This is a genomic window from Zestomonas insulae (assembly GCF_016901015.1).
Classification (GTDB): Bacteria; Pseudomonadota; Gammaproteobacteria; order Pseudomonadales; family Pseudomonadaceae; genus Aquipseudomonas; species Aquipseudomonas insulae.
The window spans coordinates 168464-222807 of record NZ_JAFEUP010000007.1 but is presented as its reverse complement, the minus strand read 5'-3'; the positions used below and the strand labels follow the sequence as shown (position 1 = coordinate 222807).

Sequence of the window (54344 nt, the reverse complement as noted above, 5' to 3'; positions counted from 1 at the left end):
ACAACGCCGGCTCAGGGCCGGCGTGTTCGGGGCGGGTCAACCGCGGCGGGGCGGGACCGGGCGGGTGCGGCCGCTGCCGTCGATGGCGACGAAGACGAACACCGCTTCGGTGACCTTGCGCCATTCACTGGACAGCGGGTCGTCGCTCCACACTTCCACCAGCATCTGGATCGAGCTGCGGCCGATCTGCAGCGGCTGGGTATAGAAGGACAGCTGGGCGCCGACGGCGACCGGGACGAGGAACGCCATGCGGTCGATGGCCACGGTGGCGACGCGGCCGCCGGCGGCCTTGCTGGCCATGGCGGTACCGGCCAGATCCATCTGGGATACCAGCCAGCCGCCATAGATGTCGCCGAAACCGTTGGTTTCGCGCGGCAGCGCAATGATCTGCAGGGCCAGGTCGCCTTGCGGAGTGAGGTTTTCGTTTTCGAGTTCGATCATGCCGGGGTGCCTCGGACCCATTGCTCTTGTTTGGTTGGGCTGACGGTAGGGTGTATGGGTGAACAGGCGGAATTTCCCGCCGCAAAAGGGCATACCCCCGGGTCGCGCTGGCCTCATCCATGCAGGCTGGGCGACTTCCAGGGCGCAGTATATCGGGGCTTACGCCGGGCGACGACCGTTCGGTTACGTTTTGACCGGGCCGTGTGCCCTGGCTGCCGCCGTCCGGGCAATTTGCTATCGTGCCGCACCTGTCGCGCCACCCCCCTGACGAGAACGCCGCACCATGACCTCCGTGCCCCTCGACGCCGCGCCCAGCGCGCGCCCGTTGACCCGTAACGACTACAAGACGCTGTCGCTGTCCGCCCTGGGCGGCGCCTTGGAGTTCTACGACTTCATCATCTTCGTGTTCTTCGCCGCGGTGGTCGGCAAGCTGTTCTTCCCCGCCGACATGCCCGAGTGGCTGCGCCAGCTGCAGACCTTTGGCATCTTCGCCGCCGGCTACCTGGCGCGGCCGCTGGGCGGCATCGTCATGGCGCACTTCGGCGACCTGCTCGGGCGCAAGCGCATGTTCACCCTGAGCATCTTCCTGATGGCGGTGCCGACTCTGCTCATGGGCCTGCTGCCGACCTACGCGCAGATCGGCATCTGGGCGCCGCTGGCGCTGCTCAGCCTGCGCGTGGTGCAGGGGGCGGCGATCGGCGGCGAGGTGCCGGGCGCCTGGGTGTTCGTCTCCGAGCACGTGCCGGCGCGGCATGTCGGCTACGCCTGCGGCACGCTGACCTCGGGACTGACCGCCGGGATTCTGCTCGGCTCGCTGATGGCCACGCTGATCAACAGCCTGTACAGCGCCGAGGAGGTGCTGGCCTGGGCCTGGCGCGTGCCGTTCCTGCTTGGCGGGGTGTTCGGCCTGCTCGCCGTTTACCTGCGCCGCTGGCTGCACGAGACGCCGGTGTTCGCCGAACTGCAGCTGCGCAAGGCGCTGGCCGATGAGCTGCCGCTGAAGACCGTGGTGCGTGAGCACCGCGCCGCGGTGCTGCTGTCGATGCTGCTAACCTGGGTGCTGACCGCCGGCATCGTGGTGGTGATCCTCATGACCCCGACCCTGCTGCAGACCCAGTACGGTTTCGCTGCCGCCACTGCGCTGCAGGCCAACAGCCTGGCCATTGTCTTCCTCAGTCTCGGCTGCATCGCCGCCGGCATTCTCGCCGACCGCTTCGGCGCCGGCCGCGTACTGCTGATTGGCGGATTGCTGCTGGCGGCGGTCGCCTGGACCTTCTACACCAGCCTGCATGCCCATCCGGACTGGCTGTTCCCGCTGTATGCGCTGACCGGGTTGTGCGTTGGCAGCATCGGTGCGGTGCCCTACGTGATGGTCACCGCCTTCCCGCCGGCGGTGCGTTTCTCCGGCCTGTCGTTCTCTTACAACCTGGCCTATGCAATCTTCGGCGGGCTGACGCCGATGCTGGTCACCCTGCTGATCAAGGCCGACCCGCTCGGGGCGGCCTACTACGTGGTCGCCCTCTGCGGCCTCGGTGCGCTGGTCGGTCTGCACCTGCTGCGCCGCGGCCGCTAAGGCCCGCCCACTGATGCGCGGCGGCATTCGCCGGCCGCGCTCCCCCTCTGCACATCCCCGCCTGAACCTTGGCCAGCGCAATGCTGGCCAGTCATCCAACTGTCACATTCCAGTCATAGAGTGTTCATGCGGCCTGTCGATACTGGCCCCCGTTCCATCACTACCCCTACCGCTAGGAGCAAGCATGAAACTCAAGCGTTTGATGGCGGCCCTGACCTTCGTCGCCGCTGGCGTCGCCACCGCAAGCGCGGTTGCCGCTGTCGATCCGGCCATTCCGGCCTACACCAAGACCACCGGGATATCCGGCAACCTGTCCAGCGTCGGTTCCGACACCCTGGCCAACCTCATGACGCTGTGGGCCGAGGCCTACAAGCGTGAATACCCGAACGTGAACATCCAGATTCAGGCGGCCGGTTCGTCCACCGCGCCACCCGCGCTGACCGAAGGCACCGCCAACCTCGGCCCGATGAGCCGCAAGATGAAGGACGTCGAGTTGCAGGCCTTCGAGGAGAAGTACGGCTACAAGCCGACTGCCGTACCGGTGGCGGTCGACGCCCTGGCGGTGTTCGTGCACAAGGACAACCCGATCAAGAGCCTGACCATGCAGCAGGTCGACGCGATCTTCTCGGCCACCCGCCTGTGCGGCGCCAAGAGCAGCGTGAAGTCCTGGGGCGACCTGGGCGTGACCGGCGACCTGGCGGCCAAGCCGATCCAGCTGTTCGGCCGTAACTCGGTGTCCGGCACCTACGGCTACTTCAAGGAAGAAGCACTGTGCAAAGGCGACTTCGCCGCCAACGTCAACGAGCAGCCGGGTTCCGCCTCGGTGGTGCAATCGGTCAGCTCCTCGCTGAACGGCATCGGTTACTCGGGCATCGGCTACAAGACCGCCAGCGTCCGCGCCGTACCGCTGACCAAGGCCGAAGGCGGTGAGATCGAGGAAGCCAACGAGCAGAACGCCCTGAACGGCAAGTACCCGCTGGCACGCTTCCTCTACGTCTACGTCAACAAGGCGCCGAACAAGCCGCTGGCTCCGCTGGAGGCCGAGTTCGTCAAGCTGGTGCTGTCGCAAGGCGGCCAGCAGATCGTGGTCAAGGACGGTTACATCCCGGTCCCGGCCAAGGTCGCCGAAAAAGCCCTGAAAGACCTGGGTCTGTAAGGGTTTCCTGCAGCCCGCCCACGGCCAGTCCGTCGGGCGGGCTTCGACACGCCACTGCTTTGTCATCTTTCTGTCACACGGCGCCGCTAGGGTGAGCCCATGAACGATCTGACCAACTCCCCCATGACCGCAAATTCCTCGCCGGTGCGGATTGACTTCAATACGCCCGAACTCAAACGCAAGCGCGTGCTGCGCGCCCTCAAGGATCGCCTGACGCGCTGGTACGTGCTGGTCGGCGGCCTCGCGGTGCTCGGTGCGATCACCCTGATTTTCTTCTACCTCGGCTACGTGGTCGCCCCGCTGTTCAAGGGCGCCGAGCTCGAGGCCCGCAAGGAACAGACTCCGGCGTGGCTGCAGCAGGCCGGCAAGCCGCTGCTGCTGAGCATCGAGGAGCAGAACCAGATCGCCGTGCGCGTCGGCGGCGACGGCCAGGTGGTGTTCTTCGCCGTGAAGAACGGCGCCGAGCTGAAGCGCGTCAGCCTGCCGATTCCGGCCGGCGTGACCATCACCGCGATCGGCCAGGATCAACCCGGCCACAATCAGGTGGCGCTGGGCCTGTCGAACGGCAGCGCGCTGGTGTTCAAGCACCTCTACAAGGTCACCTACCCGGACAACCACAAGACCATCACCCCGCAGCTTAGCTACCCCTACGGCGAGCAGCCGCTGGTGCTCGACGAGCAGGGCCGCGCGCTGGAGCACGTCAGCCTGGTCGACACTGGCGACAGGCTGGTGCTCGCCGGCTCGGTCGGTACCGACACCCTGGCCCTGGCGCTGAGCCGCGAAGAGAACATGCTCACCGGCGAGACCAGCCTGGAGCAGCAGCGCATCGTCCTGCCGCAGATTGCCGAGCCGGTCAAAGCGCTGTACATCGACCCGCGCCAGCAGTGGCTGTACGTGATCAACGGCCGCGCCCAGGCCGACGTCTTCGACTTGCGCAGCAAGAGCCTCAACGGCCGCTACAAGCTGCTTGAGGATTCCACCGCGGAAGTCACCGCCAGCGCCCAGCTGCTCGGCGGCATCTCGCTGCTGATCGGCGACTCCACCGGCGGTATCAGCCAGTGGTTCATGGCCCGCGACACCGACGGCGAGCCGCGCCTGTCGCACATCCGCGACTTCCAGCTGGGCGCCAGCGCGGTGCTGCAGATCAAGCCGGAAGAGCGTCGCAAGGGCTTCATCGCCAGCAACGCCGCCGGCGACCTCGGCGTGTTCCACAGCACCGCGCAGCGCACCCTGCTGATCGAGCCGCTGGCCAAGAACGCCGACCTGCTGGCCCTCTCGCCGCGCGCCAACCGCGTGCTGGTGGAAAGCGGCAACAGCCTGCACCCCTACAGCCTGCGCAACCCGCACCCGGAGATTTCCTGGAACGCGCTGTGGAGCAAGGTCTGGTACGAGAGCTACGACGAGCCCAAGTACATCTGGCAATCGACCGCCGCCAACGCCGAGTTCGAGCCCAAGCTGAGCCTTGCGCCACTGACCTTCGGCACCCTCAAGGCGGCGTTCTACGCCATGCTGCTGGCCGCCCCGCTGGCCATCGCCGCGGCGATCTACACCGCCTACTTCATGGCCCCGCGCATGCGCCGCAAGGTCAAGCCGGTGATCGAGCTGATGGAAGCGCTGCCGACGGTGATCCTCGGTTTCTTCGCCGGGCTGTTCCTCGCCCCGTACGTCGAAGGCCACCTGCCGGGGATCTTCAGCCTGCTGCTGCTGACTCCGCTGGCGATCCTGATCACCGGCTTCGCCTGGAGCCGCCTGCCCGAGTCGCTGCGCCTGCGCGTGCCGGAAGGCTGGGAAAGCGCCCTGCTGATCCCCACCGTGCTGATCGCCGGCTGGTTCGCCCTGGGCATCAGCTCGCACCTCGAAGCCTGGTTCTTCGGCGGCGACATGCGCCTGTGGATCAGCAACGACCTGGGTATCACCTACGACCAGCGCAACGCCCTGATCGTCGGTCTGGCGATGGGCTTCGCGGTGATCCCGAACATCTATTCGATCGCCGAAGACGCCGTGTTCAGCGTGCCGAAGAGCCTCACCCTGGGCTCCCTGGCACTCGGCGCGACGCCCTGGCAGACGCTCACCCGCGTGGTGATCCTTACCGCCAGCCCGGGGATCTTCTCGGCGCTGATGATCGGCCTCGGCCGCGCAGTCGGCGAGACCATGATCGTGCTGATGGCCACCGGCAACACCCCGGTGATGGAGATGAACCTGTTCGAAGGCATGCGCACCCTGGCCGCCAACGTCGCGGTGGAAATGCCCGAATCGGAAGTCGGCGGTACGCACTACCGGGTGCTGTTCCTCTCCGCACTGGTGCTGCTGCTGTTCACCTTCGTGATGAACACCCTGGCCGAACTGATTCGTCAGCGGCTGCGCAAGAAATACGCCTCGCTGTAAGCGCGCTCGGCTCAAGAGATAAGGTATCTAACGGTGAAACAGGTAACCCTCAACAGCTGGTTCAAGAGCGGCGCCCCGGGCGTCTGGCTGAGCGGTGGCGCGGTGTCCATCGCGGTGATCATGACCATCGGTCTGCTCGCCGTGATCGCCGTGCGCGGCCTCGGCCACTTCTGGCCGGCCGATCTGCTGCAAGCGACCTACGTGGTACCCGGCCAGGCCGCGGTGCGGGTCATCGGCGAGGAAGTGCAGCGCGAGGAAGTCCCGCGTGAGCGCTTGAAGAGCGCCGGCCTGCCGGTGCCCGCCGAGGGCCCCGAGTTCATGACCCGCGAGCTGCTGAAGATCGGCAACCGCGACGTGTTCGGCAGCGACTTCAGCTGGATGGTCGGCGAGTGGCTGACCGACGTCAGCACCCCGGCCGAGCTGATCACCCTCGAACGCCGCGAGTGGGGCAACTTCTACGGCAGCCTGGTCAGCGTCAAGGAGCAGGGCAAGGTGGTCGCCGAAGGCGCCGCCGCGCTGCCCGAGTTGCAGCAGCGCCTGGCGCGGGTCAACGACCTGTACGCGCAGCTGTACCGCCTCGAGAAGGGCGACATCGGCGCGATCAACCACGGCCTGGAAGGCCTGCGCCTGCAGACCCGCAAGCTGGAGCTCGAGCACAAGCTGAGCGACGCCGCGCAGGCCGACATCGCCGCCCAGCGCGCCGAACTGGATGCCCGCTACAAGGCGCTGGAGAGCCAGCTGATCGGCCTGCACGAAGCGTTCAACCGCGACAGCGTGGTGATGCGCGCCTCCAATGGCCAGGAAGTCGAAGTCAGCCTCGGCAAGGTGGTGCACGCCTACCAGCCGAACGCCATGTCGGTGCTCGACAAGCTTGGCTTCTACTTCAAGAAGCTCTGGGAATTCCTCAGCGACGACCCGCGTGAGGCGAACACCGAGGGCGGCATCTTCCCGGCGATTTTCGGCACGGTGATGATGACCCTGATCATGGCGGTGATCGTCACCCCGTTCGGCGTGCTGGCTGCCGTCTACCTGCGCGAATACGCGCGGCAGGGCGTGCTGACGCGGACCATCCGCATCGCGGTGAACAACCTGGCCGGCGTGCCGGCGATCGTCTACGGGGTGTTCGGCCTGGGCTTCTTCGTCTACGTGCTGGGCGGTTCGCTGGACCGCCTGTTCTTCCCCGAGGCGCTGCCGGCGCCGACCTTCGGTACGCCGGGGCTGATGTGGGCCTCGCTGACCCTGGCGCTGCTCGCCGTGCCGGTGGTCATCGTCGCCACCGAGGAAGGCCTGGCGCGGATTCCCCGCGCGGTGCGCGAAGGCTCGCTGGCGCTCGGTGCGACCAAGGCCGAGACGCTGTGGAAGGTGGTGCTGCCGATGGCCAGCCCGGCGATCATGACCGGCATGATCCTCGCCGTGGCGCGTGCCGCCGGCGAAGTCGCGCCGCTGATGCTGGTCGGCGTGGTCAAGCTGGCGCCGAGCTTGCCGGTGGACGGCAACTACCCGTACCTGCACCTCGACCAGAAGATCATGCACCTCGGCTTCCATATCTACGACGTCGGCTTCCAGAGCCCCAACGTCGAGGCCGCGCGGCCGCTGGTGTACGCCACCGCGCTGTTGCTGGTGCTGGTGATCGCGCTGCTCAACCTCTCGGCGGTGGCGATCCGTAACCACCTGCGCGAGAAGTACAAGGCGCTGGACAACTAGGTTTCAACCGTCGTCCCCGCGAAGGCGGGGACCCAGGACGGCGCGGCATCCCAGGCTACCGAAGCACTGGATTCCCGCCTTCGCGGGAACGACGGAACACAGAATTGCTGGACTTATCGCTGGCCTGACCATCGGCCAGCCAAACGCACACTGAGCATTCGAGGTTGCGCTATGCAAACCGACACCCATACCCACGGCCTGGACATGGCCGCTCTCGGCCGCGCCAAACAGAGCCTGCGCCTGGCCGAGGAAAGCGTGGCGCTGGAAGTCCCCGGGCTGAACCTGTTCTACGGCGACAAGCAGGCGCTGTACGACGTCAGCATGAACATCCCCAAGCAGCGCGTGACCGCCTTCATCGGCCCGTCCGGCTGCGGTAAATCGACTCTGCTGCGCTGCTTCAACCGGATGAACGATCTGGTCGACGGCTGCCGCGTCGACGGCGCGATCAACCTCGACGGCCACAACATCTACCGCAAGGGCGAGGATGTCGCCGAGCTGCGTCGCCGGGTCGGCATGGTGTTCCAGAAGCCCAACCCGTTCCCCAAGAGCATCTACGAGAACGTCGCCTACGGCCTGCGCATCCAGGGCATCAACCAGAAGCGCATCCTCGACGAGGCGGTGGAGTGGGCGCTGCAGGCGGCGGCGCTGTGGAACGAGGTCAAGGATCGCCTGCACGAGTCGGCGCTCGGCCTGTCCGGTGGTCAGCAGCAGCGTCTGGTGATCGCCCGCACCATCGCCGTGTCGCCGGAAGTGCTGCTGCTCGACGAACCCTGCTCGGCGCTCGACCCGATCTCCACGCTGAAGGTCGAGGAGCTGATCTACGAGCTGAAGAGCAAGTACACCATCGTCATCGTCACCCACAACATGCAGCAGGCGGCGCGCGTCTCCGACTACACCGCGTTCATGTACATGGGCAAGCTGATCGAGTTCGGCGACACCGACACGCTGTTCACCAACCCGGCGAAGAAGCAGACCGAAGACTACATCACCGGCCGCTACGGCTAGCCGCCGGCTATGGCAAATCGCGCTGGACGTCGTCGGCGCCACTTGCCGTACTCGGTTGTACCGTCTGCGTGGCGCCTCCTAGCCCAGCACGATTTGCCAAGAGCCGGCTGACGCCAGGCCAAGAACCAGCTTTCAAGGGTCCGATAATGATCAACAAAGACAGCCTCACCCATCACATTTCCCAGCAGTTCAACGCCGAACTGGAGGAGGTGCGCAGCCACCTCCTGGCGATGGGCGGGCTGGTCGAGAAGCAGGTCAACGACGCGGTCAACGCGCTGATCGACGCCGACTCCGGGCTGGCCCAGCAGGTCCGCGAAATCGACGAGCAGATCAACCAGATGGAGCGCAACATCGACGAGGAATGCCTGCGCATCCTCGCCCGCCGCCAGCCGGCCGCTTCCGACCTGCGCCTGATCATCAGCATCTCCAAGTCGGTGATCGACCTCGAGCGGATCGGCGACGAAGCCACCAAGATCGCCAAGCGCGCCATCCTGCTCACCGAGGAGGGCGAGTCGCCGCGCGGCTACGTCGAGGTGCGCCACATCGGCCAGCAGGTGCGCAAGATGGTCCAGGAGGCGCTCGACGCCTTCGCCCGCTTCGACGCCGACCTGGCCCTGTCGGTGGCGCAGTACGACAAGACCATCGACCGCGAGTACAAGACCGCGCTGCGCGAACTGGTCACCTACATGATGGAAGACCCGCGCTCGATCTCCCGCGTGCTCAACGTGATCTGGGCGCTGCGCTCGCTGGAACGCATTGGCGACCACGCGCGCAACATCGCCGAACTGGTGATCTACCTGGTGCGCGGCACCGACGTGCGCCACCTCGGCCTGACCCGCATGAAGGAAGAAGTGCAGGGCGACCGCGGCAACGACACCCCGGAAGTCTGAACCTGCGGTCAGCAAAGTTGGCCAGTGGCCAGCGCTGCCAGCTATGCTTGCGCGATTGCCGTAGGAGTGGTCGATGAGCAAAGTGTCAGTGCTGGTAGTGGACGATGCCCCTTTCATCCGGGATTTGATGAAAAAGGGCCTGCGCGGGCATTTCCCCGGTATCCAGATCGAAGAGGCGGTGAACGGCCGCAAGGCCCAGCAGATTCTCAGCCGCCAGGCTTATGATCTGATCCTCTGCGACTGGGAAATGCCGGAAATGAGCGGCCTCGAGCTGCTCGCCTGGTGCCGCGAACAGCCGCCGCTGCAGGCGGTGCCGTTCATCATGGTGACCAGCCGAGGTGACAAGGAAAACGTCGTTCAGGCCATCCAGGCCGGCGTCTCCGACTACATCGGCAAGCCCTTCTCCAACGACCAGCTGATCACCAAGGTGAAGAAGGCGCTGCACCGCGCCGGCAAGCTCGAGCAGCTGATGGCGCAGGCGCCGAAGGCGGCGAGCAGCGCCTTCGCCAACGACTCGCTGGCCAAGCTGACCGGCGGCAAGGCCGAAGTCATCCAGCCCACCGCCAGCGCCGAACGGCCACGCGCCGCCGCCGCGCCGACACCGAGCAAACCCGCCAGCGCTCCGAGCGGCAACCGTGGCCAGGGCCAGTTGCGCCTGCCGGGCGGCACCCTGGCCTGCGTGATCAAGGCGCTCAGCCTCAAGGAAGCCCTGCTGCTGGTGAAGCGCGGCGAACCGCTGCCGCAGGTGCTGGAAAGCGCGGTGCTCGACCTCGCGCAGGGCGAGGGCGGCGAGGAGGTGGCGCGGCTCAACGGCTACCTGCACGCGGTCGCCGCCTTCGAACCGAAGCCGGACAGCGAGTGGCTGCAGTTGACCCTGCGCTTCGTCGACCAAGACCCGCAGAAGCTCGACTACCTGTCACGGCTGATCGCCCGCGGCACCGCGCAGCGCCATTTCGTCCCCGGCGCCTAATCGCGCCGCTGCCGTGCGCGGCGCTGTGAACTGCGTCGCGCACCGCGCCGCCCCGGCCGACGACCGGCGACTCCCCGGCGCTCTCCGGCGCTGCTAGTCTTGCTCGCAGATCAGCCAAATAAAGACGCCGCCGGGCCGTGAGCAACGCCAGGCCGGGACGGTCGTCGCCGACATAACAACAACAGCGGGAGCGGGGGAATCATGCTGGGGCGCATATTCCTGGTGCTGGCCGGGCTCGGCATGGCCGCGCCGGCGCTGGCACTGACCATCTACAAGTACACCGACGCCAATGGCGTGGTGACCTACACCGACAAGGCCGTGAAGGGCGCGCAGGAATTCGTGTTCCGCGAGCGCATGGTCGAGCGCCTGGACAGCGCGGTGAAGCTGGAAACCAAGAAACACGCCGCCGGCGAGACTCTGCTGGTGCGCAACGACCTGTACGCGCCGGTCGAGGTGCAGCTGAGCCTGAGCAAGCTGGACAACGTCAGCGGCGCGCCGGAGCAGCCGATCCGCTGGGTCCTGCCGCCGCGCACCAGCATGCGCCTGGCCACCCTGGCCCCGCGCGACGCCAGCAAGCCGCTGCGCTACACGCCCAAGCTGCGCTTCGCCCTCGGCGATCCGCGCCTGCTGCCGCAGGACTACGCCTACCCACTGCCGTGGCGCGGCGGGCCGTTCCGCCTGACCCAGGGCGCCAACGGCAAGTACAGCCACTTCACCCCCAAGGGCCGCTACGCGATGGACATCGCCATGCCCGAGGGCACGCCGATCGTCGCCGCGCGCGGCGGGGTGGTGGTGAAGACCGAGAACGGCCAATACGGGCGCGGCACCAACCCGTCCGGCAACTACGTGCGGGTGCTCCACGACGACGGCACCATGGGCGTCTACCTGCACCTGAAGCGCGGTTCGGTGCTGGTCGAGGAAGGCCAGCGCATCAGCGTCGGCATGCCCCTGGCGCGCTCCGGCAACACCGGCAATAGCAGCGGCCCGCACCTGCACTTCGTGGTTCAGCGCAACGTCGGCCTGGCGCTGGAATCCATCCCGTTCGACTTCAATCAGCCGGTCGACAGCCTGCCGAACTTCGCCGTCGGCGGCGACTGAACGGCGGCAACCCTTCGTCGGTTGCCGCGTCGGCGCACGGGCAACTGCACTAAGGTGGGCAAAGCAGCGGAAGCACCACGCACCCCGTGCGGATCTTCAGGTGGAAAACAGCCAAGCCGAACCCTCGGGCCGCGTGTCCGCCGGCCGGTGGGGATTTCAACCGCGAGGTTCAGCCCATGAACATGCACTGCGTCCACCGCAACTACACCATCAGCGCCGACGTCGTCGAACACCCGGGAATTCCCACGCCCTGGGCCGGCGGCTGTCACATCACCACGCCGGACGGCAAGACCAGCAAGCGCATCGCCCTACCGATGCAGTACGCCTTCCTCGCCGACCTGGACAACGCCCAGCGCGCGTCCGTGGCACACGGCAAATGGCTGGTCGATCAAATGCTGGATAAGGGCCGCGAGCTGCATTAGCGCGGCCAGCCGGCTCTCCAGGTCGGCCGGACGGCGGCCTGGAGAGCGGCGAGGCGGGCTCAGTCGAGCTTGAGCACCTTGGCGAGGACGATCTTCGGCCCCTTCATCTTCTTGACGATGATGCGCAGCCCGGAGACCTCGATCAGCTCTTCCTCTTCCGGGACGCGCTTGAGCGTCTCGTAGACCAGCCCGGCGAGGGTTTCCGCCTCAATGTGGTCGAGGTCGACGCCGAGCAGGCGCTCGAGCTTGAACAGCGGGGTGTCGCCGCGCACCAGCAGCTTGCCCGGCTGGTAGGCGAGCACACCGCGCTCGGCCTTGCGGTGCTCGTCCTGAATGTCGCCGACCAGCACTTCCAGCACGTCTTCCATGGTCAGATAGCCGATCACCTTGCCGTCGGCCTCCTCGACCAGGGCGAAGTGCGAGCCGCCCTGGCGGAACTGCTCGAGCAGGCTGGACAGTGGCATGTGCCGCGACACGCTTTCCAGCGGATGGATCAGCTCGTCGAGCTTGACCGCGGTCGGCAGCATTTCCAGCAGCGACAGCTGCAGCAGCAGGTCCTTGATGTGCAGCAGGCCGATGAACTCGCCGGCGGCCTCGTCGTACACCGGGTAACGGCTGTACTTGTGGCGGCGGAAGATGCTGAACACCTCGTCGAGCGGCATGTTTCGCTCGATGTACACCAGGTCCTCGCGCGAGTTGGCCCAGTCCACCACCTCCAGTTCACCGAGCTCGACCGCCGAGGCCAGCACGCGCATGTCCTGGTCGCTGGGGTCGCGGGCGCGGCTGGAGTGGAGGATCAGCTTGAGTTCGTCGCGGCTGTAATGGTGCTCATGGTGCGGCCCCGGCTCGCCCTGGCCGGCGATGCGCAGGATGCCGTTGGCACTGGCGTTGAGCAGGTAGATCGCCGGGTACATCAGCCAGTAGAACAGGTACAGCGGCGCGGCGGTCCACAGCGAGAGGCGTTCCGGCTGGCGAATCGCCCAGGACTTCGGCGCCAGCTCGCCGACCACGATGTGCAGGTAGGAAATGATGAAGAACGCGGTGAAGAAGGCGATGCCGCGGATGACTTCCGGCGAGTCGACGCCGATGGCGGCGAGCAGCGGTTCGAGAATTTCGGCGAAGGCCGGTTCGCCGACCCAGCCGAGGCCCAGCGAGGCCAGGGTAATGCCCAGCTGGCAGGCCGACAGGTAGGCGTCGAGCTGATTGTGCACGGTGCGCAGGATATGCCCGCGCCAGCCGTGCCGCTCGGCGATGGCGTCGACCTTGGTGGCGCGCAGCTTGACCATGGCGAACTCGGCGGCGACGAAGAAGCCGTTGAGCAGCACCAGAAACAGGGCAAAGAGAATGAGGCCGAAGTCGGCGAAATAGACGAGAAGGGAGTGACTACTAGAGGAAGGGTCCATTGGTGGGGGCGTTGGCTGATGACCGGCTAAGGGTGAAGGTTGAGTCGCCAGTTTGCAAGCCGCGGGCCGCGGCGGGGCGACCGGTCAGCTCGGCTGCAGGTCCTCGCGCACCACCTGGCTGAGCGGGAAGTGGCAGGTGAAGGTGCTGCCCTGGCCGAGCACGCTGCTGATGTCGAGGCGGCCACGGTGGCGCAGCAGCACATGCTTGACGATCGCCAGGCCGAGGCCGGTGCCGCCGGTGTGGCTGGCGCGGCTGGAGTCGACCCGGTAGAAGCGTTCGGTGACGCGCGGCAGGTGATGCGCCTCGATGCCGATGCCGCTGTCCTGCACGGTGAGGTGCGCGCCTTGCGCATCGGCCCACCAGCGGATGCGTACGTCGCCGCCGTCCGGGGTGTACTTCACCGCGTTGAAGATCAGGTTGGAGAAGGCGCTGCGCAGCTCCGCCTCGCTGCCCTTGAGCTGCACGTCGGCAGCGGCGTCGAGGCTGATGCGGTGCTGGCGCGCGGCGGACAGCGCCTGGGCGTCGGCCTTGATGGTCTGCAGCAGCTCGTCGACGGCCACCGGCTGGTTGTCCGAGGGGTAGTCGGTGGCTTCCAGCTTGGCTAACAAAAGCAGGTCGTTGAGCAGCGTCTGCATGCGCGCTCCCTGCTGCTGCATCTGCTGCAGCGGGCGCAGCCAGCGCGGATTCACGTCCTCGACGTTGTCGAGCAGGGTCTCCAGGTAGCCGGCGATCACCGTCAGCGGCGTGCGCAGCTCATGGGAGACGTTGGCGACGAAGTCCTTGCGCATCTGCTCGAGCTGATGGACGCGGGTGATGTCGCGCACCAGCATCAGGTGTTCGCCGTTGCCGTAGTGGGTGAGCTGGAACTGCAGGCGCAGGCGGTCGTTGATCGGCGACGGCAGCTCCAGCGGGTCGACGTGCTGGGTCTGCTCCAGGTACTCCTTGAAGCGCGGGTGGCGGACCAGGTTGATCACCGGCTGGCCGCTGTCCTGCGGGGTCTTCAGGCCGAGCATGGTTTCCGCGGCGCGGTTCCACCATTCCAGGTTGCCGTCGGCATCCAGCATCACCACCGCATCGCGCAGCGCCGCGGTGGATTCCTGGGCGCGGTCGATGACCGCCTGCAGGCGCCCGCGGGCGCGCTGATCGCGACGTTGCAGGTGGTAGATGGCATCGAACACCTCGCCCCACAGGCCGTGGGCGAAGGGTGGCGGTTCGTCGGGTTGGTGGTGCTTGAGCCAGCGCTGCAGGCGCAGCAGTTGCCAGAGTGTCCAGCCGAGGTAGCCGGCGAGGCCGGCGACCAGCGCCCAGGCGTACTCGCCGCTGATCAGACCGACCAGCAGGCAGGCCGCCACCAGCAGGAGCAGGCGGCGAATCACCACGCCGCGCCAGTCATGGTTCACTTGGAAAGGGTTTCCTTGTCGAGCGGCCAGGGGCCGGCTCAGCTTTTGGTGGAGAAACGATAACCGGTGCCGCGCACCGTCTGCACCAAATTCTCGTAGACCTCGCCGAGCGCCTTGCGCAGGCGGCGGATGTGCACGTCGACCGTGCGCTCCTCGACATACACGTTGCCGCCCCAGACCTGATCGAGCAGCTGGCCACGGGTGTAGGCGCGCTCCTGGTGGGTCATGAAGAACTGCAGCAGGCGGTACTCGGTGGGACCCATCTCGGCCGGTTTGCCGTCGATGGTCACGCGGTGGCTGATCGGATCGAGCAGCAGGCCGCCGACTTCGATCGGCGTCTCGCCGTCGCTGGGGCCGGCGCGGCGCAGCACGGCCTTGAGGCGGGCGACCAGTTCGCGCGGCGAGAACGGCTTGGTGATGTAGTCGTCGGCGCCGACTTCCAGGCCCTGGATCTTGTTGTCCTCTTCGCCCTTGGCGGTGAGCATGATGATCGGCACGTCCTGGGTCAGCTCGTCGCGCTTCAGGCGCCGCGCCAGCTCGATGCCGCTGGTGCCGGGCAGCATCCAGTCGAGGAGGATCAGGTCCGGCTTGCGGTCGACGATCAGGGCGTGTGCCTGCTGGCTGTTTTCCGCTTCCAGGCAGTCGTAGCCGGCCATTTCCAGGGCCACGGCGATCATTTCGCGGATCGGTGCTTCGTCGTCGACGATGAGGATGTTCTTGCCAACCATGGAGAACCTCGAAACTTCTAAGTGCTGCGCATTAGATAACGGAATTATTGCAGTCATGTGACATGGCGGCGATGCGGCCAGCGCCGGCGGCTGGACTATGCTCTCTGCGGGGCCCGTCACCATCCGCCGTCGCTGGCGCGGCGCGCCCCACGCAACCCATCCCGCGAGGCTGTCCGAAACCCTCGGGTTTGCCGTCAGATCGCCTCTGTCTCACCAGAGGAGTCGTGCGATGAGTAGAACCTTCCTGTTGGCCGCCACCTGTGCCGGTCTGTTGTGGACCCTGCCAGGCCTGGCCGTGGCCGATCACCCGGCGATGGAGTCCGGCGGCATTCTCACCGACCACAACGGCATGACGCTGTACACCTTCGACAAGGACAGCGCCGGCAAGTCCGCCTGCAACGGCCAGTGCGCCGCCAACTGGCCGCCGCTGGCCGCGGCCGCCGGGGCCAAGACCGACGGCGAGTGGACCGTGGTCACCCGCGACGATGGCGGCCAGCAGTGGGCCTACAAGGGCAAGCCGGTGTACACCTTCGTGCAGGACAAGAAGGCCGGCGACCAGACCGGCGAAGGCAAGATGGGCGTCTGGCACGTCGCCAAGCCCTAGCCACCCTGCGGCCGGCGCGGGAGCGCCGGCCCGACTCAGCGCAGCGCGTAGTCGAGCACCAGGCCGAGGAAGATCGCCAGGCCGGCCCAGTGGTTGTGCAGGAAGGCCTGGAAGCACACCAGCGGCTCGCGCGCGCGGGTCAACCAGAACTCCCAGGCGAAGCACAGCGCGGCGGCGAGCAGGCCGAGGTGGAAGCACAGGCCCAACTCGAAGCGCGAGCCGGCCAGCAGCAGGCACAGCAGAGCCAGGCCCTGCAGGCTGAGAATGATCAGCCGGTCGGCGTCGCCGAACAGGATGGCGGTGGATTTCACCCCGATCTTCAGGTCGTCCTCGCGGTCGGCCATCGCATAGTAGGTGTCGTAGCCGACGGTCCACAGCAGGTTGGCGATGTACAGCAACCAGGCGGCCATCGGCAGTTCGCCGGTCTCGGCGGTGAACGCCATCGGGATACCCCAGGAGAAGGCCATGCCCAGCACCACCTGCGGGTAGAAGGTGTAGCGCTTCATGAACGGGTAGCAAGCGGCGAGGGCGACGCCGCCGAACGACAGCCAGATGGTCGTCGCGTTGGTCAGCAGGACCAGGCCGAAGCTGACCAGCAGCAGCACGGCGAACAGCACCAGCGCCTCCTTGGCACTGACCCGGCCGCTGGCCAGCGGACGTTCGCGGGTGCGCGCCACATGGCCGTCGAAGTTGCGGTCGGCGTAGTCGTTGATCACGCAGCCGGCCGCGCGCATCAGCACGGTGCCGAGCAGGAAGATCACCAGGTTCTTCACGCTCGGGCGGCCCTCGCCGGCGATCCACAGCGCCCACAAGGTCGGCCACAGCAGCAGGTAGATACCGATCGGCTTGTCCATGCGCATCAGCTGGATGAAGTCCCAGCTGCGCGGGTGCAGGCGGTTGAGCGATTTCAGCAGGTGTTGGTACATCGGACGCGTCTCTGCGGGCGGGATGCGCCGATTATAGGGCGATGGACGGTCGCGGGAGACGTAAAGCTGTATTGCGCCGGGCGTCGGCAATCAGTCCTGGGCGTCGACCCGTTGCCACAGCGCTGGCAGGAACACTTCGGCGACCAGCACGCCGAGGCCGCCGCGGGCGAAGCAGGAACGGCGTCCCCACAGGCGTTCGTCGCGCACTTCGGCGGGCAGCCAGGGCGCCGGGTAGCGGGTCACTTCGATCGGACCGCGGCTGAACGCGCGGTCGCTGAACAGCAGTTCGCCGAGCGAGCGGCTGCCGAGCAGGCTGAGGTCGAAACCCGAGCCTTCCAGCGCGCTGCGCGCCGCCACGCTGCGGGCGAACACCCAGGCCTCGCCATGCCCGCGCAGGTACACCTCGCGCACCCAGCCCTGGCTGCCCTCGGCCACACCGAGCGCCTGGCACTCATCGTGGCGCAGGCTGTGCCAGCCCTCGAGCAGCGGGGTGACGCTGAACGCGCCGTCGGCCAGCGCGGTCAGGCGGCGTGTCAGCGAGCCTTGGTCGAACAGCCAGTCGACACAGGTGGCAGTGGGGTGCGGGTGCAGTTGGGCGGCGTTGAGCCAGCGCGGCGGATGGGGCAGGGGCACGGTCGCGACTATCTACGGCGGTCGGGGTGGCGAGCTTAGCATGATCGCCGCTGGCCTTCCGGCCACCAGCCAAAGGTTGGGCCGGCCGGACGGCACTTGCGTCGCAGCGCGCGGGCCAGTACAAAGCCGGCAGAGTCGGGTGGCACCTTAACTGCATTGATCGCCCGGACGTGAGAAAGCCTGAGCAACCGAGGTAGTTGGCGATGAAGAAGTGGCAATGTGTGGTCTGTGGCCTGATCTATGACGAGCGCCTGGGCTGGCCGGACGAAGGTATCGCCGCCGGTACCGCCTGGCAGGATGTGCCGGAAGAGTGGGTGTGCCCGGATTGCGGCGTGGGCAAGACCGATTTCGAGATGATCGAGATCGCCTGAGCCCAGGATGATTTGCAGACAGCGGCGGCCTCAGGGTCGCCGTTGTCGTTTCTGCCGACCGCTCAGGCCTTGCCCAGGCGGCTGTAGTTCTCGAACGACTGGTCGAAGAAGCGTTCCAGGCGCGTGCTGACCGCCTCGCTGAGGGTCACCCAGCGCACCCGCTTGTCGTGCTCGGCGCCGCTTTCGCCGAGCAGGCCGGCGTCGATCAGCTGCTGCACGTACTTCACCGCGGTGCGTCGGCTGATGCTCGGCATGAAGGCGTACAGGTCGGTCTTGCGCAGCGCCTGCTCGGCGCGCAGCCACATGTGGGTGAACAGGTCGCAGTAGCACAGGTCGCTGAGGCCGAGGTCGCTGAACAGGGCGATCCAGCTTTCGTCCATCTGGATGATGGCGGCGGCGACGGCGCGGCGATTGATCTGGCTGTAGCGGCGGGTCATGGCGTCCTGCTCGGTGGCTGTTGCTGAGTTCAGTTTGGTGCAAAGTTGCACGCAGTGCACTTTTGCGAAGCACTTTGCGGTGCTCGCGACGACTCGGTAAATGCGCTTAAACATGCAAAACTGCATGAAATAAAGCATTTTGTTGCGCCTGCGGCGCAGCTGGCACGGCGGTTGCTCCAGGCACTCCCAGCGCTCATGTCGAGCGGGGAGAATGCCATGCAGCTGCAAATATTCAAAACCTTCTGGGGCCACCACGGCAGCGCGCAAGCCGCCGCCGAACAGGCCCTGGCCGCCGGCTTCGACGGCCTCGAGGCGCCGGCGCCGGAACAGCCGAGCGAGCGCGCCGCGTTCGCCGAGGTGCTGGCCGCCCACGACCTGGCCTACATCGCCGAGATCTGCACCGCCGGCAGCTACGTGCCGGAGCGCCACGCCACGCCGGCCGAACACCTCGCCGATCTGGAGCGCAAGCTGCTCAACGGCCTGCCGCTGCAGCCGCGCTTCTTCAACGTGATGGCCGGCTGCGACGCCTGGCCGCTCGGCGTGCAGCTGGAGTTCTTCGCCGCGGCGCTGGAGGTCGGCCGCAAGCACGGCGTGCAGCTGAGCTTCGAGACCCACCGTGGCCGCTCGCTGTTCAACCCCTGGGTCACCGGCGAACTGGTGCGCCAGCTGCCGGCGTTGCGCCTGACCGCCGACATCAGCCACTGGGTGGTAGTCAGCGAGCGCCTGCTGGATGACGACTGGGAGCTGCTGCTGGGCATCGCCGAACAGGTCCACCACGTGCATGGCCGCGTCGGTTATCCGCAGGGCCCGCAGGTGCCGCACCCGGCGGCGCCGGAGTACGCCGACTGCCTGGCCTTCCACCAGCGCTTCTGGGAAGCGGTGTGGGCGGCGCAGCGCCGGCGCGGCTACGCGCTGAGCAGCATGACCCCGGAATTCGGCCCGGACGGCTACCTGCACACCCTGCCGTTCACCGACCAGCCGGTCGCCGACCTCTGGCAGATCAACTGCTGGATCGCCACCACCGAGCGCGCGCACTTCCAGCGCTGCGCCGCCACTGCCTTGACCGCCTAGGAGATCGCCATGTCCGCATTGTCCCGTTTCACCCGTCGAGGCCTGGCCGTGCTCGGCCTCGGTGCGTGCCTGCTGGCCCAGCCGGTGCTGGCCAAGGAGCAGTTCCGCATCGCCTGGTCGCTGTACCCCGGCTTCATGCCCATGGAATACGCCCGCACCAGCGGGATCATGGACAAGTGGGCGAAGAAGTACGGCATCGAGGTGGAGATCGTTCAGGTCAACGACTACATCGAAGGCATCAACCAGTACAGCGCCGGCGCCTTCGACGCCTGCCTGATGGCGACCATGGACGCGCTGACCATTCCCGCCGCGGGCGGGGTCGACTCGACGCTGCTGACCATCGGCGACTACTCCAACGGCAACGACGCGATCATTCTCAAGCACGGTTCGAGCCTCGCCGACATCAAGGGCCAGCCGGTCAACCTGATCCAGTTCTCGGTGTCCCACTACTTCCTCGCCCGTGCCCTGGAAAGCGTCGGTCTCAGCGAGCGCGACCTGACCCTGGTGAACACCTCGGACGCCGACATGGTGCCGCTGTTCGGCCAGCCGGCGGTGACCGCGATGGTGACCTGGAACCCGATGGTCAGCGACATCCTCAAGCGCGACGACGCGCACCTGGTGTTCGACTCGCGGCAGATGCCCGGCGAGCTGACCGACGGCATCGTGGTCAACAGCGCCACCGTGGCCAAGCACCCGGAACTGGCCAAGGCGCTGATCGGCGCCTGGTTCGAAACCCTCGCGGTGATGGGCGAGGACAGCGATGCCGGGCGCGAGGCGCGCAGCGTCATGGGTCAGGCCGCCGGCACCGACCGCGCCGGCTTCGAGCGCCAACTGGACGCCACCTACCTGTTCGCCACCCCGGCCGAAGCCGGTGCGTTCATGCGTGACCCGGCGATGGCCCAGACCATGGCGCGCATCGCCGAGTTCTCCTACGCCAAGGGCCTGCTCGGCAACGGCGCGACCTCCGCCGGCGCGGTCGGCATGGCCTTCGCCGACGGCAGCCGCTACGGCGACGCGAACAACGTGAAGCTGCGCTTCGACGACCAGTACCTGCGCCTGGCGGCCGCCGGCCAGCTGTGAGGATTTTGTGATGAAACTGCCCGCTCTGCCCAAACTCCGTCACCCCGACGGCCTGCTGCCCACCGCGCTGGCCCTGGCCTACATCCTCGGCGCCTACGCCGGCGGCTTCGCCCTGCTGGTCCACGCCAGCTGGTGGAGCTGGCCGCTCGGCGTGCTGCTGCTCGGCCACGGCCTGGTGATCGCCGCCTACCTGATCCACGACTGCACGCACCAGGCGGTGTTCTTCGAGCGCGAGTGGAACGCGCGCCTCGGCAACCTGCTCAGCGTGCTGGTCGGCGGCTGCTACGGCGCCTACGACGGTCTGCGCCTCAAGCACATGCGTCACCACGTCGACCGTGCCGACGTGGTGGCCTTCGACTACCGCGCCATGCTCCTCGCCCGGCCCTGGCTGCTGCGCCTGGTGCAGGCGCTGGAGTGGGCTTATGTGCCGGCGGTGGAGATGTTCATGCACGGCCTGGTGATCTTCAGTCCGTTCTTCGTCGAGGCCTACCGGGCGCGCCGCCGCCGCGTGCTGACCTGGCTGGTGCTGCGCGGCAGCGCGCTGCTGCTGCTCGCCTGCTTCGCCTGGCCGGCGCTGCTCGGCTACATCGTCGCCTACATGCTGTTCCTCAACGTGCTGCGCACCCTCGACATGCACCAGCACACCTACGAGGTGGTAGTCGGCCTGGACGCCGAGCCGGGCGAGCGGCCGAGCTACGCCTACGAGCAGCGCAACACCTTCTCCAACCCGTTCGGCCATTCGCCGCTGCTCAACCTGCTGGTGCTCAACTTCGGCTACCACAATGCCCACCACGAGAAGCCGGTGACGCCCTGGTACCGCCTGCCACAGCTGCACCGTGAGCTGTATGGCGCCGACCCGGCCGAGGAGCCGGTGCTGCCGGCCCGCCAGTTCCTCGCCAACATGCACCGCAACCGCGTGACTCGCGTGCTCAACGCCGACCATGGCGACGCCACGGTCGGCCAGCCGGTGGCCGCCGGGCCGGGCTTCGTCGGCGTCTACGGGGTGTCGTTCCTCACCGCGCTGTAAACTGCCTGGTAGCGCCCCCAACCTCCGTCGGGACGCCCGTGGCGGAGGTTGGCGGGGCCGGGCGAATCCGTTAGGGTCCCCTCAGCATCCGCATGGCGGAGGTCGGTATGCGCAAGTGGCAATGCATCGTCTGCGGCTTCATCTACGACGAGGCCGAAGGTTTGCCGGAGGAGGGCATCGCCCCCGGAACTGCCTGGGAAGACATCCCGGCCGACTGGGTGTGCCCGGATTGTGGTGTCGGCAAGATCGATTTCGAAATGATCGCCATCGACTGATCGCGCGATCGTCTTTATTCGCGGCGCCTGGCGCGTCGCCCGTTAGGAGTGAGCAATGTCTGCACCCGTGGCAGCCCCGGTGGTGATCGTCGGTACCGGCCTGGCCGGCTATAACCTGGCCAAGGAATTTCGCAAGCTGGACGGCGACACGCCGCTGCTGCTGATCAGCGCCGACGACGGGCGTTCCTATTCCAAGCCGATGCTGTCCACCGGCTTCGGCAAGAACAAGGACGCCGACGGCCTGGCCATGGCCGAACCGGGGGCAATGGCCGAACAGCTCAAGGCCGGGGTGCGCACCCACACGCGCATCACCGGTATCGACCCGGGCCACAAGCGCCTGTGGATCGGCGAGGAAGCCGTGCCCTACCGCGACCTGGTGCTGGCCTGGGGCGCGGAGACCATCCGCGTGCCGGTCGAGGGCGATGCCCAGGACGCGATCTTCCCGATCAACGACCTCGAGGACTACGCACGCTTCCGCGCCGCCGCGGCCGGCAAGCAGCGCGTGCTGATCCTCGGCGCCGGGCTGATCGGCTGCGAGTTCGCCAACGACCTCAGCGCCGGCGGCTACCAGGTCGAACTGGTGGCGCCGTGCGAACAGGTAATGCCCGGGTTGCTGCATCCGGCAGCGGCCACTGCGGTGCAACGCGGTCTGGAAAGCCTCGGCGTGCAGTTCCACCTCGGCCCGGTGCTGGCCAGCCTCAACCGCCAGGACGAGGCGCTCGAGGCGCACCTGTCGGACGGCAGCCGCATCGCCTGCGACCTGGTGGTGTCGGCGGTCGGCCTGCGTCCGCGCATCGACCTGGCCGCCGCCGCAGGCCTCGCGGTGAACCGCGGGGTGGCGGTCGACCGCCAGCTGCAGACCTCGCACGCCAACATCTACGCGCTCGGCGACTGCGCCGAGGTCGACGGCCTCAACCTGCTCTACGTGATGCCGCTGATGAGCTGCACGCGCGCCCTGGCGCAGACCCTCGCCGGCACGCCGACGGCGGTCAGCTACGGGCCGATGCCGGTGTTGGTCAAGACCCCGGTGTGTCCGCTGGTGGTCTCGCCGCCGCCACGCGGTCTGAGCGGCGAATGGACGGTGGAAGGCAGTGGCGCCGATATCAAGGCGCTGTGCCGCGACAACGCCGGGCAGCTGCTCGGTTACGCACTAACCGGTACGGCCGTTCAGGAAAAATTGGCGCTGAACAAAGAGCTGCCCGCGCTGTTGGCATAAACACCGCAGGTTCTGTCCGATAAGCCATAAATTTCTCCCGACAAAACGCCTGGGCGAGACTGGCGCGGGGCCTTGCGGCGTGCCATTCTCCCCGGGGTCTGCCGCAGTGCAGAGCTGCTGCGGCGCCGTAGGGCGCCGTTCGGGAAGAGCGGCCAAGACACACAACAACAACAAAACGTCAAAGAGGTTTCTATGCGCAAACCGGAACTCGCCGCCGCGATCGCGGACAAGGCACAACTTACCAAAGACCAAGCCAATCGCGTCCTCAACGCCGTCCTGGAAGAAATCACCAACGCGCTGAACCGTAAGGACAGTGTGACCCTGGTTGGGTTCGGTACCTTCGTCCAGCGCCATCGCGGTGCCCGCACCGGTAAAAACCCGCAGACCGGCGCCCCGGTGAAGATCAAGGCCAGCAACACCGTCGCTTTCAAGCCCGGCAAGTCGCTGAAAGACGCCGTCAACTGAGCGCAGTTCCCGCCCGGAGCCGCTGTGCTCCGGGCTTTTGGCCCAACCGAAGTTCGGCTGTAGTTCCCCCCGCAACTCGCTACAATGCGCCGCCGCTTATTTTCCCGCCGAGGCCGTGCGCATGAAATTCCGCTTTCTCCTCTGGATGCTGGGCCGCTTGATGGCCAAGGCCAGTCGTGACAATCCCGCCTTCCAGCAGCAGCTGGCCGGCAAGGACCTGACCTTCCAACTGCACACCCTCGACGGCAAGCTGGCGCGCCATTTCGTGGTCAAGGATCAGCGCGTCACCAGCAAGCGCGGTGCAGCGGTGGCCGCCGACTTCGCCATCGGCTTCAAGGACGCCGGCTACGGCTTCGCCACCATGAACGCCAAGAACAAGCAGCTGGCCTTCATGCAGGGCATTCAGAACAAGGACATCCAGATCCAGGGCAACCCGGCGCTGGTGATCTGGTTCCAGGGCCTGACCAAGTTCCTCGTGCCGAAAAAGAAGAAGAGCGTCGAGAAAAAGGCGGCCTGATACGCAATCCCTCCGGGCGCCGCTAGCCGGCGTCTGGGCCTTTGGTTAGGCTGACGGCAGTCTTCTGCTGGATGCTCCGTCATGCGTGTGTTGCCGCTGTTCGCCGTGCTCCTCACCCCGCTGATTGCTGTTGCCGAACCGGCCCGTCCGGCGGCGCTCGGCCAGGCCTTCGACCTGGCCGGCATCCGCCTGCTCTGCGAGCAGAGTGCGCCACTGATTCAGCGCGGTCTGCCGCCGGCCCAGCAGGCGGCGGTGGCCGAAGCCTTCGCCGCCGATACCCTGTGTGACGAACTGGCCGCGCAGGTCGCGCCCAAGCTCGACGCCAGCGAAGTGCCGCAGATCGAAGCGCTGCTCTCCAGCCCGCTGGCGCAGCGCTTCACCGCCGCCGAGCGCAGCGTCGGCGAGACCGCTGGCGCCGAGGGTCTGGCCGCCTACCGTGAGCAGCTGAAGAGCAAGCCGCCGCGCGCCGAGCGGCTGGCCCTGGTGCAGCGCCTCGACCAGGCCGCGCACACCTCCGAGCTGGCCACCCTGTTGCGTTACGAGACCGGCAAGACCCAGGCGCTGCTGGTCCTGCGTGGCCGCGGCGGACAGCTGAGCGAGGAGCAGCTGGGCGAGCAGACCGCCAAGCAGCGCGACGGGTTGCGCAGCTCCAGCGCCCAGGCGGTGGAATCCTTCATGTTCTATGCCTACCGGCAGATGCCCAGCAGCGATCTGCAGGACTACACCACGCTGTACGAACAGAAGCCGGTGCACACCCTGCTGGAAGCCTGCGTCGAGGCGCTGCCGCGAGTCTTCGCCGCGCGCCGCGCCGCCCTCAAGTAACTGCAGCCGGGACAGAAAAAAACGCCGCGGGCCATTCGGCCGGCGGCGTTTTCGTATGCAGCGCTCAGGCGCTGCGCGCGCCCGCTCAGACGTGCTGGTACTGGGTGGCCAGTTCGCGCAGCGCGGCTTCGGCGGCCAGCACCTTGTCGACCGCTTCTTCGGCCTTCTCGCGGCTCAGGCCGAGGCCTTCGTAGAGGCTGGCCGGAATCGGGCCCTGCGGGCCGGCACCGATACCGCGGTTGCGCAGCAGGCGCACCGCCAGGCTGACCAGATTCGGGTAGGCCGCATTGGCGCCGCGGTAGTCCGGGTCGTGCTGGAAGCGCAGCGCAGTGGACAGCTCTTCCGGCATGTCCCAGTGGCGCATCAGCCAGGCGCCAATCTGCTCGCGGCTGATACCCAGCAGGTGCTGCTCGATGTAGCCGTGCGAGAGGTGCGGGTTGGCTTCCAGATGGCGGCAGATCAGCGAGAAGTGCGGCGGGAAGACGTGCGCGAGCACCAGGTAACCGAAGTTGTGCAGCAGACCGGCGAGGTAGGTCAACCCGGCTTCCGGGCGCACCGCGCGGGGCATTGCGCGGGTCAGACCCTCGATCACCGCGGCGGTGTAGATCGCCTGGTGCCAGTACGGGGTGGTCTGCTGCGGCTGGTCCTTGGGCAGGCTGAGGGTTTTGCCCAGGGCCAGGCCGAGCGCCAGGTTGATTACCAGGTCGAAGCCCAGCACGCGGACGATGGCGTCCTCCACCGAGCGGATCTTGCCCGGCGCCGCGTAGTACGGCGAGGCGGCCCAGCTGACCACCTGGGCGGCCAGCGCCGGGTCGGTCTCGACCACCCCGGTGATGTCGTCCACCGTGGCGTTCGGGTCGACGCGCAGCTTGATGATGCGCTGCGCGGTTTCCGGCAGCGGCGGGATCTCGATGGTCTCTTCCAGGCGCTGCTGGATGCGTCGCGCGGTGAATGCCTGCACGGCCTGGGTGATCTCCGCGCGGTCGTCGTCCGGGCGGTCGAGGTTGGGGCGGATGCCGGTCAGCGGTTCGCCGAAGCGCGCGGCGCTGGCCTTGCTCAGCAGGCCCTTGAACGCGTCGCTGGGAATCTCCAGCAGCACCCCGGCCTGGCCGGAATCGATCAGCAGCTGCGGCACCTGCAGCAGGCGCTCGTCGTACAGGCACGGCGCGCTGGTCAGCGCCGGCAGGGCGGGCAGCTGGTCGAGGCCGTGTTTGCCGAGCATGCGCTCCTGGCGCTCCGGCTTGATCGCGGTCAGCTGGCGGCCGGTCAGTTCGGCCAGGCGCTTGAGGTCGAGCAGCTGGTTCTGCGGGAACAGCACCAGCAGCGCGCCGATCGCGTCCTCGAGCAGCACCGCCTGCACGCGTTGCGCCGGGTCCAGGCCGGGCTGCTCGTCACGCACCTGGTAGGGAACGGCGAGCTTGTCGAGCAACTGGGTGATCACGGCGGGCGGTTGGGGCGAGGTGTCGGTGGCGCGGGCGAGTTCGGTCATGGGCGCAAGGTCCGGCTGGGCATCAATGCAGCGAGTATAACCATGGCCGCTGGTCGCTGCGGCAAGCAAACGACCGGCGTGATGAATCGACTCACACTTGGCCGTATTGCTGGCCGTGGCGCAGCCAGCGCTCGAGCAGTGGGCTGACGTGTTGCGGCCAGCGTGCCAGCAGCGCCTGGGCGGCGTCGCGTACCGCCGGCAGCAGCTCGGCGTCGCGCATCAGGTCGGCGACCTTGAACTGCAGCAGGCCGGTCTGGCGGGTGCCGAGCATCTCGCCGGGGCCGCGCAGTTCGAGGTCCTTCTCGGCGATGACGAAGCCGTCGCAGGTCTCGCGCATGATCGCCAGGCGCTCGCGGCCGAGCTGTGAGAGCGGCGCGTGGTAGAGCAGCACGCAGTGGCTGGCGGCGCTGCCGCGGCCGACCCGACCGCGCAGCTGGTGCAGCTGGGCGAGGCCGAGCCGCTCGGGGTTCTCGATGATCATCAGGCTGGCGTTGGGCACGTCGACCCCGACCTCGATCACTGTGGTGGCGACCAGCAGCTGCAGGCGGCCTTCCTTGAACTCGCTCATCACCGCGGCCTTCTCGGCCGGCTTCATGCGCCCGTGGATCAGGCCGACGCGCAGGCCGTCGAGCGCCGCTGAGAGTTCCTCGAAGGTGGTTTCCGCGGCCTGACAGGTCAGCTCCTCGGATTCCTCGATCAGTGTGCACACCCAGTAGGCCTGGCGGCCTTCACGGCAGGCCGCGCGGACCCGCTCGACCACCTCGAAGCGGCGGTTGTCGGCGATCACCAGGGTGTTGACCGGGGTCCGCCCGGGCGGCAGTTCGTCGAGGATCGAAGTGTCGAGGTCGGCGTAGGCACTCATCGCCAGGGTGCGTGGGATCGGCGTGGCAGTCATGATCAGCTGGTGCGGGCAGAGACGCCCGTCGACGCCCTTCTGGCGCAGCGCCAAGCGCTGCTGCACGCCGAAGCGGTGCTGCTCGTCGATGATCACCAGCGCCAGACGCTGGAACTGCACCTCGTCCTGGAACAGCGCGTGGGTGCCGACCACCATCGGCGCGCCGCCGGCGATCTGCGCCAGCGCCGCAGCGCGCGCCTTGCCCTTGAGCTTGCCGGCCAGCCAGGCGACCTCGATGCCGAGCGGCGCCAGCCATTTGCTGAAGGTGAGGAAGTGCTGCTCGGCGAGGATTTCGGTGGGCGCCATCAGCGCCACCTGGTAGCCGGCTTCCAGCGCCTGAAGGGCGGCCAGCGCGGCGACCACGGTCTTGCCGGCGCCGACGTCGCCCTGCACCAGGCGCAGCATCGGCTCATCCTGGGCGAGGTCGTAGGCGATCTCGGCGCCGACCCGCTGCTGGGCGCCGGTCGGGGCGAAGCTGAGGTTGGAGAGGAAGCGTTGCGGCAGCTGGCGCGCCGCCGGCAGCGGCGGCGCGGCCTGGGCGCGCAACTGCTCGCGTAGGCGCTGCAGCGACAGCTGGTGGGTCAGCAGTTCCTCGAAGGCCAGGCGATGCTGTGCCCAGTGGCGGCCTTCGGCGAGCTCCTCCAGGTCGGCGTCCGGCGGCGGCCGGTGCAGGTAGCGGATCGCCTGGTCGAGCGGGCCGAGCTGGTAGTCGCGGGCCAGTTCGGCGGGCAGCCAGTCGGGCAGGCTGTGCGGGCCGAGGCGGGTCAGCGCCTGGCTGCTGAGCTGGCGCAGGCGCTGCTGGGTGAGGCCTTCGGTGGTCGGGTAGATCGGCGTCAGCGTCTGCTCCACGGCGATCGGCTCGGCGCCGCTCTGCGCGCGGTATTCCGGGTGGTAGATCTCCAGGCCCGACGAGCCGGGGCGCACCTCGCCGTAGCAGCGCAACTGGGTGCCGCGCTTGAGGCCGTCCTTCTGCGCCTGGCTGAAGTGGTAGAAGCGCAACGACAGCGTGCCGCTGCCGTCCTGCAGGCGCACCAGCAGGCTGCGCCGACGACCCATGACCACGTCGGCGCCGGCCACCGTGCCCTCGACCACCGCGTCCTGGCCCGGACGCAGCGCGCCGATCGGGGTGATGCGGGTGCGGTCCTGGTAGCGCAGCGGCAGGTGGAACAGCACGTCCTGCAGGTTCTCCAGGCCGACCTTGGCGAGCTTTTCCGCCAGCGCGGCGCCGACGCCCTTCAGCGCGGTCACCGACACCGTGGCCAGTTCGGTCATGCTCAGGCGGCGCTGTTCTGCGCCCGCGCCACCGAGCACAGGCGGATCGAGTCGGCCAGCACGTCGATGGCCTTGGGCCGCGGGAAGCTGGCGCGCCAGGCGATTGCCACGGTGCGGAACGGCGTCGGCGGGGTCAGCGGGCGCACCTCGAAGATGCCCGGCGCGTAGTGGTGGCTGTCCACCGCGGACAGCGGCAGGATCGAGATGCCCATGCCGGAGGCGACCATGTGGCGGATGGTTTCCAACGAACTGGATTCCACCGTGGTGTACTGGCTGCCTTCGTCGCCGTGCTTGCGCAGGGTCGGGCAGGCTTCCAGCACCTGGTCGCGGAAGCAGTGGCCCTCGCCGAGCAGCAGCAGGCTCTTGTCGTTGAGCTGCGCGCTGTCGATGGTTTCCTTGTTGCCCCACGGGTGACCGGCCGGCAGCAGCACGTGGAACGGCTCGTCGTAGAGGGCCATGGTCAGCACGTCGGCTTCCTGGAACGGCAGGGCGATGATGATGGCGTCCAGCTCGCCGTTGCGCAGCTTGTCGCGCAGCACGTGGGTGAAGTTCTCTTCGATGTACAGCGGCATCTGCGGCGCGACTTTGTGCAGCTGCGGAATCAGGTGCGGGAACAGGTAGGGGCCGACGGTGTAGATCGCACCGACCTTGAGCGGCGCGGCCAGCTGGTTCTTGCCGGCCTGGGCCAGCTCACGGATGCCCTGCGCCTGTTCGAGGACCTTCTGCGCCTGGGCGATGATGCCTTCGCCGACCGGAGTCAGGCGCACCGCGCTCTTGCTGCGTTCGAAGATCAGCACGCCGAGCTCGTCCTCGAGCTTCTTCACCCCCACCGACAAGGTCGGCTGGCTGACGTGGCAGCGTTCGGCCGCGCGGCCGAAATGCTGTTCCTGAGCCAAGGTGACGATGTAGCGCAGTTCGGTGAGGGTCATAGGTAAATTCCATGAGAGTGCAACCAATAATAGCGGCAGCTCTCGATGCAGCGAAACACCCGCAGCAGCCGGCGCTGCCACGGGGTGTTGCGGGGGAGGGGTAGTGCGCTGCCGGGCGGTCGCCCGGCACCTGGGGCGCAGGACCTAGCGACGGTCCAGCGAGTACACGAACGGCGCGGTGACCGCCACGCTGTTGCCGTCGAGCATCTCCGCCGGCGGCTTGGGCAGCGGCTGGGCGCGGCGGATCATCGCCAGCGTGGCGCGGTCCAGCGAGGCGCTGCCGGACGTGCCGGCGAGCTCCACGGACAGCACGTTGCCGTCGCGGTCGACGCTGAAGCGTACCCGCGTGGTGCCTTCGAAGCCGCGGCGGCGGGCGTCGTCGGGGTAGCGCTTATAGCGGCTCAGGTGGCTGAGCAGCTTGCTCTGCCAGGTCACCTCGGCCTTCGACGGCGCGCTGACCGACGCCAGCTGCTGCGCGGCCGGCTTGCTCTGGGCTTCCGCCGGCGGCGCTGGGGGCTGCTCCTGCGGCGGTTCCTCGACCGGCTTGGGCTGCGGCTTCTCGATCGGCTTCGGCGGCTTGGGCTTGGGTTTCGGCTTCGGCTTGCTCAGGGCAATCGTCGGCTTCGGTGCTTCGACCAGCTTCGGCTGCGGCTCCGGCTCTTCCTCGCGTACCACCGGCGGTGGTGGCGGCGCCGGTTTGGGGGCGGCCGGCGGCAGCGGCTCCAGCTCGATCATCACCGCCGGCGGCGGTGGCAATTCGATCGGTGCAGCCTTGGCGTGCCAGAACATCGCCCAGAACGCCAGTCCGCCATGCAGGCCGAGCACGGCCGCCAGGCTGAAGGCGTAGCGCGACAGCGTGCGGTTACGCGTAGTCATTGAACTGTCTCAAGCCCCACCAGACCGATCTTCAGGTAGCCGGCACCGCGCAGGGCGTCCATGACGTCCATCAGCACGCTGTAGTTCACCTCTTTGTCGCCGCGGACGAAGATGGTCTTGTCCTTGTCGGCCTGGGTCAGCTTGTCGAGCAGCGGGCCGAGCTGTTCCTTGGCGACCTGCTCGTTGTCGAGGAACAGGCTGTTGTCTTCCTTGATGCTCAGGTAGATCGGCTTGTCAGGGCGCGGCGCCGGCTTGGCGGTGGAGGCCGGCAGGTCGACCTTGATGTCGACCGTGGCCAGCGGTGCGGCGACCATGAAGATGATCAGCAGCACCAGCATGACGTCGATGAAGGGCGTGACGTTGATCTCGTGGGATTCGACGAGATCGTCACCGCCATCGTTCAGATGCAGTCCCATGGCTTACCCCAGTTTGACGACGTTGGCCTGCGCGTTGCGCTCGCTGTTCGGCAGGTGATCGAGGTCGCGGCTGAGCAGCAGCAGGACCTGCGCCGAGCAGTCGGCGACCTGGGCCTTGTAGCCGGTGATGGAGCGGGCGAAGACGTTGTAGATGACCACCGCGGGGATCGCCGCGACCAGGCCGAGGGCGGTCGCCAGCAGGGCTTCGGCGATACCGGGGGCGACCACCGCGAGGTTGGTGGTCTGCGATTTGGCGATGCCGATGAAGCTGTTCATGATCCCCCAGACGGTGCCGAACAGGCCGACGAAGGGTGCGGTCGAACCGATGGTGGCGAGCGGGCCGGTGCCCTTGCTCATGTTGCGTCCGCTGGCGGCGACCAGACGCTCGAGGCGGAACGCGGTGCGCTCCTTGATGCCTTCCTTTTCACGGGTGTTGGTCGACAGCTTGACCTCTTCCAGCGCCTCATGGACCAACTGATGGCTGAGGCTGCCATGCCGGGCGATGCCTTCTTCGGCTTCCTTGAGGGTGCGCGCCTTCTTCAGGCCGGCCAGCTCGCCGACCAGGCGGCGACGCGCGTTGAACAGCTCAAGGCCCTTGGCGATCCAGATCGTCCAGGTGATCACCGAGGCGATGGCCAGACCGATCATCACCGCCTTCACCACCACGTCGGCATTCTGGTACATGCCCCAGGGCGACAGGTCGTGGGACATGGCCTGCTCGGCGGCGAGCACTTCTTCGTGCTCGGCGGCGGTCACGGCTTCACCGGCCGGGATGGCGCTGGCGTCCGCCGGCAAGGCGGCAGGGGCGGCAGGGGCGGCAGGGGCGGCAGGCGCCGCTTCGCTCGCCGCCGGAGCTACGGCAGCTGGCGGCGTTGCCACGCTGCTCGGCTCCTCGGCGAAGGCCAGGCTCGGCAGCAGCAGGCTGCCAAGCAGCACGGCCAGGCCGCGCACGGCGCGGGAGGAGCGAAGGGACGGAAGGTTGGAGTGGAGAGCATTCATGCTGGCCGGACCCTGAGGAAGTAAATTCAGCGGGCTGCCGGACTGGGCCGGCGGCGAAAAGGGCGGGTATTATTGCAAGTAATTCTTGTTAACAGAAGTAATAGAGCAATCTTTTTAGCGGCGCACCGGCCTGAAAGCCTTGACCGAGAGCCTGCGCACCGCTAGTCAGACGATCATTTTCACCATTCCCAGGAGCCACCATGACTGCCTCACCCTCCCTATTGATCGCCGGTTGTGGCGATGTCGGTAGCCGCCTCGCCCGTCGCGCACTGGCGCTCGGCTGGCGCGTGCACGGCCTGCGCCGCCAGGTCGAGGCGCTGCCCGCCGGGGTGCTGCCGGTGGCCGCCGACCTGGGCGAGGCGGCGCGCCCGGCGGCCTGGCCGCACGGCGAGCTGGACTATCTGGTGTACTGCGCGGCGGCGACCCGCTACGACGAGGCTGGTTACCGGCTCGCCTACGTCGACGGCCTGGCGCGGGTGCTCGACTGGCTGGCGCAGGCCGGACAGCGGCCGCGCCGGCTGCTGTTCGTCTCCAGCAGCGGCGTGTACGGCCAGCAGGGCGGCGAGTGGATTGATGAGGTGTCGCCGGCCGAGGCTGGCGACATGTCCTCGGTGGTGATGCGCGAGGCCGAGCGGCTGGCGCTCGGCAGCGGCCATCCGGCGAGCGTGGTGCGCCTCACCGGGATCTACGGTCCGGGGCGCAACTGGCTGCTCAATCAGGTCCGCGAGGGGCAGTGGGCGCTGGCGCAACCGCCGGTATTTACCAACCGCATTCACGCCGAGGATGCCGCCGGGCTGCTCGCCTGCCTGCTCGAGGCCGAGCAGCGTGGCGCGGCGCTGGACGACTGTTACCTCGGCGTCGATGACGAGCCGGCGGCCTTGCATGAGGTCGTCGAATGGCTGCGTGGCCGCTTGGATGTGGCCGAGCGTGCCGCCGAGGCGGGGATGCGCCGCAGCGGCAGCAAGCGCTGCAGCAATGCGCGCGCCCGCGGGCTGGGTTGGGTGCCACAGTACCCGAGCTATCGCGAGGGCTACGCGGCGGTGCTCGCCGACGAGGGTTGAGCGCTCAGTTGCGCTGCAGCAGCCAGACCTGCTCGCCGGGGCGGTAGTCGGGCATCTCGTCGGTCGCCGCCTGATTGACCGCGGCGAATACCCGCAGCGCATCGCCGTCGCGCTCGAACAGCCAGGCGCTGCCCTGGTTGCCGAGTTGCAGCCACAGGCTGTCGTGTTCGCCGCTCATCGCTGCGCAATCGCCGGCCAGGCACAGCGCGTAACGTTCCGCGCCGGGCAGGCCCTCGACCGCGCCATCGGCGTGGAAGCGCACCAGGCCGCCCTGGCCGGAGCCTTGCTCGATCTGCCAGTCGCCGCCGAGGTAGGCGGCATACAGGGCGTGTTCGAAGCTGCTGCCCTGCGGCGCGTCGGCCGCGGCCGGCGTCTGCGGGCGGACGAAGTGCTGCGCCGGGCTGTTGCTGCTGGGCGCCTGGAGCAGCTGCGCGCCGGCGAGGCTGAGGTGTTCGTGGAAGTCGCCATAGAAGTCGACGTTCCAGCCGGCGGCCGGGTCGACCTGCAGCTGGCCTTCGCTGAGTTCGAAACCGTTGCTCACCGTGGCCAGCTGGCGCGCGGTATCGATGCGCCATTCCAGATTGGGACCGTAGGCGAGCAGCGCTTCGCGCAGCGGACCACCCTGCGCGGCGGCGTCGATGGCGGCCTGGTTGATCCAGGTGCCGCTGGGATCCTGTGGGGTGCTGGCGCAGCCGGCCAGCCAGAGAGCGCTGGCGAGCAGCGCGAGGGACAGACGCATGACGCGATCCTTGTCGATACGGAACGGGCGGGGTGCGCGCACCCCGCCGACAGGCTTACTCGAGGACGAGGATGCCGTCCATTTCCACCTGCGAACCGCGCGGCAGGGCGGCGACGCCGATGGCGGCGCGAGCCGGATACGGCTGCTCGAAGTAGCGGCCCATGACTTCGTTGACCTTGGCGAAGTTGCCGAGGTCGGTGAGGAAGATGTTCAGCTTGACCAGGTCCTTGAAGCTGCCGCCGGCCGCTTCGATCACCGCCTTGAGGTTCTCGAAGACCTGCACGGTCTGGGCTTCGAAGCCGTCGACCAGCTCCATGGTTTTCGGGTCGAGCGGGATCTGACCGGACAGGTACACGGTGTTGCCCGCCTTGATCGCCTGGGAATAGGTGCCGATGGCGGCCGGGGCCTGGTCGCTGTGGATGACGGTCTTGCTCATGGGAACTCCTTGTGGGGTGCCGGGAAAAGGCGACGCAGCGGTTGGCGCTCCGTCGCCGGGAATCTTCGGGTGGGGGCGCTAGGCGCGCATGCGGGTGATGCGGATCACGCCCTTGAGCGCGCGCAGCTTCTTGATCACGCGGGCCAGGTGCACACGGTCATGCACGCTGACCACCAGCTGGACCACGCTGATGCGCCCGTCGCGCTCGTCCATGCTGATCTTCTCGATGTTGCCGTCGGCGGCGTTGACGCTGCTGGCGAGCAGGGCGATCAGACCGCGCTGGTGTTCCAGCTCGACGCGCAGCTCGACGTTGAACTCGCCGGTGACATCCTTGGCCCAGGACAGCTGGATGCATTTCTCCGGGTTGTGGCGGATCTCGACGATGTTCTTGCAGTTGTCGAGGTGCACCACCATGCCCTTGCCGGCCGACAGGTGGCCGACGATCGGGTCGCCGGGGATCGGCGTGCAGCACTTGGCGTAGCTCAGCACCAGCCCCTCGGTGCCGCGGATCGCCAGCGGGCCCTGGCTGCTCGGCAGCTGTTCGCCGTCGCTGGCCAGCAGGCGACGGGCGACCACATAGGCCATGCGGTTGCCCAGGCCGATGTCCTCGAGCAGGTCCTCGGGGTATTCCAGGCGGTACTCGGCGAGCACCGCTTGCATGCGCTCGGCGGGGATCTTCTCGAGGTGGCTGTCGAAGCCGGTCAGCACCTTGTTGAGCAGGCGTTCGCCGAGGCTGATCGACTCCGAACGGCGCTGCTGCTTGAGGGCGTGACGGATGTGCGTGCGCGCCTTGCCGGTGACCACGAAATTCAGCCAGGCCGGGTTCGGGCGGGCGCCCGGGGCGGTGACGATCTCCACCGTCGAGCCGCTTTCCAGGGCCTGCGACAGCGGCGCCAGGCGGCGGTTGATGCGGCAGGCGATGCAGGCGTTGCCGACGTCGGTGTGCACCGCGTAGGCGAAGTCGACCGCGGTGGAGCCTTTCGGCAGCTCCATGATGCGGCCCTTGGGCGTGAACACGTAGACCTCGTCGGGGAACAGGTCGATCTTCACGCTCTCGATGAATTCCAGCGAGTTGCCGGCGCGCTGCTGCAGTTCGAGGATGCCCTTGACCCACTGGCGCGCGCGCGCGTGGTTGCCCTTCGGCGTGTCGTCCTCGCTGGACTTGTACAGCCAGTGCGCGGCGATGCCGTGGTTGGCCATCTCTTCCATCTCGCGGGTGCGGATCTGGATCTCGATGGGCACCCCGTGCATGCCGAACAGCGTGGTGTGCAGCGACTGGTAGCCGTTGGCCTTGGGGATCGCGATGTAGTCCTTGAAGCGACCGGGCAGCGGCTTGTACAGGTTGTGCACGGCGCCGAGCACGCGGTAGCAGGTGTCGACCTTGTCGACGATGATGCGGAAGGCGTAGACGTCCATGATCTCGTTGAACGCCTTACGCTTGCCGCGCATCTTCTTGTAGATGCTGAATAGGTGCTTCTCGCGGCCGATCACTTCGCCGCTCATGCCGTCGCGGGTCAGGCAGTTGACCAGCGATTCCTCGATCTTGTTGACGATTTCCTTGCGGTTGCCGCGCGCCCGGCGCACCGCGGCGCGGATGCGTTCCGAACGCATCGGGTGCATGGCCTTGAAGCCGAGGTCCTCGAACTCGATGCGCATGCTGTGCATGCCCAGGCGATTGGCGATCGGCGCGTAGATCTCCAGGGTTTCCTTGGCGATGCGCCGGCTCTTCTCGTGCGGCATGGCGTCGAGGGTGCGCATGTTGTGCAGGCGGTCGGCGAGCTTGACCAGAATCACGCGGATGTCGCGGGCCATGGCCAGGGCCATCTTCTGGAAGTTCTCGGCCTGCGCCTCGGCCTTGGTCTGGAAGTCCATCTGGGTCAGCTTGCTGACCCCGTCGACCAGCTCGGCGACGGTTTCGCCGAACTGCGAGGTCAGGGCTTCCTTGGCGATCCCGGTGTCCTCGATGACGTCGTGCAGCATGGCCGCCATCAGGCTCTGATGGTCCATGTGCATTTCGGCGAGGATGTTGGCGACGGCCAACGGATGGGTCACGTAGGCTTCGCCGCTGCGGCGGCGCTGCCCGTCGTGGGCCTGCTCGGCGTAGAAGTAGGCACGCCGGACCAGGTTGATCTGTTCCTGGCCCAGGTAGGTCGAAAGGCGTTCGGCGAGGACGTCTATGCTCGGCAAGGGTTCACCCCCTGCCGCTGCGGCACCTGCGTCGCGACGCTTCGACCAGGCATAGGCTTAGAGGGCCTCGTTGGCCTCTTCCTCGTAGTTGACGAACAGCGGCTCGTCTTCAACCAGTTCTTCCTCGGCAACCACGTTGTAGTCGACCAGGCCGGCGGCGATTTCACGCAGGGCGACGACGGTCGGCTTGTCGTTTTCCCAGGCGACCTTCGGCTCTTTGCCGCCGGTAGCCAGTTGACGGGAACGCTTGGTGGCGAGCATGACCAGCTCGAAGCGGTTATCGACGTTGTCCAGGCAGTCTTCAACGGTAACGCGGGCCATGGTGTTCCTCTAGCGACGTGAAAATTGAGCAGAAAGCCGCGCCCGAACGGGGCGGCGGACTGGGTAGTTTAAAAAATAGCCAGCCTTTAGGGAAGAGCGGATTTTTCGCCCTGCCCGCCGGCTCAGGCCAGCAGCTCGCTGAGCAGTCCGGTGTGGCGCTGCTGCTGGTGGCTCTGGGTCAGCTGGTTGGCGCGGAAGATCGCCTTGAGGTCGGCCAGCGCATGGGCGAAGTCGTCGTTGATCACCACGTAGTCGTATTCGACGTAGTGGCTGATCTCGCTGACTGCCTCGCGCATGCGCCGCTCGATGATCTCGCTGCTGTCCTGGCCGCGGTTGGTCAGGCGGTGGCGTAGCGCTTCCTGGGTCGGCGGCAGGATGAAGATCGACTTGGCCTGCGGCATCAACTTGCGCACCTGCTGGGCGCCCTGCCAGTCGATCTCGAGGATCAGGTCATAGCCTTCGGCGAGGGTCTGCTCCAGCCAGCGCTGCGAGGTGCCGTAGAGGTTGTCGAACACCTGGGCGTGCTCGAGGAACTCGTTGCGTTCGAGCATGGCGTCGAACTGCGCGCGGGCCACGAAGTGGTAGTTGACCCCATCGACTTCGCCCGGGCGCATGGCGCGGGTGGTGTGCGACACGGACACGCGAATCTGCGGCACGGCGTCGATCAGCGCCTTGACCAGGCTGGTTTTGCCCGCGCCGGACGGGGCGGAGATGATGTACAGGATGCCGTGGGTAGTGGCCATGAAAAGGGTTCCGAGGGCGACGGTTATTCGATGTTCTGCACTTGTTCGCGCATCTGTTCGATCAGCACCTTGAGGTTGACCGCCGCCTGGGTGCTGCGCGGGTCGAACGCCTTGGAGCCGAGCGTATTGGCTTCGCGGTTGAGTTCCTGCATCAGGAAGTCCAGGCGCCGACCCGCCGCGCCGCCGGCCTTGAGCACCCGACGCACCTCGGTGACGTGGGTGCTGAGGCGGTCCAGCTCTTCGGCGACGTCGCTCTTCTGGGCCAGCAGCACCAGTTCCTGCTCGAGCCGCTGCGGGTCGAGTTCGGCCTTCAGCTCGCTGAAGCGGTCGAGGATCTTTTGCCGCTGGCCGGCGAGCATCTGCGGCACCAGCACGCGCAGCGCGGCGACTTCGGCGACGATGCTGTCGAGGCGCTCGTTGAGCAGCTTGGCCAGTTCGGCGCCTTCGCGGGCGCGGCCGGCCTTGAGCTCGGCGAGCGCCGCCTCGAAGGCTTCCAGCGCCGCCTTGTTCAGCGCCTGCGGATCGGCCGCGTTGGCCACCAGCACGCCGGACCAGGCCAGCACTTCCAGCGGGTTGAGCGGTGCCGGCTGCTGAATCAGCGCGGACACCGCTTCGGCGGCGGCGACCACCTGGGCGGCACGCTCGCGATCGACCTGCAGCGGCTGGCCGGCGCTGTCCTCGGCGAAGCGCAGGGTGCACTCCACCTTGCCGCGCGACAGACCCTGGCGCAGCGCCTCGCGCACCGCGCCTTCGAGGTCGCGGAACGCGTCCGGCAAGCGCAGGTGCGGTTCCAGGTAGCGGTGATTGACCGAGCGCAACTCCCAGCTCAGGGTGCCGTGGGTACCCGCCCGTTCGACGCGGGCAAAGGCGGTCATGCTGTGCACCATCGGGGAAACCTCGCGAATGGCAGGAGGAACGAAGGCGCAGGATTGTAGCGCAGTGCGTCGGCGCCTCCCAATTTGCCGTGTGGTCACTCTCGGTGGGCCCTATAATGGCGGGCAGACTCGTGACCCAATAGGTAGTACCAGCATGAAACGTCCCAGCGGCCGCACCGCCGACCAGTTGCGCTCGATTCGCATCACCCGCAACTACACCAAGCACGCCGAGGGTGCGGTGCTGGTGGAGTTCGGTGACACCAAGGTGATCTGCACCGTCAGCGTCGAGAACGGCGTTCCGCGCTTCCTCAAGGGCCAGGGTCAAGGCTGGCTAACTGCCGAGTACGGCATGCTGCCGCGCTCCACCGGCGAGCGGAACCAGCGCGAAGCCAGCCGCGGCAAGCAGGGCGGTCGCACCCTGGAAATCCAGCGTCTCATCGGCCGTTCGCTGCGCGCCGCGCTGGACATGTCCAAGCTGGGCGAAGTCACCCTGTATGTCGACTGCGACGTGATCCAGGCCGATGGCGGTACGCGCACCGCGTCGATCACCGGAGCGATGGTGGCGCTGGTCGACGCGCTACGAGTGATCAAGAAGCGCGGCGGGTTGAAGGGTGGTGATCCGCTAAAGCACCTGGTCGCGGCGGTGTCGGTGGGCATGTACCAGGGCGAGCCGGTGCTCGACCTCGACTACCTCGAAGACTCCGCGGCGGAGACCGATCTCAACGTGGTGATGACCGCCGACGGCGGCTTCATCGAAGTGCAGGGCACCGCCGAAGGCGCACCGTTCCAGCCGGAAGCGCTGACCGCCATGCTCGACCTGGCACGCCAGGGCATGGGCGAGCTGATCGAGCTGCAGCGCGCCAGCCTGGCCGACTGATTCTTCCGCAACAGCAAGGAGCGAGCCCATGAGCGATGACATGCCGGTGACCACGCCTAGCCTGGAGGCGCGCCAGTGGGCGATGTTCTGCCACTTCGCCGCCTTCCTCGGCCTGGTATTCCCGTTTGGCAACCTGCTCGGGCCGCTGATCGTCTGGCAGATCAAGAAGGACCTTGATCCCTTTGTCGACGCGCAGGGCAAGGAAGCGCTGAACTTCCAGATCACCGTGTCGCTGGCGGCGCTGGTGTGCATGCTGCTGATGCTGGTGGTGATCGGCTTCCTGCTGCTCGGCCTGCTGGGCATCGGCGCGCTGGTGCTCACCGTGATTGCCGGGATCAAGGCCAACGAAGGGCAGGACTATCGCTATCCGTTCTGCTGGCGCTTGCTCAAGTAGCTCAGTGCAGCAACAAAAAAGCCGGCGCAATGCCGGCTTTTTTCATGGCTCAGACGCTCAGCGTCCAGTCGTAGTCGACGATCAGCGGCGCATGCTGGGAGAAGCGCGGCTGACGCGGCAGGCGGGCGCTGCGCACGAAGCGGCGCAGGCCGGGGGTGAGCAGCTGATAGTCGAAGCGCCAGCCGAGATTCAGCAACTGTGCCTGCTCGGTATCCGGCCACCAGCTGAACTGCTCGCCTTCGCGGCTGACTTCACGCAGCGCGTCGACGTAGCCCATATTGCCGACCACCTCGTCGAGCCAGGCGCGCTCGGGCGCCAGGAAACCCGGCGATTGCTGGCAGTCGCGCCAGTTCTTCACGTCCATCTTCTGGTGGGCGACGTACAGCGAGCCGCAGTAGATGTACTCGCGGCGCTTGCGACGCTGCTTGTCCAGGTAGTGGGTGAAGTCGTCCATGAACTTGAACTTGTGGTTCAGGCTCTCGTCGCCGTCTTGTCCCGATGGCAGCAACACGCTGGCAATGCTCAGCTTGTCGAAGTCTGCCTGCAGATAGCGCCCGTAGCGATCGGCCGTCTCGAATCCGAGTCCGCTGATCACCGCCTTGGGTTGCAACCGCGAATACAGCGCCACACCACCTTGGTCGGGCACTTCGGCTTCGCAGGAATAGAAGAAGTAGCCATCCAGTTGGAGGGCAGGGTCGTCCAGGTCAAAGGCGGAAGAGCGGGTATCTTGCAGACAGATGACGTCGGCATTCTGGGCTTGCAGCCAGCTGAGAAGACCTCGCTCGACTGCAGCTTGAATACCATTCACGTTCACACTGATGATCCGCATAAATGGCCCCCAAAAACACGTGCGTGTATGATACCCGAGCTCATCTCAATTAGCTAAATCCGTGCCGTTCGGGGCTTTTTTCATGCAGGCGTACCAGCGCGAGTTCATTCGTTTTGCCATCGAACGCGGGGTGCTGCGTTTCGGTCAGTTCACCCTCAAGTCGGGTCGGGTCAGTCCGTATTTCTTCAATGCCGGGCTGTTCAACAGCGGCTCGGCGCTGGCCCAGCTTGGTCAGTTTTACGCGGCGGCGGTGGTCGACAGCGGAATCGACTTCGACGTGCTGTTCGGCCCGGCCTACAAGGGCATTCCGCTGGCGGCGACCACTGCAGTGGCGCTCGCCGACAAGCACCAGCGCGACCTGCCCTGGTGCTTCAACCGCAAGGAGGCCAAGGCGCACGGCGAGGGCGGCACGCTGGTCGGCGCACCGCTGCAAGGCCGGGTGCTGATTGTCGACGATGTGATCACCGCCGGTACGGCGATTCGCGAAGTCATGCAGATTATCCAGGCGCAAGGCGCCCAGGCCGCTGGTGTGCTGATCGCGCTGAACCGTCAGGAACGCGGTCAGGGCGAGCTCTCGGCAATCCAGGAAGTCGAGCGTGATTTCAAAATGCCAGTAATCAGCATTGTGTCGCTGGAGCAGGTACTGGAATATCTCGCCGAGGATGCTGCACTGAAAGAGCATCTTCCGGCGGTGCAGGCGTACCGCGACCAATACGGGATCTAACTCGCCAGTTAAGGTGACGTGTTCATGCTCAATCCGGTTTCGCTGCGCGTGATGTTGCTGTTCGGGTCGCTGTCGCTGCCGTTGTTGGCCCAGGCGACTGAGCTGTATCGCTATACCAACGACAAGGGCGTGCCGGTGCTGGATCGCCAGGGCGTGCCGCCGCAGTACATCGGCAAGGGCTATGAAGTGCTCAACGAGCAGGGTCGGGTGGTCAAGGTGGTGCCGCCGGCACCGAGCGCCGACGAGATGCGCCGCCAACTGGCGGACAAGGCGCGGGCCAGTTCCGATGCGCAGCTGCTGCGCCTGTACAGCACCCCGGAAGACGTCGAGCGCGCCAAGGAGCGCAAGCTGGCCGAGCTGGATGGAGTGATCAGCGTGGCGCGCAGCAACCTGCAGTCGCTGCGTACCCAGCAGGCCAACCTGCAGAGCCAGGCCGCCGACACCGAGCGTGCCGGCCGCGAAGTGCCGGCCCACCTGGTGGCGCAGATCGAGAACCTCAAGGCGGAGCAGGTGCACACCCAGCACGACATCACCCGCTACGAAGGCGTGCGCAAGCAGGCCGCGGCCAGCTTCGACGCCGACCGCGCACGCCTCAGCGAACTGCTCGGCGCGCGCCCCTAGTCCTCAGGCGTCGGGCGCGCGACGCTCGTAGGCGCTGACTTTGTCGCGCAGCCAGTCCGGCAGCGGGCTGCTGCTGCGAGTGGCGGCGTCGGCATGCACGTAGATCACCTCGCCCGCCGTCAGCAGCGCGCCATCCCGCCAGATACCGACCACGAAGCTCAGGCTCGAGCGCCCCAGGCGACCGACGCGCACGCCGATCTCCAGGCAGTCGTCGAAGCGTGCCGGGGCGAAGTATTCGAGCACGGTCTTCACCGCGAAGAAGTCGCCGCCATCGCGGCTGAGGTCCGCCGGGTAGGCGACCCCCAGCGCACGAAAGTACTCGGTGATGGCGACGTCGGCGTAGGTCAGGTAGTGGCCGTTGAACACGATGCTCTGTGGGTCGACTTCCGCCCAGCGCACACGCAGCGGATGGCTGAAGCGGAAGTCGTCGCGGACGAGCATGTTCAGTGCTTCTTGCGGTTGCAGATCAGCGTGCCGACGCCGCTGTCGGTGAAGATCTCCAGCAGCACCGCGTGCGGCACCCGGCCGTCGATGATGTGCGCGCTGGTCACCCCGCCCTGCACCGCCTCGAGGGCGCAGCGGATCTTCGGCAGCATGCCGCCGTAGATGGTGCCGTCGGCGATCAGCTCGTCGACCTGGGCGGTCGACAGGCCGGTCAGCACCTGGCCCTGCTTGTCCATCAGGCCGGCGATGTTGGTCAGCAGCATGAGTTTCTCGGCCTTCAGCGCCTCGGCCACCTTGCCGGCCACCAGGTCGGCGTTGATGTTGTAGGACTCGCCCTCCGGGCCGACACCGATCGGCGCGATCACCGGAATGAAGTCGCCGGACACCAGCATGTTGATCAGCTCGACGTTGACGCTGGCGACTTCGCCGACGTGGCCGATGTCGATGATCTCCGGCTGGGTCATCTCCGGCGTCTGCCGGGTCACGGTGAGCTTGCGCGCGCGGATCAGCTCGGCGTCCTTGCCGGTCAGGCCGATGGCGCTGCCGCCATGGCGGTTGATCAGGTTGACGATGTCCTTGTTGACCTGGCCGCCGAGGACCATCTCGACCACGTCCATGGTCTGCGCGTCGGTGACGCGCATGCCGTCGATGAAGTGGCTTTCGATCGACAGGCGCTTGAGCAGGTCACCGATTTGCGGGCCACCACCGTGCACCACCACCGGGTTGATGCCGACGGCCTTCATCAGCACGATGTCGCGGGCGAAGCCTTGCTTCAGCTCCTCGCTTTCCATGGCGTTGCCGCCGTACTTGATCACCAGGGTCTTGCCGACGAAGCGACGGATGTACGGCAGCGCTTCGGAGAGGACCTGGGCAATGTTGGTGGCGGCGTTGCGGTCGAGGGTCATGCGGGACTCCAGGGAAACGGTCGATCAGAACGGCAGGTTGAGGGAAGGGTCGGCGGCCAGCAGCTGGGCGCGGAACACCGTCTGGATGCGTTCCAGCTCCTCGGCGGTGTCACCTTCGAAGCGCAGCACCAGCACCGGCGTGGTGTTGGAGGCGCGCACCAGGCCCCAGCCCTTGGGATAGTCGACGCGCACACCGTCGAGGGTGGTCACACTGCCTTCGCCCCAGCTGCCGCCACTCTGCAGTTTGTCGATCAGGCGGAACTTGCTCTCGTCGGTGACCTGGATATTGATCTCCGGGGTCGACACGTCGACCGGGAACGCGGAGAACACGTGCTCGGCGTCGCGCTTGTCGAGGCTGAGGATTTCCAGCAGGCGCGCGGCGCTGTAGATGCCGTCGTCGAAGCCGAACCAGCGCTCCTTGAAGAAGATGTGCCCACTCATCTCGCCAGCCAGCAGCGCGCCGGTTTCCTTCATCTTCTTCTTGATCAGCGAGTGACCGGTCTTCCACATCACCGGGCGACCGCCGTAGCCACTGATCAGAGCGCCGAGGCGACGGGTGCATTTGACGTCGAAGATCACGTCGGCGCCGGGGTTGCGCGACACCACGTCCTTGGCGAACAGCATCATCAGGCGATCCGGGTAGACGATGGTGCCGGTGTTGGTCACCACGCCGACGCGGTCGCCGTCGCCGTCGAAGGCCAGGCCGACATCCGCGCCGACTTCCTTGACCTTGGCGATCAGGTCTTCGAGGTTTTCCGGCTTGCCCGGGTCCGGGTGGTGGTTCGGGAAGGTGCCGTCGACGTCGCAGAACAGCGGGATCACCGTGCAGCCGAGCGCCTCGATCAGTTGCGGGGCGATCACCCCGGCGGCGCCGTTGCCGCAGTCGACCACCACGCGCAGCGGCTTGGCCAGGGCGATGTCATCGCGGATCTGCTTGAAGTAGCGCTCGAGGATCTCGACTTGCTCGACACGGCCATGACCGCTGGACAGGTCGTTGTTGTCGATGCGTGCGCGCAGCGCCTGGATCTGTTCGTTGGCCAGGGTGTCGCCGGCGACCATGATCTTGAAGCCGTTGTAGTCCGGCGGGTTGTGGCTACCGGTAAGCATCACCCCGGACTTGCCGGCCAGCACGTTGGCGGCGTAGTACAACGCCGGGGTCGGCACCATGCCGATGTCGCTGACGTCGCAGCCGGCTTCGACCAGGCCCTGGATCAGTGCCTGCACCAGCTCCGGGCCGGACAGCCGGCCGTCACGGCCGACTGCGACGTTCGGCTCGCCCTTGGCGAGGCTTTCCGCGCCGACCGCACGGCCGACCCAGTAGGCGGTTTCGCTGGTCAGGGTGTCGCCGACCACGCCGCGGATGTCGTAGGCGCGGAAGATGCTGGCGGGCAGTTTGGGCGGGGTGAGGCTCTGTACTGACATGGCGGGGCTTTGCTCCAATCCCAGGAGATCCTGGTCTTCGTCGAGAATGTCGATATCGAGAATATCGGTGTCTTGAAACAGGGGGTCGACCAGTTCGCTGGCCGGTGCTGCAGGCGGGGCATCCGGGCGTTGCGGCGCGCTGGCCGGTTTGCCGTTGCCATTGCCGTTGTGGCCGTTGCCGCGCGGCAGGCGCGCGAGTTGCTGGGACAGGCCGTTGAGTTCGGCCAGGCGCAGGCTGAAGGGTTTGACGGCCTTTCCGGCGGAGAGTTCGTGGAGCATCTGGCCGAGCTGATGAGCGTCGTCCTGCAGCTGACGTTGCTGGCTGCGGCGCAGCACCAGCAGGCCGAGCAGCACCGCACCGAATGCCACCAGCAGCGCCGGCAGCAGCACCCAGGGCGAGGTGCCGCCCTGGTCGAGGCCGGGGCCGGACTGGAAGCTCAGTTTCCAGTTGGGATTGCCGCTGTCGAGGTTGAGCAGTGCGCCGTCGCCGGCCGCGCCGCGCTGGCTGAGCAGCTGCGCCGGGCCCTTGCCGAACTGCTGGGTCAGCTGCAACTGGCCGACGCCGGCCGGTAGCGGCGGCAGGCTGCTGAGCAGGCGCTGCAGGTCGACCATCAGCAGCAGCGTGCCGCCGGCCGGCTCGTTGTCGGCGACGCGCAGCGGGGCGACGCTGTACACCACCCAGCGCTGGCCGACCCGGTAGGCCTCGACGGCTGGCGGCTGGCCGTTCTCGACACGGCGCAGCAGGTCGAGCGCGGCGAAGTTCACCGGCGCTGCGCCGCTGGCGTCCTGCACGGCCTGGCCGCGCAGGTTGAGGCGCGCATCAATCACCCCGTCGCGGTAGCTGAGCGTGCGTTCGGCGGCGCGAATCTGGGTGTTGTCCTGGCTCTGCAGGACCTGCAGCAGCTGCGGGTCGCGGGCCGCGGCAGTGGTCTCGGCCTGCAGCTGCTTGAGTGCCTGCTGCAGCGCGCCGGCCTGGTTGGCGCTCCAGGCTTCGGCAAGGTGCTGGCGCTCCTCCGCCTGCTGGGATTGCAGGCTGCCGAACCAGAGCATCGCCGCTCCGGCGAGCAGTCCGGCCAGGCTGATGGCGAGGCCGGGCAGCAGCGGCGCCAGCTCGGCGCGCAGGTTGCCGGCGCTTCGCGGTGGGGTGCTGGCCTCGGGATTGATCAGGTCCGGTTCCTTGGCGGCGCGTTGGAAGAGTTTCACGCGATGGCTCCTCGACGATTCATCCTGAATGGTGGAACGGTGGCGTTGCGCTTACTGGCTGCCGGAGTGGCCGAAGCCGCCGGTGCCGCGCTGGCTTTCGTGAAACTCGTCGACCAGCTCGAAGTGCGCCTGCACCACCGGCACCAGCATCAGCTGGGCGATGCGCTCGCCGACGGTGATGCGGAAGCTGCTCTGCCCGCGGTTCCAGCACGACACCATCAGCTCGCCCTGGTAATCGGAGTCGATCAGGCCGACCAGGTTCCCCAGTACGATGCCGTGCTTGTGGCCGAGGCCCGAGCGCGGCAGGACCAGCGCGGCGAGGCCCGGGTCGGCGATGTGAATCGCCAGGCCGGTGGGAATCAGCACGGTCTGGCCCGGCTCCAGGGTCACGTCGTCCTGCAGCATGGCGCGCAGGTCGAGGCCGGCGGAGCCCGGGGTGGCGTATTGCGGCAGCGGGAAATCGCGGCCGAGGCGCGGGTCGAGAATCTTGGCTTGCAGTGAGTGCATGGGGTCTCAGGCTTGGTTGAGGCGGTCGGCAATGAAAGCGATCAGCTGGCGGGCGATCTTGCCCTTGCTGGTCTGGGCGAAGCTAGTCTGCCGCTGTTCGCGATCGATGATGGTGATGGCGTTCTCTTCGCTGTTGAAGCCGATGGTCGGGTTGGCCACGTCATTGGCGACGATCAGGTCGAGGTTCTTGTCACGCAGCTTGCGCGACGCGTAGTCGAGCAGGTTCTCGGTCTCGGCGGCGAAGCCGACGCTGAACGGGCGGTCGTCGCGGCCGGCGAGGGTGGCGAGGATGTCCGGGTTGCGCACCATCTGCAGGAACAGGCCGTCGCCGGTGGTTGGGTCCTTCTTCAGCTTGTGCTGGGCGACCACTTCGGGGCGGTAGTCGGCCACCGCGGCGGCGGCGATTAGCAGGTCGCAGGGCATCGCGGCTTCGCAGGCGGCGAGCATGTCGCGGGCGCTGACCACGTCGATGCGGCTGACCCGGTCGGGGGTTGGCAGGTGCACCGGGCCGCTCACCAGGGTCACCCGCGCACCGGCTTCGGCGGCGGCCTCGGCGAGGGCGAAGCCCATCTTGCCGGAGCTGTGGTTGGTGATGTAGCGCACCGGGTCGATGTTTTCCTGGGTCGGCCCGGCGGTGATCAGCACGTGCTTGCCGTCCAGCGCCTGGCGCTGGAAGCAGTCGGCGGCGAGCTGCGCCAGGTCGTCGGCTTCGAGCATGCGGCCGAGGCCGACGTCGCCGCAGGCCTGGCTGCCGGAGGCCGGGCCGAATACCTTCAGGCCGCGGCTGGCGAGCAGCTCGAGGTTGGCCTGGGTCGCCGGGTCACGCCACATCGCCTGGTTCATCGCCGGAGCGAGGGCGACGGTGGCGTCGGTGGCCAGCACCAGGGTGGTCAGCAGGTCGTTGGCGTTGCCCTGCGCCAGGCGCGCGAGCAGCTCGGCGGTGGCCGGGGCGATCAGCACCAGGTCGGCCCAGCGCGCCAGCTCGATATGGCCCATGCCGGCCTCCGCCTCGGGGTCGAGCAGCTCGAGGTGCACGGGATGGCCGGACAGCGCCTGCAGGGTCAGCGGGGTGATGAATTCGCGGCCGCCGTGGGTCATCACCACGCGGACTTCGGCGCCCTGGTCGCGCAGTCGACGGACCAGTTCGGCGCTCTTGTAGGCGGCGATGCCGCCGCCCACGCCCAGGACGATGCGTTTCCGATACAACCGCTGCATAGCACTGCCTTACACAGAGAGAGGAAGAGGAACGCGGACGCTGCCCGCCCTGGCTGGTCGTCGCGCAAAAAGAGCGGCTACGATAGCACAGCGCCCGCACTGGAGCAGCGGGCCGGCTCTGTCACCAAGGAGGGGAAATGAGCATTCGCGACTGGCCCGCGGCCGAGCGTCCGCGGGAGAAATTATTGGCCCAGGGCGCCGCGGTATTGAGCGATGCCGAGCTGCTGGCGATCTTCCTGCGTACCGGCGTCGCCGGGCGCAGCGCGGTCGACCTGGCGCGCCAGTTGCTCGGCGAGTTCGGCAGCCTGCGCGGCCTGCTGGAGGCCGATCTGGCGGCGTTCAGCGCGCACCTGGGGCTCGGCCCGGCGAAGTTCGCCCAGCTGCAGGCGGTGCTGGAGATGGCCCGCCGGCACCTGGCCGAGCGGCTGCGCCGCGACTCGGCGCTGGAAAGCCCGCAGGCGGTGCGCGACTACCTGAAGGCCCGTTTGCGCCACGAGCCGCACGAGGTGTTTGCCTGCCTGTTTCTCGACAGCAAGCACCGCGTGCTGGCCTTCGAGGTGCTGTTCCAAGGCACCGTGGACGGCGCCAGCGTGTACCCGCGCCAGGTGGTCAAGCGCGCCCTGGCGCACAACGCGGCGGCGCTGATCCTGACCCACAACCATCCCTCCGGGGTCGCCGAGCCGAGCCAGGCCGACCGAGTGCTGACCCAGCGTCTGAAGGACGCCCTGGCGCTGGTCGATGTGCGGGTCATCGACCATTTCATCGTCGGCGACGGCGAGCCGCTGTCGATGGCCGAGCGCGGCTGGATGTGAGTCAGCGCTGCAGGCTGACCTTGGCGAAGTCCTGGCGGCCGAACGGGCTGACCTGGTAGCCGCTGATCTGCTTGCGCGCCAGCACGCTGGCCTGCGGATGGGCCAGCGGCAGCCACAACGCCTGCTGCTGGATCAGCGCCTGCGCTTCCTTATATAGGCGGCTGCGCTCGTCCTGACTGGCGCTGCGCTTGCCGGCGCTGATCAGCTGGTCGAGATCCTTGGCGCAGTAGCGCGCGAAGTTGGTCCCCGACTGCACGGCGGCGCAGGAGAACTGCGGGGTGAGGAAGTTGTCCGGGTCGCCGTTGTCGCCGGCCCAGCCCATGAACAGCAGGTCGTGCTCGCCGGCCTTGGCGCGGCGGATCAGCTCGCCCCATTCGATCACGCGGATCTCCGCCTGGATGCCGACTTCGCCGAGGTCGGCCTGCAGCAGCTGCGCGCCGAGGCTCGGGTTGGGGTTGAGCAGGCTGCTCGACGGGCGCGTCCAGATGGTGGTCTTGAAACCCTCGGCCAGCCCGGCCTTGGCCAGCAGTGCGCGGGCCTGCGCCGGGTCGTGGGCGTAGCCGGGCAGCGCGCTGGCATAGCTCCAGGTGTTCGGCGGGTAGGGGCCGTTGGCGGCGGTGGCGCCGTCCTCGAACACCGCCTTGAGGTAGCTGGCCTTGTCGAACGCCAGGTTGATCGCTTGGCGCACTTCCGGCTTGTCGAGCGGCGCGTGCTGGCTGTTGAGGGCGACGAAGGCAGTCATGAATGCCGGGGTGCTGAGCACCTGCAGGCTGGGGTCCTGGGCGGCGGCGCGCACGTCCAGCGGCTTCGGCGACAGGGCGATATGGCACTCGCCGCGGCGCAGCTTCTGCAGGCGCACGTTGGCGTCCGGGGTGATGGCGAACACCAGCGCGTCGACCGCCGGCGCGCCGGCGAAGTACTCGGGGTTGGCGACGTAGCGCACCAGCGCATCCTTCTGGAAGCGCTTGAACACGAACGGCCCGGTGCCGATCGGCTGGCTGTTGAGCAGCTGCGGCGTACCGGCCTTGAGCAGCTGCTCGGCGTACTCGGCGGAATAGATGGAGGCGAAGCCCATGCTCAGGGTGGCGAGGAAGGTCGCGTCGGGATGCGCCAGGGTGATTCGCACACTCAGCGGGTCAGGTGCCTCGACCTGGCGGATCAGGCTGGCCAGCTGCATCGACTGGGCGTGCGGGTAACTGTTGGCGGCCGTCTTGTGCCAGGGGTGCGCCGGGTCGAGCATGCGCTGCAGGCTGAACAGCACATCGTCGGCGTTCAGTTCGCGACTGGGGGTGAACCACTCGGTGTGGTGGAACTTCACCCCCGGATGCAGCTTGAAGCTGTAGCTCAGGCCGTCGCTGGACACCGCCCAACTGTCCGCCAGGCTCGGCGTCAGCTGGCCGCTGGTGGCGTCGAAGTCGACCAGGCGGTTCATCAGCACGTCAGCCGAGGCGTTGGTGGTGGTCAGCGAGTTGTACTGCACCACGTCGAAGCCCTCCGGGCTGGCCTCCGTGCACACGCTGAGGGTGGCGGCCTGGGCCAGGAGCGGAGCGAACAGCAGGGGCAGGGCGGCGAGGCGCATGGAGGACTCCTGAACGGCAGACGAGCGGGCAAAGGGCTTACCCTAGACCATGCGCCGGCGCGGGACAACGGCGCCGGCCGACGAGCGGTTGCCGCGCCGCAAGCCCGGCAGCAGTGCAGGGCGCTGCGCGCCGCCAGTTTTCCGTGTGTGGTTATCCTTGTTGCATGGGGGGCTTTCTGGTATAAAGCAGCGCTCTTTTCTAGGGGCCCGGTTCAAGCGGCCGGTAAGACCCCCGAGAAACGCGGCGCTGAGCGCCATTGAACATTGAGTTTAAGCGGCCAACCCATGCCGGGTTGGGCATGAGGTTTAGAGGGCTGAGGTATGTCGAGAGTCTGTCAAGTTACCGGTAAGGGTCCGGTAACCGGGAACAACGTTTCCCACGCCAACAACAAAACCCGTCGTCGTTTCCTGCCGAACCTGCAACATCACCGTTTCTGGGTCGAGTCCGAGAAGCGCTTCGTTCGTCTGCGTCTGACCGCCAAGGGCATGCGCATCATCGACAAGCGTGGTATTGATGTCGTGCTGGCCGAGCTGCGCGCTCGCGGCGAAAAGGTTTAAGGAGCTAATCATGCGTGAACTGATCCGTTTGGTGTCCAGCGCCGGTACCGGCCACTTCTACACCACCGACAAGAACAAGCGCACCACCCCGGACAAGATCGAGATCAAGAAATTTGATCCGACCATCCGTAAGCACGTGATCTACAAGGAAGCCAAGATCAAGTAATTGATCGGCACCTTGCAAAAAAGACCCGCCTCTCCGGCGGGTTTTTTTTGCCCGCGATTTGCCCCGCGCAGGCAAGAAAAAGCCCGCACAGGGCGGGCCGAAGTCACGCAGAGAGTAAGCGGGGCTCAGGCCTTGGCCTGCTCGAACATCACGTAGACCTTGCGGCACGGCTCGAGCACTTCCCAGGTGCCGCTGAAGCCGGCGGGAATCACGAAGCGGTCGCCGGTGCGCAGGGTCTTCGCCGTGCCCTGAGCGTCGCGCAGCACCGACACGCCCTGGAGAATCTCGCAGTACTCGTGCTCGGTGTAGTTGACCGTCCATTGGCCGACCGCACCTTCCCAGATGCCGCTGCTGAACTGGCCGCAGGGGCTGGAATAGTGGTTGCGCACACTCTGCTCGGGGTCGCCCTTGAGGACCTTTTCCGCGGCGGGGCGGTAGTGTTCGGCGGCCGTGGTGGCGCTGGCGAAATCGACGATCTGTTCAATGTTCATGGCAAGACGACGTCATTGGTGGCAGGGCAGGGGGCCCGGATGGCCGCAGTCTATGTTTAATAAAACACACAAGACAAGGGTGTTTACCCCGCTACTGTCAAAAATATTGAAAATGCCTCGGCCGCGGTTTAGTGTTGTCGCACTTCGCTTAACCGGCCTTGCGGCCAGCGCGCGCGGGCGACAGTTGCCCCGCTCGCCACCCAATAAGAGGATGCCCCGATGACCACCCTGACCCGTGCCGACTGGGAACAGCGCGCCCGCAACCTGCAGATCGACGGTCGTGCCGTGATTCACGGCGCCAGCCGCGACGCGGCCAGTGGCGCCACCTTCGAGTGCGTCAGCCCGGTCGACGGGCGCCTGCTCGGCCTGGTCGCCAGCTGCGATGCCGCCGACGCCGAACTGGCCGTGGCCGACGCGCGCGCCACCTTCGAGTCGGGCGTGTGGTCGAAGCTCAAGCCGGTCGAGCGCAAGCAGACCATGATCCGCTTCGCCGACCTGCTCGACGCGCACGCCGAGGAGCTGGCGCTGCTGGAAACCCTCGACATGGGCAAGCCGATCGGCTTCTCGCTGAGCGTCGACGTGGCCGGTGCGTCGCGGGCGATCCGCTGGAGCGGCGAGGCGATCGACAAGATCTACGACGAAGTGGCGGCCACCCCGCATGACGAACTGGGCCTGGTGACCCGCGAGCCGGTCGGCGTGGTCGCCGCCATCGTGCCGTGGAACTTCCCGATGATCATGACCGCCTGGAAGCTCGGCCCAGCGCTGGCCACCGGCAACTCGGTGATCGTCAAACCGTCCGAGAAGTCGCCGCTGACCGCCATCCGCATGGCCCAGTTGGCCCTCGAGGCGGGCATTCCGGCCGGCGTGCTCAACGTCCTGCCGGGCTATGGTCACACCGTGGGCAAGGCCCTGGCCCTGCACATGGACGTCGACACCCTGGTGTTCACCGGCTCGACCAAGATCGCCAAGCAGCTGATGATCTACGCCGGCGAATCGAACATGAAACGCGTCTGGCTGGAAGCCGGCGGCAAGAGCGCCAACATCGTCTTCGCCGACGCGCCGGACCTCAAGGAAGCCGCCGAGGCCGCGGCCATGGCGATCTGCTTCAACCAGGGCGAGATGTGCACCGCCGGCTCGCGCCTGCTGGTCGAGCGTTCGATCAAGGAGCAGTTCATGCCGATGGTGGTCGAGGCGCTGAAGGGCTGGAAGGTCGGCCACGCGCTGGACCCGGACACCCAGGTCGGCGCCTTGGTCGACCAGGGTCACCTGAACTCCGTGCTGGCCTACATCGAGGCCGGCCACGCCGATCAGGCCAAGCTGCTCTGCGGCGGCAAGCGCGCGCTGGAGGAAACTGGCGGGGTGTACGTCGAGCCGACCATCTTCGACGACGCGCACAACAAGATGCGTATCGCCCAGGAAGAGATCTTCGGCCCGGTGCTGACGGTGATTCCGTTCGACACCACCGAGGAAGCCATCGCCATCGCCAACGACAGCATCTACGGCCTGGCCGCGGCGATCTGGACCAGCAACCTGTCCAAGGCGCACCTCGCCGCCAAGGCGCTGCGCGTCGGCAGCATGTGGGTCAACCAGTACGACGGCGGCGACATGACCGCGCCGTTCGGTGGCTACAAGCAGTCTGGCAACGGCCGCGACAAGTCGCTGCATGCCTTCGACAAGTACACCGAGATCAAGGCGACCTGGATCAAGCTGTAATAATTTTGGGCGACCTCCGGGCCGTCGGCCATGCTGCGTTGCGTCCTCGCTTTAATGCTCACGTACTGCAGTACGCTGCGCTTAAGCTGCGGGGCGCCTCGCCTGGCCTTAGTCCCGAAGCTCTGGATGGGTGGTGGATTCGGTCGAGGTTAGGCCGGATAGCGTTGTAATCAAGGTCCGCCCTTCGGGGCCGGCTCGTCGCGAGCCACACCTGCGGCCGGGTTTCCCTGAGGGGAGCCCGGCCGTTTTGCATTGCAAGGAGCACGTCATGCGTTGGGGCACCTATTTCGCCGTGTGCGCGGCGGTGATCAGCATCGGCCTGGCCCTCGGGGTGACCATGCCGCTGGTCTCGCTGCGCCTGGAAAGCTGGGGCTACGGCAGCTTCGCCATCGGTGTGATGGCCGCCACTCCGGCGCTTGGCGTGCTGCTCGGCGCGCTGGTCGCCGGACGCTGGGCGGCGCGCCTCGGCACCACCCGGCTGATGCAGGCCTGCCTGCTGTTCAGCGCGGTGTCGGTGGCGCTGCTCGCCGTGCTGCCCAGCTACCCGCTGTGGCTGGTGCTGCGCCTGGTGATCGGCATCGCCCTGACCGTGGTGTTCATCCTCGGCGAAAGCTGGATCAACCAGCTCGCCGTCGAACAGTGGCGCGGCCGCCTGGTGGCGCTGTACGGCACCGGCTATGCGCTCAGCCAGCTGGCCGGGCCGCTGCTGCTCGGCTTGCTCGGCAGCGCCACCGACCTCGGCTTCTGGTGCGGCACCGCGCTGCTGATCGGCGGCTCGCTGGTCCTCCTGGGGCGCAGCGGCGCGCCACGGGTCGATGCGCACAGCGCCTCCGGACGCGGCTTGTGGGGCTTCTGCCGCAACCTGCCGGCGATCGCCTGGGCGGTCACCCTGTTCGCCGCGTTCGAGGCGATGATCCTCACCCTGCTGCCGATCTACCTGCTGCGCGAGGGCTTCAGCGAAAGCCTGGCGTTGACCCTGGTCAGCGTGGTGGTGGTCGGCGATGCGCTGCTGCAGTTGCCGATCGGCTGGCTCGCCGACCGGGTGTCGCGGACCACGCTGTTCCGCGTCTGCGGGGTGGTGCTGCTGTTGTCCAGCCTGGGCATGCCGCTGCTGCTGCACACGCCGCTGGCCTGGCCGCTGCTGGTGCTGTTCGGCGCCAGCGCCGGCGGGCTGTTCACCCTGGCGCTGATCCTCATCGGCGAGCGCTACCGCGACGACGCGCTGGTCCGTGCCAACGCCCACGTCGCCCAGCTGTGGGGCGCCGGCTGCCTGATCGGGCCGCTGTTCACCGGCGCCGCCAGCCAGTGGCTGAGCAGCCACGCGCTGCCGTTGCTGATGGCTGCCGGCGCGCTGGGCTTCGTGATCCTTGCCTGGCGGCGCGACGCGTTCGCCACGCCGCTGGCCGGCAATCCGGCGTCCAGCTAGCGCTAGAGCATGCGCTCCAGGCCGATGCGCTCGGCGACCCAGGCGTTGAAGTGCCGCCAGCGGCTGCCCGGTTCCTGGGTCAGGGTGCGCGGCTGGCCGTCTTCCTCGCTGAGCCAGACCAGCTGCCGGCGGCTGCCGTCGCCCTGTAGGCGCACCTCGTAGCTGAGCGCCGGCTGCATGCCTTCGAGGGCCAGCTGGCGCACGTACTCGCTGAGCTGCGGGCTGTCGATCAGTACGCCGACTTCGGTGTTCCACAGCACCGAGCGCGGGTCGAAGTTGAACGAGCCGATGAACACCTGCCGGCGGTCGAACACGATCGCCTTGCTGTGCAAGCTGGATTCCGAGGTGCCGCTCAGGCTGTACGGCGCACTGCCGCGGCTGCGCGTGCCCTGGCCGTTGCCGTCGGCCAGGCTGCGCATCTCGAACAGCCGCACGCCGTGCTCGAGCAGGCGCGGCCGGTACGGCGCATAGCCGCCATGCACCGGCGGCACGTCGGTGGCCTCCAGCGAGTTGGTCAACAGGCGGATGTGCACGCCCTGGTCGGCCTTGCCGATCAGGTAGTCCATGCCCTCGGCGGCCGGCACGAAGTACGCCGAGATC

Annotated in this window: 57 protein-coding genes (1 of these 57 cut by a window edge); 29 read left to right on the top strand and 28 right to left on the bottom strand. The window is 67.3% G+C overall.

Annotated elements, in window-relative coordinates:
* Positions 1-36: 36 nt before the first annotated feature.
* A complete protein-coding gene (locus tag JQX08_RS21785) occupies positions 37-441 on the bottom strand; it encodes an acyl-CoA thioesterase (RefSeq protein WP_205350551.1) in 405 nt (134 codons plus the stop codon).
* A gap of 283 nt (positions 442-724) precedes the next feature.
* Between JQX08_RS21785 and JQX08_RS21780 the strand changes: the two genes are divergently transcribed.
* The 9 genes from JQX08_RS21780 to JQX08_RS21740 all read left to right on the top strand — a co-directional run bounded on the left by JQX08_RS21780 (position 725) and on the right by JQX08_RS21740 (position 11644).
* Entirely contained in the window at positions 725-2014 is a 1290-nt protein-coding gene (locus tag JQX08_RS21780) for an MFS transporter (RefSeq protein WP_205350550.1), read from the top strand.
* 184 nt (positions 2015-2198) lie between these two features.
* On the top strand, positions 2199-3170 hold the full coding sequence (locus tag JQX08_RS21775; protein WP_205350549.1) for a phosphate ABC transporter substrate-binding protein PstS family protein: 972 nt from the start codon (positions 2199-2201) through the stop codon (positions 3168-3170).
* 99 nt (positions 3171-3269) lie between these two features.
* Positions 3270-5555 carry an ABC transporter permease subunit gene (locus tag JQX08_RS21770; RefSeq protein WP_430472560.1) on the top strand — a complete coding sequence of 762 codons (2286 nt, stop codon included), beginning with the start codon at positions 3270-3272 and terminating at the stop codon, positions 5553-5555.
* Between the two features lie 33 nt (positions 5556-5588).
* Positions 5589-7259 (top strand): phosphate ABC transporter permease PstA, encoded by a 1671-nt coding sequence (pstA, locus tag JQX08_RS21765; RefSeq protein ID WP_205350548.1) that lies wholly within the window; start codon positions 5589-5591, stop codon positions 7257-7259.
* A 171-nt stretch (positions 7260-7430) separates the two neighbouring features.
* Positions 7431-8264: a phosphate ABC transporter ATP-binding protein PstB gene (pstB, locus tag JQX08_RS21760; RefSeq protein ID WP_205350547.1), complete on the top strand. Its 834-nt coding sequence runs from the start codon at positions 7431-7433 to the stop codon at positions 8262-8264.
* Between the two features lie 146 nt (positions 8265-8410).
* Positions 8411-9154, top strand: coding sequence for a phosphate signaling complex protein PhoU (gene phoU, locus JQX08_RS21755; protein ID WP_205350546.1), 744 nt, complete (start codon positions 8411-8413; stop codon positions 9152-9154).
* 73 nt (positions 9155-9227) lie between these two features.
* Complete coding sequence (locus JQX08_RS21750) at positions 9228-10124, top strand: response regulator (RefSeq protein WP_205350545.1); 897 nt, start codon at positions 9228-9230, stop codon at positions 10122-10124.
* A 201-nt stretch (positions 10125-10325) separates the two neighbouring features.
* The gene (locus JQX08_RS21745; RefSeq protein WP_205350544.1) at positions 10326-11222 is read left to right on the top strand and encodes a peptidoglycan DD-metalloendopeptidase family protein; all 897 of its coding nucleotides are present in this window, start codon (positions 10326-10328) and stop codon (positions 11220-11222) included.
* Between the two features lie 176 nt (positions 11223-11398).
* Positions 11399-11644, top strand: a complete 246-nt coding sequence (locus JQX08_RS21740; protein WP_205350543.1) for a hypothetical protein — start codon at positions 11399-11401, stop codon at positions 11642-11644.
* 59 nt (positions 11645-11703) lie between these two features.
* Here JQX08_RS21740 and JQX08_RS21735 read toward each other — a convergent pair whose 3' ends face one another.
* The 3 genes from JQX08_RS21735 to phoB form a co-directional block, all read right to left on the bottom strand.
* Complete coding sequence (locus JQX08_RS21735) at positions 11704-13047, bottom strand: hemolysin family protein (protein WP_205350542.1); 1344 nt, start codon at positions 13045-13047, stop codon at positions 11704-11706.
* A gap of 84 nt (positions 13048-13131) precedes the next feature.
* The gene (gene phoR, locus JQX08_RS21730) at positions 13132-14448 is read right to left on the bottom strand and encodes a phosphate regulon sensor histidine kinase PhoR (protein ID WP_205350541.1); all 1317 of its coding nucleotides are present in this window, start codon (positions 14446-14448) and stop codon (positions 13132-13134) included.
* 38 nt (positions 14449-14486) lie between these two features.
* Positions 14487-15176: a phosphate regulon transcriptional regulator PhoB gene (gene phoB, locus JQX08_RS21725; RefSeq protein WP_205350540.1), complete on the bottom strand. Its 690-nt coding sequence runs from the start codon at positions 15174-15176 to the stop codon at positions 14487-14489.
* A 229-nt stretch (positions 15177-15405) separates the two neighbouring features.
* On the opposite strand from phoB, the gene JQX08_RS21720 reads away from it, so the two are divergent.
* Positions 15406-15780, top strand: a complete 375-nt coding sequence (locus tag JQX08_RS21720; protein ID WP_205350539.1) for a COG4315 family predicted lipoprotein — start codon at positions 15406-15408, stop codon at positions 15778-15780.
* A 35-nt stretch (positions 15781-15815) separates the two neighbouring features.
* Here JQX08_RS21720 and ubiA read toward each other — a convergent pair whose 3' ends face one another.
* A complete protein-coding gene (gene ubiA / locus JQX08_RS21715) occupies positions 15816-16706 on the bottom strand; it encodes a 4-hydroxybenzoate octaprenyltransferase (protein ID WP_205350538.1) in 891 nt (296 codons plus the stop codon).
* Positions 16707-16796: 90 nt separating this feature from the next.
* Positions 16797-17339, bottom strand: a complete 543-nt coding sequence (locus tag JQX08_RS21710) for a chorismate lyase (protein ID WP_205350537.1) — start codon at positions 17337-17339, stop codon at positions 16797-16799.
* A 203-nt stretch (positions 17340-17542) separates the two neighbouring features.
* Between JQX08_RS21710 and JQX08_RS21705 the strand changes: the two genes are divergently transcribed.
* A complete protein-coding gene (locus tag JQX08_RS21705) occupies positions 17543-17710 on the top strand; it encodes a rubredoxin (RefSeq protein ID WP_205350536.1) in 168 nt (55 codons plus the stop codon).
* Positions 17711-17772: 62 nt separating this feature from the next.
* Here JQX08_RS21705 and JQX08_RS21700 read toward each other — a convergent pair whose 3' ends face one another.
* Positions 17773-18147, bottom strand: coding sequence for a hypothetical protein (locus tag JQX08_RS21700; RefSeq protein ID WP_205350535.1), 375 nt, complete (start codon positions 18145-18147; stop codon positions 17773-17775).
* Between the two features lie 216 nt (positions 18148-18363).
* On the opposite strand from JQX08_RS21700, the gene JQX08_RS21695 reads away from it, so the two are divergent.
* The 8 genes from JQX08_RS21695 (at position 18364) to JQX08_RS21660 (ending at position 24620) form a co-directional block, all read left to right on the top strand.
* Complete coding sequence (locus JQX08_RS21695; protein ID WP_205350534.1) at positions 18364-19218, top strand: sugar phosphate isomerase/epimerase family protein; 855 nt, start codon at positions 18364-18366, stop codon at positions 19216-19218.
* 18 nt (positions 19219-19236) lie between these two features.
* On the top strand, positions 19237-20298 hold the full coding sequence (locus JQX08_RS21690) for a putative urea ABC transporter substrate-binding protein (protein WP_430472562.1): 1062 nt from the start codon (positions 19237-19239) through the stop codon (positions 20296-20298).
* 10 nt (positions 20299-20308) lie between these two features.
* Complete coding sequence (locus JQX08_RS21685; RefSeq protein ID WP_205350532.1) at positions 20309-21325, top strand: fatty acid desaturase family protein; 1017 nt, start codon at positions 20309-20311, stop codon at positions 21323-21325.
* A 107-nt stretch (positions 21326-21432) separates the two neighbouring features.
* The gene (locus JQX08_RS21680; protein WP_205350531.1) at positions 21433-21600 is read left to right on the top strand and encodes a rubredoxin; all 168 of its coding nucleotides are present in this window, start codon (positions 21433-21435) and stop codon (positions 21598-21600) included.
* A 67-nt stretch (positions 21601-21667) separates the two neighbouring features.
* Positions 21668-22816, top strand: a complete 1149-nt coding sequence (locus tag JQX08_RS21675) for an NAD(P)/FAD-dependent oxidoreductase (protein WP_430472561.1) — start codon at positions 21668-21670, stop codon at positions 22814-22816.
* Between the two features lie 192 nt (positions 22817-23008).
* Positions 23009-23281: an HU family DNA-binding protein gene (locus JQX08_RS21670; RefSeq protein WP_239482310.1), complete on the top strand. Its 273-nt coding sequence runs from the start codon at positions 23009-23011 to the stop codon at positions 23279-23281.
* Between the two features lie 121 nt (positions 23282-23402).
* Positions 23403-23798 carry a helicase gene (locus tag JQX08_RS21665; protein ID WP_205350529.1) on the top strand — a complete coding sequence of 132 codons (396 nt, stop codon included), beginning with the start codon at positions 23403-23405 and terminating at the stop codon, positions 23796-23798.
* Positions 23799-23879: 81 nt separating this feature from the next.
* On the top strand, positions 23880-24620 hold the full coding sequence (locus tag JQX08_RS21660) for a hypothetical protein (protein WP_205350528.1): 741 nt from the start codon (positions 23880-23882) through the stop codon (positions 24618-24620).
* Positions 24621-24705: 85 nt separating this feature from the next.
* On the opposite strand, the gene JQX08_RS21655 is transcribed toward JQX08_RS21660, so the two are convergent.
* The 6 genes from JQX08_RS21655 to exbB all read right to left on the bottom strand — a co-directional run bounded on the left by JQX08_RS21655 (position 24706) and on the right by exbB (position 31496).
* Positions 24706-26109: an aminoacyl-tRNA deacylase and HDOD domain-containing protein gene (locus JQX08_RS21655; protein ID WP_205350527.1), complete on the bottom strand. Its 1404-nt coding sequence runs from the start codon at positions 26107-26109 to the stop codon at positions 24706-24708.
* Between the two features lie 91 nt (positions 26110-26200).
* On the bottom strand, positions 26201-28276 hold the full coding sequence (recG, locus tag JQX08_RS21650) for an ATP-dependent DNA helicase RecG (protein ID WP_205350526.1): 2076 nt from the start codon (positions 28274-28276) through the stop codon (positions 26201-26203).
* A gap of 2 nt (positions 28277-28278) precedes the next feature.
* Positions 28279-29205, bottom strand: a complete 927-nt coding sequence (locus JQX08_RS21645; RefSeq protein ID WP_205350525.1) for a hydrogen peroxide-inducible genes activator — start codon at positions 29203-29205, stop codon at positions 28279-28281.
* 144 nt (positions 29206-29349) lie between these two features.
* Complete coding sequence (locus tag JQX08_RS21640; RefSeq protein ID WP_205350524.1) at positions 29350-30081, bottom strand: energy transducer TonB; 732 nt, start codon at positions 30079-30081, stop codon at positions 29350-29352.
* Complete coding sequence (gene exbD / locus JQX08_RS21635; RefSeq protein WP_205350523.1) at positions 30078-30497, bottom strand: TonB system transport protein ExbD; 420 nt, start codon at positions 30495-30497, stop codon at positions 30078-30080. The genes JQX08_RS21640 and exbD overlap by 4 nt, the downstream gene beginning before the upstream one ends.
* A gap of 3 nt (positions 30498-30500) precedes the next feature.
* Positions 30501-31496 carry a tonB-system energizer ExbB gene (gene exbB, locus JQX08_RS21630; protein ID WP_205350522.1) on the bottom strand — a complete coding sequence of 332 codons (996 nt, stop codon included), beginning with the start codon at positions 31494-31496 and terminating at the stop codon, positions 30501-30503.
* A 200-nt stretch (positions 31497-31696) separates the two neighbouring features.
* On the opposite strand from exbB, the gene JQX08_RS21625 reads away from it, so the two are divergent.
* Positions 31697-32557, top strand: a complete 861-nt coding sequence (locus tag JQX08_RS21625) for an NAD-dependent epimerase/dehydratase family protein (protein WP_205350521.1) — start codon at positions 31697-31699, stop codon at positions 32555-32557.
* Positions 32558-32561: 4 nt separating this feature from the next.
* Here the strand turns inward: JQX08_RS21625 and JQX08_RS21620 are convergent, their stop codons facing one another.
* The 6 genes from JQX08_RS21620 to JQX08_RS21595 all read right to left on the bottom strand — a co-directional run bounded on the left by JQX08_RS21620 (position 32562) and on the right by JQX08_RS21595 (position 37870).
* A complete protein-coding gene (locus tag JQX08_RS21620; RefSeq protein WP_205350520.1) occupies positions 32562-33296 on the bottom strand; it encodes a hypothetical protein in 735 nt (244 codons plus the stop codon).
* 55 nt (positions 33297-33351) lie between these two features.
* A complete protein-coding gene (locus tag JQX08_RS21615) occupies positions 33352-33732 on the bottom strand; it encodes a RidA family protein (protein WP_205350519.1) in 381 nt (126 codons plus the stop codon).
* A 78-nt stretch (positions 33733-33810) separates the two neighbouring features.
* Complete coding sequence (gene spoT / locus JQX08_RS21610) at positions 33811-35919, bottom strand: bifunctional GTP diphosphokinase/guanosine-3',5'-bis pyrophosphate 3'-pyrophosphohydrolase (protein ID WP_205350518.1); 2109 nt, start codon at positions 35917-35919, stop codon at positions 33811-33813.
* Positions 35920-35976: 57 nt separating this feature from the next.
* On the bottom strand, positions 35977-36240 hold the full coding sequence (gene rpoZ, locus JQX08_RS21605) for a DNA-directed RNA polymerase subunit omega (RefSeq protein ID WP_205350517.1): 264 nt from the start codon (positions 36238-36240) through the stop codon (positions 35977-35979).
* 122 nt (positions 36241-36362) lie between these two features.
* Positions 36363-36983: a guanylate kinase gene (gene gmk / locus JQX08_RS21600; protein ID WP_205350516.1), complete on the bottom strand. Its 621-nt coding sequence runs from the start codon at positions 36981-36983 to the stop codon at positions 36363-36365.
* 23 nt (positions 36984-37006) lie between these two features.
* Positions 37007-37870, bottom strand: coding sequence for a YicC/YloC family endoribonuclease (locus JQX08_RS21595; RefSeq protein ID WP_205350515.1), 864 nt, complete (start codon positions 37868-37870; stop codon positions 37007-37009).
* Positions 37871-38012: 142 nt separating this feature from the next.
* Here JQX08_RS21595 and rph point away from each other — a divergent pair, with 142 nt between their 5' ends.
* A complete protein-coding gene (gene rph / locus JQX08_RS21590; RefSeq protein ID WP_205350514.1) occupies positions 38013-38735 on the top strand; it encodes a ribonuclease PH in 723 nt (240 codons plus the stop codon).
* A 28-nt stretch (positions 38736-38763) separates the two neighbouring features.
* Positions 38764-39129 (top strand): DUF4870 domain-containing protein, encoded by a 366-nt coding sequence (locus JQX08_RS21585; protein ID WP_205350513.1) that lies wholly within the window; start codon positions 38764-38766, stop codon positions 39127-39129.
* Positions 39130-39178: 49 nt separating this feature from the next.
* Here JQX08_RS21585 and JQX08_RS21580 read toward each other — a convergent pair whose 3' ends face one another.
* On the bottom strand, positions 39179-39958 hold the full coding sequence (locus JQX08_RS21580) for a catabolite repression control protein Crc (protein WP_205350512.1): 780 nt from the start codon (positions 39956-39958) through the stop codon (positions 39179-39181).
* Positions 39959-40040: 82 nt separating this feature from the next.
* Between JQX08_RS21580 and pyrE the strand changes: the two genes are divergently transcribed.
* Together pyrE and JQX08_RS21570 are read left to right on the top strand one after the other, a co-directional pair.
* Complete coding sequence (pyrE, locus tag JQX08_RS21575) at positions 40041-40682, top strand: orotate phosphoribosyltransferase (RefSeq protein ID WP_205350511.1); 642 nt, start codon at positions 40041-40043, stop codon at positions 40680-40682.
* Between the two features lie 24 nt (positions 40683-40706).
* Positions 40707-41303, top strand: coding sequence for a DUF4124 domain-containing protein (locus JQX08_RS21570; RefSeq protein WP_205350510.1), 597 nt, complete (start codon positions 40707-40709; stop codon positions 41301-41303).
* 3 nt (positions 41304-41306) lie between these two features.
* Here JQX08_RS21570 and JQX08_RS21565 read toward each other — a convergent pair whose 3' ends face one another.
* The 5 genes from JQX08_RS21565 to coaBC form a co-directional block, all read right to left on the bottom strand.
* The gene (locus tag JQX08_RS21565; RefSeq protein ID WP_205350509.1) at positions 41307-41744 is read right to left on the bottom strand and encodes an acyl-CoA thioesterase; all 438 of its coding nucleotides are present in this window, start codon (positions 41742-41744) and stop codon (positions 41307-41309) included.
* 2 nt (positions 41745-41746) lie between these two features.
* On the bottom strand, positions 41747-42652 hold the full coding sequence (argB, locus tag JQX08_RS21560; protein WP_205350508.1) for an acetylglutamate kinase: 906 nt from the start codon (positions 42650-42652) through the stop codon (positions 41747-41749).
* A gap of 24 nt (positions 42653-42676) precedes the next feature.
* A complete protein-coding gene (gene algC / locus JQX08_RS21555; protein ID WP_205350575.1) occupies positions 42677-44074 on the bottom strand; it encodes a phosphomannomutase/phosphoglucomutase in 1398 nt (465 codons plus the stop codon).
* A 1254-nt stretch (positions 44075-45328) separates the two neighbouring features.
* The gene (gene dut, locus JQX08_RS21550) at positions 45329-45784 is read right to left on the bottom strand and encodes a dUTP diphosphatase (RefSeq protein WP_205350507.1); all 456 of its coding nucleotides are present in this window, start codon (positions 45782-45784) and stop codon (positions 45329-45331) included.
* Between the two features lie 6 nt (positions 45785-45790).
* Positions 45791-46999, bottom strand: coding sequence for a bifunctional phosphopantothenoylcysteine decarboxylase/phosphopantothenate--cysteine ligase CoaBC (gene coaBC, locus JQX08_RS21545; RefSeq protein WP_205350506.1), 1209 nt, complete (start codon positions 46997-46999; stop codon positions 45791-45793).
* 137 nt (positions 47000-47136) lie between these two features.
* Here coaBC and radC point away from each other — a divergent pair, with 137 nt between their 5' ends.
* Positions 47137-47811: a RadC family protein gene (radC, locus tag JQX08_RS21540; RefSeq protein ID WP_205350505.1), complete on the top strand. Its 675-nt coding sequence runs from the start codon at positions 47137-47139 to the stop codon at positions 47809-47811.
* A gap of 1 nt (position 47812) precedes the next feature.
* Here the strand turns inward: radC and JQX08_RS21535 are convergent, their stop codons facing one another.
* A complete protein-coding gene (locus JQX08_RS21535; RefSeq protein ID WP_205350504.1) occupies positions 47813-49390 on the bottom strand; it encodes an ABC transporter substrate-binding protein in 1578 nt (525 codons plus the stop codon).
* A gap of 321 nt (positions 49391-49711) precedes the next feature.
* On the opposite strand from JQX08_RS21535, the gene rpmB reads away from it, so the two are divergent.
* Together rpmB and rpmG are read left to right on the top strand one after the other, a co-directional pair.
* Positions 49712-49948: a 50S ribosomal protein L28 gene (gene rpmB, locus JQX08_RS21530; RefSeq protein ID WP_205350503.1), complete on the top strand. Its 237-nt coding sequence runs from the start codon at positions 49712-49714 to the stop codon at positions 49946-49948.
* 10 nt (positions 49949-49958) lie between these two features.
* Positions 49959-50114, top strand: coding sequence for a 50S ribosomal protein L33 (rpmG, locus tag JQX08_RS21525; RefSeq protein ID WP_160077807.1), 156 nt, complete (start codon positions 49959-49961; stop codon positions 50112-50114).
* A 125-nt stretch (positions 50115-50239) separates the two neighbouring features.
* Here rpmG and JQX08_RS21520 read toward each other — a convergent pair whose 3' ends face one another.
* Positions 50240-50605, bottom strand: coding sequence for a cupin domain-containing protein (locus JQX08_RS21520; protein ID WP_205350502.1), 366 nt, complete (start codon positions 50603-50605; stop codon positions 50240-50242).
* Between the two features lie 219 nt (positions 50606-50824).
* On the opposite strand from JQX08_RS21520, the gene JQX08_RS21515 reads away from it, so the two are divergent.
* Positions 50825-52318, top strand: coding sequence for an aldehyde dehydrogenase (locus JQX08_RS21515; protein ID WP_205350501.1), 1494 nt, complete (start codon positions 50825-50827; stop codon positions 52316-52318).
* A gap of 268 nt (positions 52319-52586) precedes the next feature.
* Entirely contained in the window at positions 52587-53744 is a 1158-nt protein-coding gene (locus tag JQX08_RS21510; RefSeq protein ID WP_205350500.1) for an MFS transporter, read from the top strand.
* Positions 53745-53746: 2 nt separating this feature from the next.
* Here the strand turns inward: JQX08_RS21510 and JQX08_RS21505 are convergent, their stop codons facing one another.
* Positions 53747-54344 carry the 3' end of a phospholipase D-like domain-containing protein gene (locus JQX08_RS21505; RefSeq protein ID WP_205350499.1) on the bottom strand. Its footprint extends 974 nt past the window's final position, so the window shows 598 of its 1572 coding nt (coding positions 975-1572); its start codon lies off the right edge, out of view; it ends in the stop codon at positions 53747-53749.

Excerpts from the sequence above, each read along its gene's own strand:
- gmk (WP_205350516.1), bottom strand. The coding sequence starts at position 36,983 with ATGGCCACTACCCACGGCATCCTGTACATCATCTCCGCCCCGTCCGGC.
- rpmB (WP_205350503.1), top strand. The coding sequence starts at position 49,712 with ATGTCGAGAGTCTGTCAAGTTACCGGTAAGGGTCCGGTAACCGGGAAC.
- JQX08_RS21520 (WP_205350502.1), bottom strand. The coding sequence starts at position 50,605 with ATGAACATTGAACAGATCGTCGATTTCGCCAGCGCCACCACGGCCGCC.
- algC (WP_205350575.1), bottom strand. The coding sequence starts at position 44,074 with ATGTCAGTACAGAGCCTCACCCCGCCCAAACTGCCCGCCAGCATCTTC.
- JQX08_RS21735 (WP_205350542.1), bottom strand. The coding sequence starts at position 13,047 with ATGGACCCTTCCTCTAGTAGTCACTCCCTTCTCGTCTATTTCGCCGAC.
- recG (WP_205350526.1), bottom strand. The coding sequence starts at position 28,276 with ATGACCGAACTGGCCACGGTGTCGGTGACCGCGCTGAAGGGCGTCGGC.
- rpmG (WP_160077807.1), top strand. The coding sequence starts at position 49,959 with ATGCGTGAACTGATCCGTTTGGTGTCCAGCGCCGGTACCGGCCACTTC.
- phoU (WP_205350546.1), top strand. The coding sequence starts at position 8,411 with ATGATCAACAAAGACAGCCTCACCCATCACATTTCCCAGCAGTTCAAC.
- exbB (WP_205350522.1), bottom strand. The coding sequence starts at position 31,496 with ATGAATGCTCTCCACTCCAACCTTCCGTCCCTTCGCTCCTCCCGCGCC.
- JQX08_RS21660 (WP_205350528.1), top strand. The coding sequence starts at position 23,880 with ATGCGTGTGTTGCCGCTGTTCGCCGTGCTCCTCACCCCGCTGATTGCT.
- JQX08_RS21620 (WP_205350520.1), bottom strand. The coding sequence starts at position 33,296 with ATGCGTCTGTCCCTCGCGCTGCTCGCCAGCGCTCTCTGGCTGGCCGGC.
- JQX08_RS21750 (WP_205350545.1), top strand. The coding sequence starts at position 9,228 with ATGAGCAAAGTGTCAGTGCTGGTAGTGGACGATGCCCCTTTCATCCGG.
- JQX08_RS21535 (WP_205350504.1), bottom strand. The coding sequence starts at position 49,390 with ATGCGCCTCGCCGCCCTGCCCCTGCTGTTCGCTCCGCTCCTGGCCCAG.
- JQX08_RS21780 (WP_205350550.1), top strand. The coding sequence starts at position 725 with ATGACCTCCGTGCCCCTCGACGCCGCGCCCAGCGCGCGCCCGTTGACC.
- JQX08_RS21515 (WP_205350501.1), top strand. The coding sequence starts at position 50,825 with ATGACCACCCTGACCCGTGCCGACTGGGAACAGCGCGCCCGCAACCTG.
- JQX08_RS21680 (WP_205350531.1), top strand. The coding sequence starts at position 21,433 with ATGCGCAAGTGGCAATGCATCGTCTGCGGCTTCATCTACGACGAGGCC.
- rpoZ (WP_205350517.1), bottom strand. The coding sequence starts at position 36,240 with ATGGCCCGCGTTACCGTTGAAGACTGCCTGGACAACGTCGATAACCGC.
- dut (WP_205350507.1), bottom strand. The coding sequence starts at position 45,784 with ATGCACTCACTGCAAGCCAAGATTCTCGACCCGCGCCTCGGCCGCGAT.
- rph (WP_205350514.1), top strand. The coding sequence starts at position 38,013 with ATGAAACGTCCCAGCGGCCGCACCGCCGACCAGTTGCGCTCGATTCGC.
- JQX08_RS21745 (WP_205350544.1), top strand. The coding sequence starts at position 10,326 with ATGCTGGGGCGCATATTCCTGGTGCTGGCCGGGCTCGGCATGGCCGCG.
- coaBC (WP_205350506.1), bottom strand. The coding sequence starts at position 46,999 with ATGCAGCGGTTGTATCGGAAACGCATCGTCCTGGGCGTGGGCGGCGGC.
- JQX08_RS21785 (WP_205350551.1), bottom strand. The coding sequence starts at position 441 with ATGATCGAACTCGAAAACGAAAACCTCACTCCGCAAGGCGACCTGGCC.
- JQX08_RS21770 (WP_430472560.1), top strand. The coding sequence starts at position 3,270 with ATGAACGATCTGACCAACTCCCCCATGACCGCAAATTCCTCGCCGGTG.
- JQX08_RS21580 (WP_205350512.1), bottom strand. The coding sequence starts at position 39,958 with ATGCGGATCATCAGTGTGAACGTGAATGGTATTCAAGCTGCAGTCGAG.
- JQX08_RS21740 (WP_205350543.1), top strand. The coding sequence starts at position 11,399 with ATGAACATGCACTGCGTCCACCGCAACTACACCATCAGCGCCGACGTC.
- JQX08_RS21670 (WP_239482310.1), top strand. The coding sequence starts at position 23,009 with ATGCGCAAACCGGAACTCGCCGCCGCGATCGCGGACAAGGCACAACTT.
- JQX08_RS21615 (WP_205350519.1), bottom strand. The coding sequence starts at position 33,732 with ATGAGCAAGACCGTCATCCACAGCGACCAGGCCCCGGCCGCCATCGGC.
- JQX08_RS21595 (WP_205350515.1), bottom strand. The coding sequence starts at position 37,870 with ATGGTGCACAGCATGACCGCCTTTGCCCGCGTCGAACGGGCGGGTACC.
- argB (WP_205350508.1), bottom strand. The coding sequence starts at position 42,652 with ATGACCCTCGACCGCAACGCCGCCACCAACATTGCCCAGGTCCTCTCC.
- JQX08_RS21625 (WP_205350521.1), top strand. The coding sequence starts at position 31,697 with ATGACTGCCTCACCCTCCCTATTGATCGCCGGTTGTGGCGATGTCGGT.
- phoB (WP_205350540.1), bottom strand. The coding sequence starts at position 15,176 with ATGGTTGGCAAGAACATCCTCATCGTCGACGACGAAGCACCGATCCGC.
- JQX08_RS21700 (WP_205350535.1), bottom strand. The coding sequence starts at position 18,147 with ATGACCCGCCGCTACAGCCAGATCAATCGCCGCGCCGTCGCCGCCGCC.
- JQX08_RS21645 (WP_205350525.1), bottom strand. The coding sequence starts at position 29,205 with ATGACCCTCACCGAACTGCGCTACATCGTCACCTTGGCTCAGGAACAG.
- JQX08_RS21685 (WP_205350532.1), top strand. The coding sequence starts at position 20,309 with ATGAAACTGCCCGCTCTGCCCAAACTCCGTCACCCCGACGGCCTGCTG.
- JQX08_RS21640 (WP_205350524.1), bottom strand. The coding sequence starts at position 30,081 with ATGACTACGCGTAACCGCACGCTGTCGCGCTACGCCTTCAGCCTGGCG.
- radC (WP_205350505.1), top strand. The coding sequence starts at position 47,137 with ATGAGCATTCGCGACTGGCCCGCGGCCGAGCGTCCGCGGGAGAAATTA.
- JQX08_RS21570 (WP_205350510.1), top strand. The coding sequence starts at position 40,707 with ATGCTCAATCCGGTTTCGCTGCGCGTGATGTTGCTGTTCGGGTCGCTG.
- ubiA (WP_205350538.1), bottom strand. The coding sequence starts at position 16,706 with ATGTACCAACACCTGCTGAAATCGCTCAACCGCCTGCACCCGCGCAGC.
- JQX08_RS21720 (WP_205350539.1), top strand. The coding sequence starts at position 15,406 with ATGAGTAGAACCTTCCTGTTGGCCGCCACCTGTGCCGGTCTGTTGTGG.
- JQX08_RS21775 (WP_205350549.1), top strand. The coding sequence starts at position 2,199 with ATGAAACTCAAGCGTTTGATGGCGGCCCTGACCTTCGTCGCCGCTGGC.
- JQX08_RS21585 (WP_205350513.1), top strand. The coding sequence starts at position 38,764 with ATGAGCGATGACATGCCGGTGACCACGCCTAGCCTGGAGGCGCGCCAG.
- JQX08_RS21655 (WP_205350527.1), bottom strand. The coding sequence starts at position 26,109 with ATGACCGAACTCGCCCGCGCCACCGACACCTCGCCCCAACCGCCCGCC.
- pstB (WP_205350547.1), top strand. The coding sequence starts at position 7,431 with ATGCAAACCGACACCCATACCCACGGCCTGGACATGGCCGCTCTCGGC.
- JQX08_RS21705 (WP_205350536.1), top strand. The coding sequence starts at position 17,543 with ATGAAGAAGTGGCAATGTGTGGTCTGTGGCCTGATCTATGACGAGCGC.
- pyrE (WP_205350511.1), top strand. The coding sequence starts at position 40,041 with ATGCAGGCGTACCAGCGCGAGTTCATTCGTTTTGCCATCGAACGCGGG.
- JQX08_RS21510 (WP_205350500.1), top strand. The coding sequence starts at position 52,587 with ATGCGTTGGGGCACCTATTTCGCCGTGTGCGCGGCGGTGATCAGCATC.
- JQX08_RS21565 (WP_205350509.1), bottom strand. The coding sequence starts at position 41,744 with ATGCTCGTCCGCGACGACTTCCGCTTCAGCCATCCGCTGCGTGTGCGC.
- exbD (WP_205350523.1), bottom strand. The coding sequence starts at position 30,497 with ATGGGACTGCATCTGAACGATGGCGGTGACGATCTCGTCGAATCCCAC.
- JQX08_RS21665 (WP_205350529.1), top strand. The coding sequence starts at position 23,403 with ATGAAATTCCGCTTTCTCCTCTGGATGCTGGGCCGCTTGATGGCCAAG.
- JQX08_RS21695 (WP_205350534.1), top strand. The coding sequence starts at position 18,364 with ATGCAGCTGCAAATATTCAAAACCTTCTGGGGCCACCACGGCAGCGCG.